Raw genomic sequence first — 56,027 nt, forward strand, 5'->3', positions numbered from 1 at the left:
TTGCGCTCGATGTACGCACGGCGGAGCTCGGCGGCATACACCTGGTTCGCGCGCCGGATCGGGCGCCCCCGGCAAAGGTGCGGGTCATGACCGATTTCCTTCTCGCGGCATTCAACCCACATCCGCCGTGGGTTATTCGTTAACGCATCGGCGATCGCACGCCTCGATCGCCCCGAGGGCAAACGGTCCGACTTCTCACTGCAAGAAAAAACACAATCTCCGGCCAGTCAGATTGTTCCCGTCCGCAGAACCTCTACCATTGAACTCCGTCGGCCAGCATCCAGTCCGCGCAGCGGACTGTGTCTGCCTCAACCCGCACGAGTGCATCCCATGACCGCTCCCTCCCTTTCCCGTCGTTCATTCGTCGCGGGCGGCCTGGCCATGCTGGCCGATCTGCCAGCCTTTGGTCAGTCGCTCGCTCCCCCTGGCGCGGCTTCGCCGTCCTCGCTTCCGAACCTCGGCGGCGAGGGGCCGTGGGATTACTGGGCATCAGGTCAGGGAGCGGGCGTCGTCCGGATTGCGGCTGCGGCGATCCTTTCCGCGAGTCCTTACGATACCCAGCCCTGGTTGTTCCGGCTGGGCGAAACGCGCATCGAGGTACTGGCCGACAAGGATCGTGCGCTCGGTGAACTCGATCCGTTCCGCCGGGAACTCTACATGGGCCTCGGATGCGCCATCGAGAACGCATGTGTGGCCGCGCCGGCTCAAGGGGTCAACCCTGTCGTCCATCTGTTGCCCGAGTCGTCGGCTGGAAACGACGAACTCGCTGCGGCGATCGAACTGGAGCCGGCCCGGCAAGCGAGGCATCCGTATCAGGATGCGATTGCCCGCAGACACACCAACCGCCTTCCCTACGACACGGGTCGCAAGGTCGATCAGGCCACGCTCGACGCGCTTGCCGGACTGGTGTCCTCGTCGGATACGAAAGTCATTTTCCTGGAGCCGGCTTCAACGGGCGGCACGGTCTTTACGGATCTGATGATGCAGGCAACCCAACGCATCATCGACACGCCGGGTTTGCGCGACGGCCGCTGGACAGGCATGCGCTCGACAGCAGCAAATCCGTCCGCCCTGGACGCCAAAGCCCTGCAACAGGCCGACGCGAACTGGCTGAAGGCAACCCGCACGGTGGCGTGCGCAACGGCATCCGCATTCGGGCTGATCATGGTCCGCGGAACCAGACAGGATCATCGTCTGCACATCGAGGCCGGACGGCTTTGGCAGCGCATCCATCTCGACGGCACCAACCGCGGCCTGGCGATGCAGCCAATGAACCATTTCATCGAAGTGATCGACTACGAGACCCGCACACAAGGCACCTCGCCGGTATCCTCAGCCATGCGGGCCGCGCTGCCGCAAGACTGGAACGGATGGGAGCCTATCTTCGGCTTGCGCCTCGGCTACGCCGATGCCACGGCTCCACGCAGCCCCCGCCGGCCGCTGGCGTCGATTGTGGTTGCCTGACGGAATCGCTAGCGGTTGGCTATTGCCATTGCTCCCGCTCAACTTGCAAAGGCAGAGGCGTCGAGAGCGGGTCGAGTCGTTCGTGTTACTCATCGTGCACCACAGGCATCCCTGAGCGCCTGCCACTGCCGATTGAAACTGTTTTTCCTTGCGAGCGGCTTATCGGCCGCCGAGCGAAACGGTAGTCTCGGTCGGCTCTCAATGTAGAAACAGGATCTTCCGTGGCACGACAGCAGGCAACACACTGGATCGACGGGCAATGGGCCGCGACGGGCACCCACCGCGACAGTATCAACCCGGCCAGCGGCCAGGCCTTCGCATCGTATTTCGATGGCGGTCTCGAAGAAGCGCAGCGGGCCGTCGCCGCGGCCCGACGCAGCTTTCGCGAAACCGACTGGAGCGTCGACCCCATGCGCCGCGCAGCGGCCCTGAGCCATCTGGCCGATGCCTACGAACAGCGCGGGCAGGACATCGTCGACTGCCTGTCCGAGGAGAACGGCAAGCCCAAGGCCGAGGCCGGCTTCGAAGCGATGCAGATCGTGCGCGCGCTGCGGTTTGCTTCCGGCCTGGCCTTGCACACATTCGGCCGCGTCTCGGAACCGCGGCCGGGCACGCACTCGATGGTCTTGCGCCAGGCAGTCGGCGTGGCAGGCCTGATCGTCCCGTGGAATTCGCCGGCCTACCTGCTGGTTCGCGCGCTCGCACCCGCGCTTGCCGCCGGCTGCACAGCCGTTATCAAACTGCCCGCGCAGGCCGCACAAACGGCGCAACTTTCCGCCGAGATCCTGGCCAGTGTGGCGGAACTGCCGCAAGGGGCCGTGAACCTCTTCGTGGAGAGCGGCTCGGACGGTGCGCGACATCTGGTCGATTCCCCCGAGGTGCCGGTGATCAACTTCACCGGCAGCACCGGGACTGGCCGCGCAATCGCGATGGCGGGCGCCGCAAAATTCAAGCGCGTCGGTCTCGAGTTGGGCGGCAAGACGCCACACCTGGTTTTCGACGATGCGGATCTCGAGGCCGCCCTGCCGACCATCGTGGCCTCGTTGACCGTCTTCGCCGGGCAGTTCTGCGTGACGGGCGGCCGAATCCTGGTTCAACGAAGCATCGCCGCGACCTTCAAGGAACGTCTGGCACAACGGCTCGCGGCCGTGCAGCCTGGTCCGGCTTCCGACCCGTCGAGCCAGATGGGACCGCTGATCGACCGGCAAGCTGTGCAGCGTGTCGACGAGATGGTGAACGCCGCGATCGTGGATGGCGCCAAAGTCGTCGTTCGTGGCGGTCCGGTTGTCGACGGTCCGCTTGCTGCCGGCGCCTTCTATCGTCCGACGCTGCTCGAAGTGCCGGCGTCGGGCATGGCGATTTCTCGCGATGAAGTATTCGGTCCGGTTCAGACGCTGCAGGTATTCGACACCGAGGAGGAAGCGGTCGCCATGGCCAACGACAGCGAATATGGCTTGAGCGCCTGCATCTGGACGCGCGATGCCGACCGGCCGATCCGCGTCGCCCGCCAGCTCGAAGCCGGCCACATCTGCATCAACGAATGGGCCGGCATGCAGGTCGAATTCGAGGAAGGCGGCTTCAAGAACAGCGGTCAGGGCCGGCTTGGCGGTCTCGCGGGTATTGACGACTTCCTGGAGTACAAGCAGATTCTGCAGGTCTTCCGCCGGGGATAAAAACGGCTTTCGATGTCCGTTCCGGGCGCGCATTGACGCATCGGCGCTTCGCGTGATCGGCACACGTGCGCTGATGGATATCGGCACGCTCGAACGGCCCTAAAAGCGGAGGTGCAAGTCACTCGAGTTGCGGCTGTTGCTGCCGACATCCTGGCTCGCTACGAGGCTAAGCGCCTTTGTCACGGTTCAAGCGAATTTGCGATGTTCTCTTCGCAATCCGCCCAGTACCGCAGCGGATCGCGATGCTGTGGATAGCGTGCGTCAAGCCACGCCGACAGTCTGGTCCAATCGGGATGATTAGTACCAGACTGCGCTGACCAGGTCGACGACCGCTCAAGGATCTGGCCGCTCTCTCGATCACGGACAAGCAAACTGCCGAGACCATTCGAACTGTTCGCCTGGGACTCCACCAGATACCGCGGCAGAATCCTGAGTTCAGCATCCTCGGCCCACCCGTATAAGGCGCGGACCACGCCGCTCGGATCTCGCAGCTCGATGGGTCCGCTTTCGGGGCGAACGGCTGCCCAGCCCTCGGGAAATTCGGTGACGACCTCGTTCTTGCCTTCCCTCACCCACTTCACCCGCCACGCCCGTTGCATCGCGTCGCGCAGACGAGACATCGATTCATAGCCGCGCGGCAGCTCGATCGCCATAGGCAATGTAACCAGGTTGTCTTTCCAGAGTTTCGATTCTTCGTCGATGCGTTCGACCTTTTCGAACACACCCTCTTCGAACGGATTCGCCGCCCGGTTCGTCGATCTAACGCTCGCTTGAGGCAGGCCTTCGAAAAGGCGCTCGGCATCCTGGCGGGTGCGTTTAGGTTTTCCATTTTTCATCGGTTTTTACGCTTCTAGTTTCATCGTGCGCCTAGCGTCTGTTACTGGCTTGCGCGGGGGTAATGGGGCAGCTCATGCCAGAACCGATTAGAACAGCGGGAATGGCCTGATCTCGTAAGCGGACATGAGCTTTAGACGGACGTCCACCGCGACTCGCTTCGTGCCCACTCCGTGATATTCAATCTCGTAACTTCCGTTCGGAAGACTCGCGCCAAGAGAGAGCCGCATGCCTGGCTGGAAATGCTGGTGCGCCTCAATTTCCGAGTTTGCGAGCTCTATGAAGCGTTCTGGAAGAATCAATTCCTTCGCCATGGCTTACCCCCGTCTACGTTTCCTGTAAGGGATCGTAGCATGGCGAACTATCGAATGATGCGGCCGAGCAAAGGACACAAAGGATCTGTGTATCCCATGTGAAATTGACACGCGTCTGACCATCGTTGACACTCGGCGCCGACCGCTCGGGTTACCATCGTCGAAAATTGCAATTGGTGTCCAGATGAAGTACCCCTACGATTTCATTCTTGCGGCGGCCTTCTTCTTGGGCGCACTATTCTGCATTGTTACGCTAGCCGCTGGATAGCGCTGCGCGAGCCGCCATTTCTTCCGCCGGACACCGGTCGCCGACAATGCGGGCATGCTGGACGTGTGTGCGGAGCGTCTGTTGCAGCATCAATGAAAAGCCCCGCTCGGGGCGGGGCTGCGTAGTTTGATAGTTTGGGTGCTCAACCGGCAGGAGACGGTATCCCCTTCTCGACCACCAAAGAAGGGCCTGGAACAATATCCTGATCGTCGAAGATTGCACGCACCTGAAATTTGGTTCTATCGGCAAATTCAACGTTCTCAAAGATAAACGGCACCATGACGGCGAGAAACTCCTCTGGCTTGCCTTCCCAACTACTTGCCGGCGGATCGATGTGAGCTTCGCTGAAAAGCGCGCCGTCGCGATATACACCCAAGCGGACCCTCTTATAGGGCATTGTTTTAGGACTAAACGGTTGAAGAACAATGCACAGACGCAGCACTCGCGATGGAAAATCCGGCACGATCATGTTTTGCTGGTAAATGCCGATCAGCGACATCTTATTGTGCAACTCAAGACGCACATCGTCGCAATACGTGACAGCTAGATGGCGCACCATGTCGGTAGGTTTAGGCGTGCTCTGCATCATCATCGCTCACCGAATCCAAAATTTCATCCCCAGATACGCCCAGTGCTTCGCGTAGCTTCCTGATTGTCTTGGCGCCAGCGTTTGCGATCGCGCCAGCTTCCAATCGCGCTATCTGTGGCTGCAAAATTCCGGTCTTTTCTGCAAGCTGCGTCTGCGACAGCCCCGCAGCAAGTCGCATTGCGGCAAGCGATCGCTGACCGCCTTTGGCCTCAACGATCTTCTCAGCTAACCTTCCGCGTGCTCGTTGGAGCGCTGCTAATTTCCGCGGATCCGCCTCGTATTTCGCTGTCAGATCAGCGAGTGGGCGCCCATCGCCTCGATGCGCTGGCAACCGAGGTGACGGCACGAAAACAAATTGGAGAATCGACGCCCCGGAGCTTGGGCTACTTGGCTCGATAAAACCCAAGGGCGTCGTAGTCTCCAACGCATCTTCGGACTTTCTCATGAGCTGTGTCATATGAATGTTCTCGCGGCAGAATCGCCAGGATGTGGGTGCAGTCGGTGCGGCCATCGTAGGCGTGAAGCACTCGGTATGGGATGAGTGCCCCGTCAAAATCCCACATTTTCAGTCGATAGATTGTGTAGCCGTCGTTCCAAAGTTCAATGAACCGCTCGTTGTCGAACGCGGGGTCTTCTCGGCGCGCCACTCGATCGCGGCACAGCAGTTCGATCAACTGCTCGTTGCCATATATTTCGTCAAGTAACACGTTGATGGTCGCAGCCGCTTCCTCATCAACCTCATAGAGTTCATCAAGGTCTGCCTCAGCAGAAGGTTGGACGATCAGTCTCGGCATTATAACGCAGATGTTATAAAATGGTCGACGGGCGACTGTAAAAAATTCAAGGGTTCGTTCGGAGCCCGTACGGTGCATCCGGCCATCGCCAGCAGAAAATGAAGCCTTCGCTTGCCGCTCTCTCAACAGGGATTCGAAGATTGGTCGAACCTCCTTCCAGGGATCGAAACGCCGCGTGCGGGGGGCACCCTCAGGCGGCTACCGCAGACCCTTGAATGGGGTGTGCTCCATCCAGTGTCATTCCTCTCGGGTCACGGCGAACACGTTGCGGATCAGGTTGATCTCACGATTGACCGATGACGAACTCGCTGCCAGCGCTTCCGTTCCTTCCGCTTTTGTGTAGCCGGAAAGGCACCTAAGGTTAACCAAGATTGCCCAATTCAAGCGCAAGGCTTTGAATCAGCTGAATTGTTGGCATATCCTGGGAAACGTTGGGAGAACTTCTGGTGCCGGGGACCGGACTTGAACCGGCAAGCTGTTAAGCGGCGGATTTTCGTCACACCACGTCTTTCGACGCCGACGATACCGGGCGGCATCCTCGTTCGTGCGCTGGACTATGCCTTCGCCATCGCGGCTGCTGCGCTGCAAAACCGCCAGCCCACGCCACCTTAGGCGCCCCCCGTCTAGTCTCTACACCTTCCGCACCCTCGCATGCTTGCGACGGCCGGCTTGGCTCGGCGTTGCCTCGATTCCGCTCGTGGCGCAAAACCAGGGGTTTCACCGAATTTGAGGGGTTCTGCACCGGCCGTTTCCGGTCGGGCACTCAATAGTTTAAGTCCGCTATGTTTACCAATTTCATCACCCCGGCAGGGCGGACGCGATTCTACCATTGCGTCGCGGCGGCACCAAACCCGCCCGCGCCGAGTCATCGCGCAGTCACAAAGCATCCCGATAATTCACTCGACGAAAACGTTTACAACCCGAGTGAAAACGACAGCGATGACACCCACCATCAAGGATGTCGCGGCACACGCAGGCTTCTCGATTGCCACGGTTTCGCGCGCGATCAACGCGCCCCACACCGTGAACCCCGTCACCCTCGAAAAGGTGCGCCAGTCGATCGACGCCCTCAACTTTCGCCCGAGCCCGCTCGGCCGCCAGCTACGCGGCGAGCGCACCCGCCTGATCGGTGTGATCCTGCCCACCATCGCCAATCCGGTGTTCGCGGAGTGCCTGCAAGGCATCGACGAACTGGCCGCCGCGCACGGCTACCGTCTGATGCTGATGACCACCCAGTACGACGCCGAGCGCGAACGCCACGCCATCGAGACGCTGCGCGAACAGCGCGTCGAAGGCCTGATCCTCACGGTCGCCGACGCCGACACTCACCCGCTGCTCGACGACCTCGACCGCGCCGGCCTCCTCTACGTGCTGATGCACAACGACACGGTGCGCCGCCCGTCGGTCTCGGTCGACAACCGCCTCGCCGCCCACGACGGCGTGCGCATGCTGATCGCCCACGGCCATCGCCGCATCCTGATGCTGGCGGGCACGCTCGCCGCCTCCGACCGCGCGCGCCTGCGCCATCTCGGCTACGCCCAGGCCATGCAGCAGGCGGGGCTCACGCCCGCCCCGGCGCTTGAAATCGATTTCAATGCCGATGAGCTCGCCCCCTCCGTGCTCGCGCATCTGACCAACGGCCCGAACCGCCCCACCGCGCTCTTCTGCAGCAACGATCTGCTGGCGATGGTAGTGATGCGCGGCCTGCGTCGCGCGCGTCTGCAGATCCCCACGGACATGTCGATCCTCGGCTTCGACGGTCTCGCCATGGGCGAGTTGCTACAGCCGCCGCTCGCCAGCATCTGCGCGCCGAATCGCGAGATCGGCTGCGCGGCGTGGAAGCGGCTGATGGCGCGCATCGACGGCACCTATACGGATGCCTCGCTCGCGCTCACGCTGCCGCACGCGCTGCGCGAAGGCGCGACGATCGCCGCGATCTCGAACACCAGCGAAGCGCCGCGCATCCGCTCGATGCAGCCGCTCGTGTAAGCACGGACGTCGCCAGCATGCCGCGTCCAGGATAACCGCGCGGCGGGCCGCCTCGCGCGTCCCGCCGCATCACGCCCGTATTACGCATTGCCTCTCGCACCTTTCCTTCCAAGGAGACCCGCTGTGACTCGCCGTTCCACCTGCTTTGGTCCGCTCTTGCGTACCTTGACCGCCACGTTCAAACGCACGGGCGCCAACCTGCTGTCGGCTTCGGCGCTCGCCGCCACCGCCTTCGCCACCGTGGCGGCCGTAACCGCCGTGACGAGCCTCGTTGCGCCGAACGCCGCCTACGCCGACGAAACCGCGATCTGCTACAACTGCCCGCCCGAATGGGCCGACTGGGCGAGCCAGATCAAGGCGATCCAGGCGAAGACCGGCATCCGCGTACCGTTCGACAACAAGAACTCCGGCCAGGCGATTGCGCAGATGATGGCCGAGCAGAAAAGCCCGGTGGCGGACGTCGTGTATCTGGGCGTGTCGTCGGCCTTCCAGGCGAAAGACAAGGGCGTGATCCAGCCGTACAAGCCAGCTCACTGGGACGACATCCCCGCCAACCTGAAGGACCCGCAAGGCTACTGGTTCGCGATCCATTCGGGCACGCTGGGCTTTTTCGTCAACAAGGATGCGCTCGAAGGCAAGCCGGTGCCGCGTTCGTGGGCCGACCTGCTCAAGCCTGAGTACAAAGGCATGATCGGCTACCTCGATCCGTCGAGCGCGTTCGTCGGTTATGCGGGCGCCGTGGCGGTCAACCAGGCGCTCGGCGGCAGCTTCGACAACTTCCAGCCGGGTCTCGACTGGTTCCGCAAGCTCAAGGCCAACGCCCCGATCGTGCCGAAGCAGACCGCCTACGCTCGCGTGCTCTCCGGTGAGATTCCCATCCTGCTCGACTACGACTTCGACGCCTACCGCGCCAAGTACAAGGATCAGGCCAACGTCGAATTCGTGATTCCGCAGGAAGGCACGATCTCAGTGCCGTACGTGATGAGCCTCGTCAAGGGTGCGCCGCATGAAGCGAACGGCAAGAAGGTGCTCGACTTCGTGCTGTCGGACGAAGGCCAGAAGCTGTGGGCCAACGCGTATCTGCGTCCGGTGCGCGCCAACGCCATGAGCCCGGAAGCCGCCGCCAGATTCCTGCCGGCGAGCGACTACGCCCGTGCCAAGGCCGTCGATTTCGGCAAGATGGCCGAGAAGCAGCAAAGCTTCGGCGAACAGTATCTTCAGGTGATGCATTGAACGACGTCACGTTCCCGCTGCGCTGGCGCATCGCCTTGATCGCGCCGGCGCTCGCGGTTTTCATCGCCTTCTGGCTGCTGCCGATGGTCGCGCTCGCGCAGTTGAGCGGCAACGGCCACGCGTTCGACACCTACCGCGCGATGCTCACCAACGCGCGCTACATGACGAGCCTCGGCGCAACCGTCCTGCTGTCCGCGGCCATCACGGCGACCACGCTGGTGCTATCGGTGATCTCGGGCCTGCTGCTCGCGCGGCGCGAGTTTCCCGGCAAGCGCACCTTGCTCGCACTGCTAACCTTTCCGCTGGCGTTTCCCGGTGTGGTGGTGGGCTTCATGGTCATCATGCTGGCCGGGCGCCAGGGCTTGATCGGCGCGTTGTCGCTGAAACTGACCGGCGACCGCTGGGTCTTCGCCTATTCGATGAGCGGGCTCTTTCTCGGCTATCTGTACTTCTCGATTCCGCGCGTGATCGTCACGGTGATGGCGTCGGCGACCAAGCTCGACGCGTCGCTGGAAGAAGCGGCCCGTTCGCTCGGCGCCTCGCCGTGGCAGATCATGCGCGACATCGTGCTGCCCGCGCTCTCGCCGGGCCTGATTGCGGCGGGCGCGGTGTGCTTCGCCACCGCGATGGGTGCGTTCGGCACCGCCTTCACGCTCGCCACCGATATCGACGTGCTGCCCATGACCATCTACACCGAGTTCACGCTCAACGCGAACATGGTGACGGCCGCGGGTCTGTCCATCGTGCTCGGCCTCGTGACCTGGCTCGTACTGGCGTTGGCGCGCAGCGTCACCGGCTCGGCGGTCGCAGCGAGTGCCTGAATCCCCGACGCGCGCCATCCGATCAAAGACCTGCGAATGAAGATCCATTCATGAACTCCGTGACCCACACCGCCCAGCCGCCGGCCCCGCCGCCCTCCGCACCCGTTGCCCAGCGCCGCGCCCTGCCCCGCCTGTCGTCGCGCACGCTGCTCGCCGCCGGTCAGTGGCTCGTCACGCTGCTGCTGTGCGCGTTTCTGATCGTGCCGGTCGTGATGTCGATCATGGCCGGCCTCACCGTCAACTACTTCAAGGGCGTCTCGAGCGGGCTCACGCTGCGCTGGCTCATCGAAGTGTGGACGCAGTATCACACCTCGGTGTTCCTCTCGCTCGAAGTGGCGGCGGCCACGCTTGCCATCACGCTCCTGACCGGCGTGCCGGCCGGCTACGTGCTCGCGCGCAGCAAGACGCGCCTGTCTCGCCTCATCGAAGAATTGCTGGTGCTGCCCATCGCGCTGCCCGGTCTCGCCTCCGCGCTCGCGCTGCTGGTGGTCTACGGCGGCATCACCATGTTCCGCATGAGCGTCTGGTTCATCGTGGTCGGCCACGTGGTGTTCACGCTGCCCTTCATGGTGCGCGCGGTCGCCGCCGTGTGTGCGAGCGCCGATCTGCGCACGCTCGAAGAAGGCGCGGCCAGCCTCGGCGCGAGCTTCCTGCAGCGCTTCGTGACCATCGTGCTGCCGAACGTGCGGCCCGGCATCGTGGCGGGCGCGCTGGCGGTGCTGACGCTGTCCATCGGCGAATTCAACCTCACGTGGATGCTGCACACGCCCAATACCAAGACCTTGCCGGTGGGCCTCGCCGATACCTATGCCTCGCTGCGCATCGAGATCGGCAGCGCGTACACGATTCTGTTTTTCATCATGACCATGCCGTTGCTGGTGGCGATGCAATGGCTCGGCGTCGATGCCACCGGCCGGCGCAACGCGTCGGCCAAACGCCTCGCATCACGCCGCCTGTCGCGTACGACACGTCCATCCGATGCATCGCATCCGGCAGTCCCGTCCGATTCAACCCGCTCCAACGACACGCCATGAAACTCGCTCCCGTTCCCATCACGCTCACGCAATGCGCCAAGACGTTTCGCGGCACGCGCGTGCTCGAGCCGCTGGACCTGCGGATCGGCGCCGGCGAAACGCTGGTGCTGCTCGGACCGTCCGGCTGCGGCAAGACCACCACGCTGCGCATGATCGCCGGCCTCGAAACGCCCGATGCGGGCGGCCGGATTGCCTTCGGCGATGAAGACGTCACCGCGCTGCCGATCGAGCGGCGTCAGGTGGGCATGGTGTTCCAGAGCTATGCGCTGTTTCCGAACCTGACGGTGCGCGGCAACATCGGCTATGGGCTGAAAATCAAACGCGTGGCGGCGGAGATTGCACGCCAACGCGTCGACGAACTGCTCGCGATGATGCGCCTCACCGCCCACGCCGACAAACCGATCGACCAGCTCTCCGGCGGCCAGCGTCAGCGGGTCGCATTGGCGCGGGCGCTGGCGATGCAGCCGCGCGTGCTGCTGCTCGACGAGCCGCTCACCGCGCTCGACGCCCGCCTGCGCGACGCCTTGCGCAGCGAAATGAACACACTGCTGCGCGAACTCGGCATCACCACCGTCTACGTCACGCACGACCAGGCCGAAGCGATGGAACTCGGCGACCGCATCGTCGTGATGAGCGCCGGGCGCATCGAGCAGATCGGCACGCCGCGCGACATCTACTACCGTCCGGCGAACCGGGCGGTCGCGCAGTTCGTCGGCACGATCAATCGTCTCGCCGGCGAGCGGCGCGACGGCGTGCTGGCCACCACCGGCGGCGCCGTCCCGCTGCCTTCGCGAACAGCAGGATCGACCGGCGCGACAAACGCAACAGTTGCGGAGCACAACGAACTGTTTTTCCGGCCCGAAGACGCCTACCTCGCCGATCCGGCCAACGCCCAGTTGCGCGGCACGATCGAAGCCGCAGCGTTTCTCGGCGAGCGCACGCGGTTGACCATCGGCGGCGCGGCGCCCGACGCGCTGATCGTCGACGTCGCCGGCCGGGTCGAACTCGCGCGCGGCACGCCGGTGGGCATTTCGATCGCCCCGGAAGCGTTGATTGCGCTATCGTGAGCGTGTCGAGCCCGCCGCCCTTCTCTGTCAATTCCTGCGAATTCCCTCGAATTCCCGCGCATCCATAAGGACATGTCCCCATGTTGCTAGCCCAGATCAGCGACCTGCATATCAAACGGCCCGGCGCGCTCGCTTACCAGCGGGTCGATACGGGCGCCGCGCTCGCGCATTGCGTCGCGGCGCTCAATGCGCTCGAGCCGCGTCCCGACGTCGTGATCATGACCGGCGATCTCGTCGATCAAGGCGACCCGGAGCAATACGCACACCTCAAGACGCTGCTCGCGCCGCTCGAGATTCCGTACTACCTGCTGGTCGGCAATCACGACGACCGCACGGCCCTGCGCGAGGCGTTCAGCGACCGGCCCGAGTTGCGCACCGGCGGCGACTTCGTACACTACGCAGTGGATGTCGGCCCGCTGCGCCTGATCGCGCTCGACTCGATCGTGCCGGGCCAAAGCGCCGGCAATCTCTGCGACGCACGTCTTGCCTGGCTCGAAACACAACTCGACGCCGCACGAGACCAGCCTGTGATCGTCGCCTTGCATCATCCGCCGTTCAAGTGCGGCATCGGACATATGGACGACCTGCGTCTCGACCCGCATGCAGCCGAACGGCTGGCGGCGTTGATCGCGCGCCATCCGAACGTCGAGCGGGTGATCTGCGGTCATGTGCACCGGCCTATGTTCGTGCGCTTCGGCGGGACGATTGCCTCGGCGGTGCCGGCGCCCGCGCATCAGGTGGCGCTCGATCTGCGCGAGGATGCGCCGTCCGCGTTCACGCTGGAGCCGCCCGCCTTCGCCCTGCACTGGTACGACGCCGCGAGCGGCCTCGTGACGCATCATGCGTATGTGGACGGCGCCGACGGCCCGTATCCGTTCTACGACGAGGAAGGCGCGTTGATCGACTGAGGGCGAAGCAGAGAAAGCGTGACCGCGTGCGTTGCCGCCAGCGGGTGTCAGCGCGAGAGAAAGGTGTGACGCACGCGCCGCGATTGCCTGAAATAAGGAATCGCGAGCGCCGCGGCGGCGAGCGCTTCAAGAAGGCCGTCGAATGGAACGGCGATGTCGATCCCGATCGCGTGGGTCATGTGGTCGCCCAGCAGAAAGGCGATAGTGCGCATCACGACGATGGCGAGCAGCCACGCCTGCACGTGGACCGGAAAGCGCGCCGATCTGCGCCATGCGAGCATCAGCAGCCACCCCGCACCGGCGACGACGAACGCGCCGATGGCGACATCCATGCCGACCATCGCCAGCACCGTCCGATACCAGCCATGCGTGTCGGGCCGCACGAACACCGCGAACAGTTCCCATTCGAGCATCATCTTGAGCGGATCGCGCATCTCGACGGCCGTGGCGATCACCAGCGCCGCGAGTCCGAGCAGAGCCAGCAGCAGCCCGCCGCCGAAGCCCTTTGGTTCAAGTCCCGCTGCTGTATCCATGATGTTCCGTGTCCAGAATCGTCGATCGCCCCGGAGCGGGGCTGCGCGATTTTACGGACCCAAGGCGAACGACCATCTCATTTTTTGACGCGGCGGCACGCATCGCCCCAGGCGCCGCCCTCGCCGCGAGCCGCGAGCCTGAAGCCGCCGGCACACCGGCACCCCCTCAGCACGATTCGCCATGCTCCGGTATCATCGGCTCGCTTGGAGACCGTCCATTCAGGCGGTCCCTCAAACGACCGCGCTCATGTCCACTTCCGATTCCGCCTCCCCCGCCGCCTCCGAACGCTCACTGCGCGGACTGCTGCTTCTGCTCGCCACCATCGCGGGCGTCTCCGTCGCGAACATCTACTACAACCAGCCGCTGCTCGACAACTTCCGGGCGTCGTTCCCGCAGAGCGCCTCGTGGATCGGCGCAGTGCCGGCCGTCACGCAGCTCGGCTACGCCGCCGGCATGCTGCTGCTCGCGCCGCTCGGCGACCGTTTCGACCGGCGCGGGCTGATCCTGCTGCAGATCGCCGGCCTCTGCGTCGCGCTGGTGGTCGCCGCGATGGCGCCGAGCCTCACGGTCCTGATCGGCGCGAGTCTCGCCATCGGCATCCTCGCCACCATCGCGCAACAGGCCGTGCCGTTCGCCGCCGAACTCGCGCCGCCATCGGGCCGTGGCCATGCGGTCGGCACGGTGATGAGCGGGCTGCTGCTGGGGATTCTGCTGGCGCGGACCGCCGCAGGCTTCGTCGCCGAGTATTTCGGCTGGCGCGCGGTGTTCGGCGCTTCGGTCGTCGCGCTGCTGGTGCTGGCCGTCGTCATCTGGCTGCGCCTGCCCAAAAGCCAGCCGACCTCGACACTGCCCTACGGCAAGCTGCTCGCCTCGATGTGGCATCTGATCCTCGAACACCGCGGCTTGCGCGAAGCCTCGCTCACCGGTGCCTGCCTGTTCGCCGGCTTCAGCATTTTCTGGTCGGTGCTGGCGCTGCTGCTGGCGGGCGCGCCGTTCCATCTCGGGCCGCAGGCCACGGGGCTATTCGGTATCGTCGGCGCTGCGGGCGCGCTGGCCGCGCCGCTCGCCGGCAAGTTCTCCGACCGTCGCGGACCGCGCGACATCATCACCGTGGCAATCGCGCTGGTCGCCGTGTCGTTCGTTGTGTTCGGCGTATCGACCACGAGCATCGCCGGGCTGGTGGTGGGCGTGATCATCCTCGACATTGGCGTGCAAGCCGCACAGATCTCCAACCAGTCGCGCATCTACGCGCTCTCGCCGCACGCGCGCAGCCGCGTGAATACGGTGTACATGGTGACGTATTTCATCGGCGGCGCGGCGGGTTCGGCCGTCGGCGCGATCGTCTGGCCGCTGTTCGGGTGGGTGGGTGTGAGCATCGCCGGGCTGGCGTTCGTGGGGCTTGGCGCATGGAACCATCTGCGCAGTCCGGCACAGCCGGTGGCGAACGCCTGAGGGAATCGCATGCTGCAAAGCGCGTGCTGCAGATAAGCCGCGCCGTGAGGCACCCCATCCGGCGCCTCACGCCCGCGGCGGTTGTCCCTGGCTGCGTGCGTATGCGTAGTCGTGCAACGCGTCGATGACGCGATCGAATTCGAACGACTTGTCGTAGAAATGACGCACGCCGTATTGCTCGCAACGTTCGCGATAGGCCGGCAGCGCATGATTGGTCAACACGGCGGCGAAGGTGCGTTCGATCAGCCCTTCGCGCTGCAGGTACGCCAGCACCGGCACGCCGGAGCCGTGCTTGAGTTGCAGGTCGACGATCACCGCGTCGAAGGTCTCGTCCGTCAGCAGCGCGATCGCCTCGTCCGACGAATCGGCATACGCGGCGACGTGCAATACCCCGGACGCGTCGATCGCTTCGACGAGACTGCGGCGGATCAACGCCGAATCCTCGATCAGCAGCACCCGCAAAGGCGGCTGACCGGCGTTGGAAAGAGAAGTCGAATCGCTCATTGCATTGGTCCGCACGCTTATTCGATCAAGCCGTTCTTGATCGCGTAGTACGTCAGATCCGCATTATTGCCCAGACGCATTTTCTCCAGCACACGCGCCCGGTAGGTACTCACCGTCTTCACCGACAAATGCAGTTCCTCCGCGATATCCGTGGGAATCTGCCCTGCCGCGAGCTTGCAGAAGATCTGGAATTCCCGCTCCGATAAGGCCTCGTGCGGACGGCCCGCCGCGGGCTTGTCGAGATTATCGGCGAGCGTGTCGGCCACCGCCTCCGACAGATAGCGATGCCCGCGCGCCACCGCGCGGATCGCCCGCACGATTTCGTCGGGCTCGCAATCCTTGTTCAGATAGCCGTTGGCGCCCGCCCTCAGCAGATTGATGGCGTACTGGCTCTCCGGATAGCCGGACAGGATCAGCACGCCCTGCTCCGGGCGCACCTGCTTGATGATACGCAAGGTGTCGATGCCGTTCTTGTCCGGCATCGCGATGTCGAGCAGCACCACGTCGAAAGCCTGCTCGCGCACGAGGCTGATGGTTGCGTCGCCGGTCGCGGCTTCCGCCGCCACGCACATATCCGGCTCGTCGGCGACGAACTGCCTGAAACCGCCTCGGACGATCGCGTGATCGTCGGCTATCAACACTCGAATCATCGGCTTCCCTTCCGTGCAGTGAAGATCGCGCTCCCAGGCAGACATTGTAATGACGTCCCGCCCCGCTGTGAGGCGGAACGTGCGTCCCGCGTGCAAGCCCCCCTCACTCGCGGCCTTCGAGCAGATCGGCCATGTCGTCGGCATGCTCTTCCTCGACCGCCAGCACATCCTCGAAAATCCGCCGCGTGGTGACGTCGTGATCGCCCAGATAGCGGATGATCTCGCGATAGGTGTCGATCGCGATCCGCTCGGCAATCAGGTTCTCGCGGATCATATCGGTCAGGTTGTTGCCTTCCTTGTACTCCGAGTGCGAGCGGGTCTTCAGGCCATCAGGCGCGAAGTCCGGCTCGCCGCCCAGTTGCACGATGCGCTCGGCAAAGCGGTCGGCGTGCTCCTGTTCCTCGGTGGCGTGCTCGGCGAACTCCGCCGCGACCGCCTCCGAGTTGATGCCCTTGGCCATGAAATGATGGCGCTTATAACGCAGCGTACAGACGATTTCCGTTGCAAGCGCATCGTTCAGCAGCTTGAGAACCGTCTGACGGTCGGCGCCGTAAGTCTGCGTGACCGGGCCATCGGACATATGCTTGCGGGCGTCTTCGCGGATTTTCTTCACATCCATCACGAAGGCATCGTGGGACTGGCTGGCTGACTTGCTAGACATGGTGTTTCTCCTTGATCCGGTAGGGGGAACTGCGCATCCCGCACGAATCGCGCCTGATGCGCCGGGTGGAGAGACAGGCGCCGTCTAGGTTCGGAACACGCCGAGCAGCAGGGTGACCACGAACACGACGAGGAAAATGTAGAACAGGATCTTGGCGATTTCAGCAGCGCCTGCCGCAATGCCGGTAAAACCGAACACGGCGGCGATGATGGCGATCACGAAGAAAACGATGGCGTAGTGAAGCACGATGGAGTCCTCCTGAAACAAAGCGTGAACTGACACAGTCATCCTAATGATCGGGACGGCGCGCCGCATTCGGGCTCAGGCCGTTTTTCATGTGGGAATCCGCCGACATGGCATTACAGGCGCGTTACAGTCGCGCGGCCATGCCGCGTCGATCGCGCGTCGACAGCCGACCGTTCGGACGCCGCGACCGCTACACTGAGAGTTCGGCGAATCAACCAGGCATACGAAAGGTGCGAGATCCGACTGTGGCAACGAGACTCAACGAATGGATGCGTAATCGGAGCTGGGCGATTGCGATGACGGTCGCGATCGTTATCACCGTGGGCGGCCTCGTGATCCTCGAGACGGCCCGCGAGCGCATCGCCGCCGAGTATGAGAGCGCCCTCGAAGCGCGCGACGTCACGGTGCAGTTGAGCACGCTGGAAAGCCAGCTGGCGCGGCTGCGCGCCTACCAGAGCGACTTTCTTCTGACGAAGCAGACCGCCAGCGCACAGGCCTATTGCGCGAGCGCAGCCCGTTTGCGCCAGACGGCCCAGCAACTGAACCTGTACTACCAACGCCGCGAAGCGGGCAGCGCGGAGCTGGCGAGCTTCACCCAGATCATGGCGCTGATCGACGCGCGCATCGGCGCGGGTGCCGCTGCGCTGCAGCAGGCCGCGCCGCAGCCGCTCGGACTGGCCGCCTGCGGCACAGCGGGCGACGGCCGACCGGTGGACGCCGCGCTCGTCGACAGCACGCTGTCGCTGCTGCGCGATAACGAGTCGAACCGGGCGCAACATGCGCTCGACGCGAGCCGCGCCGACCAGCGCATCTCGACGCTGTGTGCCGCGGCGCTGTCGGCGCTGAATATCGTGCTGTTCATCCTGCTGTTCCGCAATCTCGGCATTCAGATCGACCGCCAGGCGCGCGTGCAGCGTCAACTGATCACCCAGCAGGAAGAACTCGACCAGCTCGTCACCGAACGCACCCGCCAGCTCGAAGCGCTCGGCTGGCACCTGCAGGCCGTCAGCGAGAACGAGAAGACCCAGCTCGCCCGCGAACTGCACGACGAACTCGGCGCCATTCTGACCGCGAGCAAGATGGATGTCGCGTGGGCCAACCGCAAACTGAAGGACAGCGAACCGGCGATCTCCGAGAAACTCGCGCGCGCACTCGCCAATCTCGATCAGGGCATCGCGCTCAAGCGCCGCATCATCGAAGACATGCGGCCCACCGTGCTGGCGAATTTCGGCCTCGTGACCGCCCTGCGCACGCTCGCCGACGAAGCTGCGCAGCGCAACAACTGGACGCTCGACCTGCAACTGCCCGCGGACGACATCCAGCTCGACGAGCAGACCGAGATTGCGCTCTTCCGCGTCGCGCAGGAATCGTTGACCAATGCGGCGAAGTACGCCCATGCGTCGCGCGTCGCGATCGGCCTGCGGGTCGAGGATACCCAGGTCGCGCTGTCGATCGCCGATAACGGCGTCGGCATCATGCCGGCGGATCTCAAGCGCACCCATACGCATGGTTTGCTCGGCATGCGCCAGCGCGTGGCGGCCCGCGGCGGGCATTTCGATATCCACCGCGGCGTGCCGGACGGCACCGATATCCACGTGGTGATGCCCTGCGTCCGATCGGCCGCGCCCTCAGCCGATGCTCCGCCGCAAACGACCCTGCGCGACCCGGCGCTGTAGGACTGCGCCGACGCGAACAACGGACCACGCCTACAACAAAATCGCAACCAAGCTGACAGCGGCGCGACGCCCCATTTCTTAAGATGCAATCAGACCGGATCGGCTGGCGTGATGCCCGGTCGGACGACAGGAGCGCGCGCCGGCAGTCGGGCGCGTCTATCGAATGCATTCTTCAAAGGGGAACACTCATGACTCGACTCATCGCTTTGCTTCTCATTGCAGGGACTGCAGCACTCGCCGGTTGCAATACCATGGCGGGCGCCGGTCAGGACATCTCGAACGGCGGTCACGACCTGACCAATTCCGCCGAGCAAGCCAAATAACGCATCCCTTGTAGTGCGGTTTGACGATGCCGCTCAGGCGTCGTCAAACTCGCTTCAAACCGATCGGCAAGATGAGCCCGGCGCGTGAACGCGCCGGGCTTTTTTGCGCCTGATGTTCGATGTCCGAGGGTATGAAGACGGCGAAGATACCACTCGCCACTGATCAGCATAGCGAACTGATTTGCCGTTTCACGCACGCGTCTCTTCGCGCCATAAACAAAGCGGCGGCCCACCGCCGGTGGACCGCCGCCCTGCCCCTCCCTGCCATAACTTATCTACGTCACCGTCTCATTGGCCGCTTATTGACCGCTCATTGACCGCTTATTGGCCCGTGAGCGTATTCGTCAACTCGATCGCCGGCGTCCCCGTATTGCCGCCCTGCGCCACCAGCAGATGGATCTGCCCCGGCAGCAACTGGCTCAACGCGCCGGCGATCGGCACCGTCGTCACCAGCCAGTCGGCGTTGTTGGCGAGACTGAAGCCCGCGGACTGGAAGATCGGCGTCTTGCTGCCGGCCGCCGTCGCGATCGCGACATAGGTGCCGCCCGATAGATACAGCGAGTCCTGGCCGGTCGCCGGCACGGCATTGCTGAACTGCACGCCGGACATGGTCGGGCTCACGGTGTTGATGTTGGTCCCCGCCGGCACGATGTACAGATCGATGTTGGTCGCGTTCGCCGACGCATTGAACGCGCGCACGCGGGCATCGCTCGAGAGCAGGCCCTTGTCGAACGGATCGTCGATCAGGCCGATGCCAGGCGAGGTCAGCCCAGGCAAGGCGATTACGGTGTACTCGTGACCATTGGCGACATCGGAGAAGTTGCCGCTCGCGAGTGCCGTGGTCGTGCCCGTATCGGCATACGCAACCGTCGTGTTACCCGTGCCGATGTTGGTGAAATTCGTCACGCCCAGATAGTTGATATCGGTTTGTCCACCGGGCGCTTTGCCGTTGACGAGAAAGTCGACGGCGGGCCCGCCTGGAATGGCATGCACGAAATGGATTTCCGGATCGGTGATCCCAAGGGTTTTTGCGGCGTCGCTGCCGCTGCCACCACATGCCGTCAAAACGGCCGCAGCGCCAGCGAGCGCCACCATGGTTCGGATGAGCTTCATGTATCCACCTATATCGATGTCGGGTCTTGACCCATTAGTTATGTGAGCGCCCGATCCACCCGAGACCGCGCGAGCGAACAACTCGCACGGTCCATGACGGGATTGATCTGGCGACGCCCCCCTCCTTATCCCTGGTGCGCATCTCGCGGCCGGACAACACCGGACCGCGCCAGGTTGCTGTCCCCACGGGACCCGGCTTGCAGTGCCAGGTGCCGTGGGAGCGCTCGACATGGGATGCGCGCCTGGTGACGCTCGCATTCAGCAATCGCTGTGCCGCATGCACCAGACCGGCTCCGGCGGCATGAAGAGCGGCATGGCAGTCAATGCATCAGGCGGATTAGAATTTTTCCTCGGAAGACAGACGCGACGCGCGGTGTATCGTTCGTGCGCACCCCACTTTTACAAGGCCCGTTGCATGCCTTACCGACTCTTACTCTCAGAACTCGACCTCGGTTTCACCACCCTGCGCAACCGCGTGGTGATGGGTTCGATGCATACGGGCATGGAAGACCGCTTCTGGAACTATCCGAAGCTCGCCGCCTATTTTCGCGAGCGCGCCAAAGGCGGCGCCGGCCTGATCATCACGGGCGGCATCTCGCCGAACCGGCAAGGCTGGCTGCTGCCGTTCGGCGGCACGCTGAATTCGGTGTTCGACCTGCGCAATCACCGTCTGCTGACCGATGCCGTACATGCGGAAGGCGGCAAGATCGCGCTGCAGATCCTGCATGCGGGACGCTATGGCTATCAACCGTTCGTGGTGTCCGCCTCGGCGCTCAAGTCGCCGATTTCGAAATTCAAGCCGCGGGCGTTGACGCTCGCGGGCGTCGCGAAGACGGTGCGCGACTACGCCCGCTGTGCGCGTCTTGCACAGCGCGCCGGCTACGACGGCGTGGAGATCATGGGCAGCGAGGGCTATCTGCTTAACCAGTTTCTCTGTCCACGCACCAACCGCCGCACGGATGCCTACGGCGGCAGCCTCGAGAACCGGCTGCGGCTCGCGCGTGAGATTGTCGAAAGCGTGCGCGCCGCGTGCGGTGAGCGCTTCATCGTGGTGTACCGGCTCTCGCTGATCGATCTGGTCGAAGGCGGCAACACGTGGGACGAAACCGTGCAGGTCGCGCAGGCGCTCGAAGCGGCCGGCGTGACCATGTTCAACACCGGCATTGGCTGGCACGAGGCACGTGTGCCGACCATCGTGACCTCGGTGCCGCGTGCCGCCTTCGCGCCGCTCAGCGCGCGTCTGAAGGCCGCCGTCAAGGTGCCGGTGATCGTCTCGAACCGCATCAACACGCCGGAAGTCGCCGAAGACCTGCTCGCCCAGGGTGCGGGCGACCTCGTATCGCTCGCGCGGCCGCTGCTCGCCGATCCAGACTTCGTGATCAAAACCGCCGAGGGCCGCGCGCACGAAATCAACACCTGCATCGCCTGCAACCAGGCCTGTCTCGATCACACGTTCCAGAACCGGCGCGCGAGTTGCCTCGTCAATCCGCGCGCGGGACGTGAAACGGAACTGGTGTACCGGCCGCTTGGCGGCCAGCAGACGCCGCGCGCGATCGCCGTGGTGGGCGCGGGACCGGCGGGATTGTCGGCGGCGACGGTGGCCGCCTCGCGCGGTCATCGCGTCACGCTGTTCGATGCGAGCGCAACCATCGGCGGGCAGTTCAATCTCGCGATGTGCGTGCCCGGCAAGGAAGAATTCAGCGAGACGATCCGCTATTTCCAGAGCCAGTTGCAGCGGCATAGCGTCGACGTGCGGCTCGCCACGCGCGTCGATGCAGCGCTGCTCGCCGCAGGCGGCTATGACGACGTGATCGTCGCCACCGGCATCGTGCCGCGCCGCCCGGCGATTGCCGGCATCGACGGGCCCAATGTGCTGACCTACGTCGACGTGCTGCGCGGTGCGCCGGTGGGACGCAGCGTCGCGGTGATCGGCGCGGGTGGTATCGGCTTCGACGTCAGCGAGTTTCTGTTGCATCACCCCGGCGAACCGCTGCCGCAAGCGCGCGATGCGTGGCTCGACGAATGGGGTGTCGACCTGACGGTGCGCGAGCGTGGTGGTCTCAAGGCGCCGGCGCCCGCGCAGCCGGTGCGCGACATCTGGCTATTGCAGCGCAAGGCGGGCAAGCTGGGCGCAGGACTCGGCAAGACCTCAGGCTGGGTCCATCGGGCGACGCTGGCACGCAACGGCGTGCGCATGCTCGACGGCGTGTCGTATCTGGAGATCGGCGCACGCGGTCTGAAGATCGCGCGTGAAGGTACGGAGCAATGGCTCGAGGTGGAGACAATCGTGATCTGCGCCGGGCAGGATTCGTTGCGCGATCTGCAGCCGGCGACACCGCCCGCTGACGGCCCGCGCTATCACGTGATCGGCGGCGCGGCGCTTGCCACCGAACTCGATGCGAAGCGGGCGATTCGCGAAGGCGCGGAACTGGCCGCGCGCTTGTAGCCACGCCGGGACAGTGGGCCTGATACGCGGGACGGGACGTTTTCAGGCCGGGCGCGGACGCAAGGTTCTGCACCCGCCGTCAAGCCACTCCACGGCGCCGGTAGTCGAACCAGAACGACAAGCCGACGCTCGCGAGAATCACGACCGTCGCGATCACCGTCGCGCTCGTTACCGGCTCGCCCAGCAGCAGCGCGCCGAGTGCGACGGCCACCACCGGATTCACGTACATGCAACTGCTGGCGATGATCGGGCTCGTATGCCGGATCAGGTACCCATACGCAACATAAGCGGCCATGGTGCCCACCAGCATCAGGTAGAGAAACGCCAGCACCGGCAGAAAATGCACGTCGCCCATGCGCTCACCCGAGACCCAGGCGACGACCGTCGACATGGCCCCGCCCAGGCCGATCTGCAACGAGGTGGACAGAAACAGGTCCGACGGCAGTTTCAGGCGGCCGGCGAGATGCGCGCCACCGGCCCAGAACAGCGCGCCGCACAGAATCGCGAGGCTGCCGCCGGCCGAGCCGGTTGCGCCACCGCCATGGCTCAGAATCGCAATGCCGACGAGACCGAGTCCCACCGCAAACCATTCGCCCCGTCCAATCTTGCGCCCCGCGACAGCAGCGATGACAGTGGCGAACAGCGGCACCGTAGCCACCATCACGGCGGCCGTGCCGGTGCCGACGGTGCGCATCCCATAGGCCAGCATGCCGCTCGACAGTCCGACCAGCATGGTGCCGACGAGGCCCGCGTTGCGGATTTCGGCGGCACTCGGCCAGACCGGATCGCGGCGCGCGGCGAACACGAAGAGGCCAATCCCGGCAAACAGGTTGCGCAAGCCCGACATCAACAGCGGCGGAAACGAGCCGAGCGCCACGTGCACGGCGAGATACGTGGAGCCCCACACCAGATAGACGACGGCGAGCGCAAGCGCGATGCGCCCGTTACGGGACTGGGGCAGACGGAGTGGAAAACGGCTGGGAAATGACAGCGCCATGCGTTCAACCCGCCTCTACCGTTCGAGGCCTTGCGCCCCCGCTGGTGACCCTAAGGCCGGATGGCGGACGCCGCATCGGAAATGCGGCCTGGCGGGCGAGGCTGAAAGACATGGCGGTAGAACAGGGAGAAGGACGAGGGACGGCAAACACAGGCCCAGCAAGGCGCCCGCGCCGTCACGATGCACCGTGCAAGCGGAGCCGCCCGAGAGCGGCGGGCAACCGCGGACAAGCCGGCCAGCGCCCCGTGCGCCAACCGTTCGGCGCACCGCAGCATTATGCAGGAACGCCGTCGGGCGTCCATGAAAGAATCGTAAATTCTGTATCCGCAAAGCAGCAGGCCGGGGACTGTGCCCCGGCCCGAGCCTGCCGCACCTGGACGGTGCGCGTGAACCCGGATCGAACCGGGATCAGTTGGCCATCGCACCCGATGCGTCGTGCTTCATGCCCATTGCATCGTTGCCCTTCTTCATCGTGTCTTTCGACATGCCGTCCTTCGACATGCTGTCTTTCTTCATGCTGTCCTTGCCCATCGCGTCTTTCGACATGCTGTCCTTCTTCATGGTGTCGTGCGACATCGCGTCGTTCGACATGGCTCCGCTTGCCTGCGCGAAGGCGGCCGTTCCGCTCGTCAGAAACGCTACGGCCAGTGCTGCGATTGCGAACTTCTTCATGGGATAACTCCGTTTGTTGTGGATAGTAAGAGCCGGTCATGCCGGCGTGTTTCCGAAGCTTCTGCCGCTCGAGGGTCGGGCCCAACCCGCGCGCGTCAGGAGCCTCCGAACCAGTTGTAGCCCTGGTCGACCCAATAGCCGCCAGGGAAGGTATTCGTGACGAACATCTCGACGATGTGCTTCGGATTCTTGTAGCCGAGCTTGGTCGGCATGCGCAGCTTCATCGGGAAGCCGTATTTCGTGGGCAAACGCTCGCCGTCGTATTCGAAGGTGAGAAGCGTCTGCGGATGCAGGGCCGTCGCCATGTCGATGCTTTCGTAGTAGTCGTCGGCGCATTTGAAGCCGACGTACTTCGCGCTGGTGTCGGCGCCGACGCGGCGCAGGAAACTGGCGAACGGCGTGCCGCCCCAGCGGCCGATCGCGCTCCAGCCCTCCACGCAGATGTGGCGCGTGATCTGCTCGGCGTGCGGCAGCGCGTACAGCTCGGGCAAGCTCCAGGTGCGCTGGCCGGTGACGAGGCCGCTCACTTTCAGCCGGTAGTCCGTGGGATCGACCACGGGCGCGGAATCGACGTCGTAGAACGCGTTGAACGGGAACGGCCGCGTGATCTGCGCTTCGGTGTAGGTCGGCGCCAGTTGCTGCGGATCGAAGATAAAGGCCTGGGCGCGATCGTTCAGACGCGAGACGGCCGTGAGAAACGCGTTCACCGATTTGTCGTCGGTGAGCGAGCAGCCGGTCAGCATCGACAGGCCGCCGAGCGTCAGCAACTGCCTGCCGAACAGGCGCCGCGACGGCATCGAGAGTTCACGGCGTGCGTCGATCAGGATCGACTCGCGGTCAAGCTGGCTCGAGAGCATGCGCCGGGCCGGTTTTTTGTCTGGGGTGTTCATGTTAGGTTTCCTTAACGACCACGCAGCATCGCGAGCAGCGAGCGCGGGACGAGTGCCACCATCGCCAGGTGCACGACGATAAAAGCCGCCATCAACGACATCGCACAGAAGTGCACGATGCGCGCGTTGTCGTAGCCGCCCATCAGTTCGCGCAGCAGCGGAAACTGCACGGACTTCCAGATCGCAAGACCCGAGAGCACCAGTACGATCAGGTCGCACACCACGAACACGTAGGCGAATCGCTGCACCGCGTTGTAGACGCGCAGATCGGCGTGCGACAACTTGCCGGTCAGCGCGGCGACGAAGTCATGCAGGATGGCGCGCGGCGACAACGGCAGAAACTTGCGAAAGAAACGCCGGCTCGCCAGGTTGAGGGCGAGATAGACGAGGCCGTTGAAGAACAGCAGCCACATCGCCGCGAAGTGCCATTGCAACGCTCCGCCGAGCCAGCCGCCGAGTGTGAGCGATGGCGGGAAGGTGAAGCCTTTGAAGATCGGCGACGCGTCGTAGATGCGCCAGCCGGAGAGCATCATCGTGATTGCGGCCAGCGCATTGAGCCAGTGCGTGACGCGAACCCACACCGGGTGAATCGGACCGGTGCGCGGTGCAGCGGGGGGTGCCGTGCCGGATGAGATGTGAGGGGTAGCCATGTGAAGCTCCGTGAATCAGGGATATGAGGCGCTGCGGGTAGCGGAGCTCAGCGAATGTCGCCGTGACCGGTCAATGACAGGCTCCATCAGGGAATCTGCACGTTTGTCGGCCCACGCCGGCCGTTATGACAACGGAACTGAAATATTTTTTGGGGAGGGAGAAAAAGACACGCGAAAACGCGTGAGAACATCGCACCGCAGACCAGCCCGCTTCACCTTTCATGCTGCGGCGCATCACGCCGCGTAGCCTAATCGAGACAAGCCTCCCCGGCTGTAAGCGGGCCAGGGATCGGGCAGCGCCGATTTCAAGACCGGTTGCCAAGCACCGCGCGGCCGGTGTATCGTGTGCGCTGCTAACGCGGGGGTCCTGCGTCGCACAGAGGTTGGAGGTCTGTGCTGCGTGGGTGAGAAATACCCTTTGAACCTGATCTGGATAATGCCAGCGCAGGGAAGCGTACGGAATTCGCACCGCAGCACCGCCTCATCCTCTCGCGAATTCCGACAACTTCCGTCTCGTCTCCTGCTTAGCGGCCCCACATAGCTTTGCATGGAGATCCGCATGAACGCCAATCCGAAGTTCCTTTCCGCCGACGCTCACGTCGATGCGGCCGCTGTCGCCCCGCTGCCGAATTCCCGCAAGATCTACGTCACTGGCTCGCGCCCCGACATCCGCGTGCCGATGCGCGAAATCACCCAGTCGGATACACCGGACAGCTTCGGTGGCGAGAAGAATCCGCCCGTCTACGTCTACGACACGTCGGGCCCCTACTCCGATCCGGACGCCACGATCGACATCCGCGCCGGGCTGCCGGCACTGCGTCAGCGCTGGATCGAAGAGCGCGGCGACACCGAAGCGCTGAGCGGCCTCTCCAGCGACTTCAGCCGTGAACGCGCCGCCGATACCGCCACCGCCGATCTGCGCTTCCAGGGCCTGCACCGCACGCCGCGCCGCGCCAAAGCGGGCGCCAATGTCTCGCAGATGCACTACGCGCGCAAAGGCATCGTCACGCCGGAGATGGAGTACATCGCGATCCGCGAAAACCAGCAGCGCGCCGCGTATCTGGAGACCCTGAAGACGAGCGGCCCGAACGGCGAAAAGCTCGCCGCGATGATGGGCCGCCAGCATCCGGGGCAAGCATTCGGCGCGAGCGCATTCGGTCCGAACGGCCTCACGGCCATCACGGCGGAATTCGTGCGCGAAGAAGTCGCGCGTGGCCGCGCGATCATCCCGAACAACATCAATCACCCGGAAAGCGAGCCGATGATCATCGGCCGTAACTTCCTCGTGAAGGTGAACGCGAACATCGGCAACTCGGCGGTGACCTCGTCGATCGGCGAAGAAGTCGACAAGATGACGTGGGCGATCCGCTGGGGCGGCGACACGGTGATGGATCTATCCACCGGCAAGCACATCCACGAAACGCGCGAGTGGATCATCCGCAATTCGCCGGTGCCGATCGGCACGGTGCCGATCTACCAGGCGCTGGAAAAGGTCAACGGCAAGGCCGAAGACCTGACGTGGAAAATCTTCCGCGACACGCTGATCGAACAGGCCGAGCAAGGCGTCGACTACTTCACGATCCACGCCGGCGTGCGTCTGCAATACGTGCCGCTCACCGCCAAACGCATGACGGGCATCGTCTCGCGCGGCGGCTCGATCATGGCGAAGTGGTGTCTGGCTCATCACAAGGAAAGCTTCCTGTACGAGCACTTCGAAGACATCTGCGAAATCATGAAGGCCTACGACGTGGCGTTCTCGCTCGGCGATGGCCTGCGTCCCGGTTCGATCTACGACGCCAACGACGAAGCGCAGCTCGGCGAGCTGAAGACGCTCGGCGAACTCACGCAGATCGCGTGGAAGCACGACGTGCAGACGATGATCGAAGGCCCCGGCCACGTGCCGATGCAACTGATCAAGGAAAACATGGACCTGCAACTGGAATGGTGCGACGAAGCGCCGTTCTACACGCTGGGACCGTTGACCACCGACATCGCCCCCGGCTACGACCACATCACGTCGGGCATCGGCGCTGCGATGATCGGCTGGTTCGGCACGGCGATGCTCTGCTACGTGACGCCGAAGGAACACCTGGGTCTGCCGAACAAGGACGACGTCAAGACCGGCATCATCACCTACAAGCTCGCGGCCCACGCGGCGGATCTGGCGAAGGGTCATCCGGGTGCGCAGGTGCGGGACAACGCGCTGTCGAAGGCACGCTTCGAGTTCCGTTGGGAAGACCAGTTCAACCTCGGCCTCGACCCGGACAAGGCGCGCGAATTCCACGACGAAACGCTGCCGAAGGACTCGGCCAAGGTCGCGCACTTCTGCTCGATGTGCGGCCCGCACTTCTGCTCGATGAAGATCACCCAGGACGTGCGCGAGTTCGCCGCGCAGCAAGGCGTGACCGACGACGAAGCCTTGAAAAAAGGCATGGAAGTGAAGTCGATCGAGTTCATGAAGAAGGGCGCTGAGATTTATCAGCGGCAGTAAGGGCAGCAGGCGGCGCATGCAGCAGGCGCCGCCCGTTCGCTTGCTTGCTTGCGATGCAGCGTCGAGCCCGCCACCGGCGGGCTCTTGCATTTGCGGACGGACGAGACGACGCTCACCGCGGTCCGACGAGGCTCGCTGAAGAACTGACGGTGTCGGCAGAGGCAAATCATCCTCAATAAGCCACTGAAATAAGCGGTAACGACTTTGCAACCTGACGCCCGGCCGCACGGCGTAAGCTAAGTGGAGGTGCCGTTTTGCCCATCCAATCATCACTATCAACTGTCGCGGCATCCAGACGCATCAGGAGCGTGCCATGAATCTCCTTTCGGTAACCAGCCGCCTCGCCGCCGCGGCTGCGGTGCTTGCTCTCGCGGGCTGTTACTACCCGTACGGCTACTATCCCTACGGCGCGAACGGCTATTACGCCACCGTGCCGGCTGCGTCCACCCAGACCGCGGTGCCTGTCACGGCCAGCGGCGAGCCGGCGCCGGCATTGAACAACCACGATGCGATCCCGGCTCCGCCGCCGCCGTCGGTCACGACCAGGGGAGCGTACGTGGTGCCGTCCGCGTCGTACGCGCCGACCCAGCAAGCCTATGTGCCGGCTCCGGCGCCGGCTTATTCGACCTATCCGGCCTATCCCGCCACGTACCCCGCTTACTATCCGGCCTATCCGGCCTACCCTGCGTACTACGGCTATGGTTACGGCTACCCGGGTTACTGGGGGCCGTCGGTGTCGGTCGGCTTTGCCGGATTCTGGGGCGGCGGTTGCTGCTGGGGCGGCGGACACTGGGGCGGCGGTTGGGGCGGTGGCTGGCACGGTCACTACCACTAAGCCAGGCCTCGCACGTCGCGCCACGGGTGACGGCGTCCAGCGAATGGACCGCCGCACCCGCTTCATCCGCTTCACCCCTCCCCAATCTGACCGCTCCGCCAACCCCGCGCCACCTGCTCGTCACCTCCCCGCCATCTGCATCGCAGACTGCCGCCGCGCCCGTAGTTTCCCGTCTTGACTGCGTCCATGCGGGCTCTATGCTGCAAACAGCATCCGCACTACCTGTTTAAATACGCGATTCCGGTGCTGTTTCCACACGCAGCCATACCGTCATCCGTCCAGCCCTATCCGACGCGTCACGCAGCACGCAGTCCGTCGCGCCGATTCGAACAACAACGAAGGAGACGTGATGTTTCATCAACTGTTGACCCCCATCGGCAATTCGCTCTTGCCGTCGTTTCTCGTCGCCGCGCTGCCGATCCTGGTCGTGCTGGTGCTGCTCGGCTGGGCTCGCCGCCCCGCCTGGCAGGCTTCGCTCGCCGGGCTGATCGTCGGGCTGCTGGTGGCGATCTTCGGCTGGCAGTATCCGGTCGGGCTCGCCATCGATACGGTGGTCGCGGGCGCCGTGTTCGCGCTCTGGCCGATCATGTGGATCGTGGTCGCCGCCATCCTGCTCTACAACATCGCGCAGCGCTCGGGCCGCTTCACCGCGTTTCGCATGTGGATGATCGACAATCTGCCGAACGACCGGCGCATCGTGCTCGTCGTGGTCGGCTTCTCGTTCGGCGCGCTGCTCGAAGGCATCTCCGGTTTCGGCACGCCGGTCGCCATCACCAGTTCGCTGCTGATCCTGCTCGGCTTCCCGACGCTCGAAGCCCTCACCTTCACGCTGATCTTCGACACCGCGCCGGTCGCCTTCGGCGCGCTCGGCGTGCCGGTCACCGTACTCGCCGCGGTCACGCACCTGCCCGCCGACAGCCTCGCCCAGATGATCGGCCGCCAGTTGCCGTTCTTCGCGTTCCTGCTGCCGTTCTACGTGATCGCCGTGTATGCGGGCATCCGCAACATGCTGCGCATCTGGCCGGTGCTGCTGGTGGCCGGCGGCAGCTTCGCCGTCACCCAGTTCGTCGTCGCGAACTACATCAACTACAGCCTGACCGACGTGCTCTCGTCGCTGATCTCGCTGATCGCGACGGTGGCCTTCCTGAAGGTCTGGAAGCCCGTGGTGGATCCGAAGTTCGCGGTCAACATCGACCGCATCGGCGAAGTGCGCGGCAAGATCAGCGGCGCGCAGGGCTGGTATCCGTGGATCATCGTCTCGGTGGTCGTGATCGTCTGGACGATCGCCAAGGTGTTTACGATCGGCGACATCAAGGTGCCGTGGCCGGGCCTCGACAAGGCCGTGTTCATCACGCTCTACCACACGCCCTACGCCGCCGTCTGGGACTTCCAGCCGCTCGCCACGGGCACCGCGATTCTGGTCGCGGCGATCATCACGGCGTTCCTCGTGCGCCTCTCCGTGCGCGAATTCGGCGCCGCCATCGTCGACACGTGGGTGCAGACGCGCATCGCCATCCTGACGGTGGCGACCATCGTCGGACTCGCCTATCTGATGAACTACTCGGGACTGACCTACACGCTGGGTCTGGGCGTGGCGTCGGTGGGGGCGTTCTTCCCGCTGGTGTCGGCCTTCCTCGGCTGGATCGCCGTGTTCCTGTCGGGCAGCGATACCTCGGGCAACGCGCTGTTCGGCAACCTGCAGGTGGTGGCGGCCAACCAGCTCAACCTGAACCCGATCCTGATGGCGGCGACCAACTCGTCGGGCGGCGTGATGGGCAAGATGATCTCGCCGCAGAACATCTCCACGGGCGTCGCCACCACCGATCTCAAGGGCAAGGAAGGCGTCGTGTTCGCGAAGACGTTCAAGCACTCGCTGATCCTGACGATCGTGCTCGGCATCATCGTGTGGCTGCAGCAGAACTACCTGCAATGGATGATTCCGCATTGAGCTGAAGACGCGCTCGCGGTCATGCGAAGAGGCACGCCCGAGGGCGTGCTTTTTTTCGCCCCGAGCTTCGGCTTCTGTCAATTTTTCTCACATGTCAGTGAGAATTGATCGTTTTACGCCGACCGCCACGGCGCTTACGCTTAAGCCCGTCGAACCGGCCGCAGCAAAGAGAATCTTGCTGTTTCATTCCAGCGTGAAATATCCGCGAAGTCGCGCTGGTACCATCTTTTCGCGTCTCGACTCAACCGCGCGTGACGCGTCTTCCATGAATTCCAAAAACCTGCTCCAGCTTCTCGTCCTCGCCGCCCTGTGGGGCGCGTCGTTTCTCTTCATCCGGGTCGGCGTGACCGACTTCGGCGTTGCACCGCTGATGGCCTTGCGGGTCGGCATCGGCGCGCTGTTCCTCCTGATCGTGCTGTTCGCAAGGCGACCGGTGCGCCAGTCGCTCGCGACCTTGCGCAGCCGTGCGCTGCCGCTTGTCGTGGTCGGCATCCTGAATTCGGCGGCGCCGTTCTGCCTGTTTGCGTACGCGGAGCTGACGCTGTCGGCGGGCGTCACGTCGGTGATCAACGCGACCACGCCGCTGTGGGGCGCGCTGGTCGCCTTCCTGTGGCTCAAGGACCGCCTCAGTGCGCTGCGCAGCGTGGGCCTCGTGATCGGCTTCCTCGGCGTGCTGATGCTCGTGTGGGATCAGATTGCCACGCCGCACGGCGGCACCGCGACGCCCCTGACCGCCGCGCTGGCCGCCGGCGCCGCGCTCGGCGCCACCCTGCTGTACGGCATTGCCGCCAACTATACGAAGCGCTATCTGACCGGCGTCGATGCGCTCACGGTCGCCGCCGGCACCATGACCGGCGCCACCGTCGTGCTGCTGCCGCTGGCGGTGATCTTCTGGCCGGCCGCCCCCGTCTCGCTGCACGCGTGGGGCGCGGTGATCGCGCTGGGCGTCGCCTGCACCGGCGTCGCCTATATGCTGTTCTTCCATCTGCTCGCCACCGTCGGTCCGGCGCGCGCCATTACCGTGACGTTCGTGATCCCGATCTTCGGCATCCTGTGGGGCGCGCTGTTCCTCGGCGAAAGCGTCTCGCCGGGCATGCTCGAAGGCTGCGTGGTGATCCTGATCGGCACCGCGCTCGCCACCGGCGTGATCAAGCGGATTCCGTGGGTGGGGCCGCGCCGGCCTAGCCGCGCGGATACCTGAAAGCGTTGAATGCGGCGCTGGCGCCTTCACCCGGCGCCACCTCCACTCGCAACGCCATCTCCAGCATTCCCTTTCGCGAATCCCCCGGGCCAAAAAAATAGCCCGCGCTCCATGGGAGCGCGGGCGAAACCGTCGCCCTACGAGGATAGGCGACGGGGCCACCAGGGCCGCGCGCCACGCGCGCAGGCCGTCATCGGGCAAAGCACCGGCTCGTCGACCGGCGCTAACAATCATCTTGTGTCGAGGCGGGTCGAGGTTCGCGTGAGGCAGTCGCCGGAGCGGCTGCCACGCGGCCATCGGGCCCCATGAGGTAGATAAAAGCAGCTTGCGTGCCAAGCTGAAATGTCGTTGACACACAATGGCAAGCCCTTGATTTTTATGTTTATTTTTTGGGCGTCAAGCAGATAGAGGGGATTTGTGCAGCGCGTTACGCCGTAACGTCACGTTACGTGCGGTCCGCACACGCGGTGACAGAGGCCGCGCGCGGGCTCACCGCAGCCACCGTCTGGCGCGCTGCACCGGATGACGCGCACGCATCAAGGTGCGCTCCGACTCCTGTGCCGATAGCGCCGCGCCGCACACGAGCGCAAGAACGAGCAGGCTGGCTGCCCACATCCAGTAGGGAATGATGTCGAACATGGTGGGTCTCCTTGGTCATGGTTTTAGCCAGACAAGCAAACTCCATGCGAAGGGCATGGCCGCGAGACCGCACCGGTCAGCCGGCCATAAAAAAACCCGCCTGGAAACCATCCCAGGCGGGTTTTTAACCGAGCTGCCGGCAGATCAGCGCAACTGATCGACCACGAGGCTCATGATTTCCTTGGCCGGTTGCGACGCGTCGATATTGCCCTTGTCGTCGACCACCGCAACGCGGGTCTGGTCCGGCGTGACCGCGCGCACGTTCACGAGGTACTGCTTGGCGACCTTCTCGGTCTTGCCGTGGAACACCTGGCTCCAGAAGCCCTGTTCGGCGGAGGCCAGGTCCTTCGGATCCACATAGCGGATCGAATACAGGCCGCGCGTGCGATCGCGGTTGTCCACCGTGAAGTTGCTGCGATCCAGCGCGATGCCCACACGCACCCAGGCGCGGTCATACGGCTCGCCGAGCGTGAGCTCGGTAGACGTGTATTGCGCCGACGTGTTCGACGTCACGTTCTGGTCCGGCATGGGCGGCTGGGTGGACGCAGCGACGTTTTCGGCCGCCGCCTTCGCAGCAGCGGAGTTCGCCCCTGCGGTGGCCGCGCCCGGCGCCGTCTGCGTGCCGGCCGGCGACAGCGCCGTGCTCTGCGTGTCGCCCGCCGCGGCACGTGCGTCGGCCGTTTGCAGCGACGCCATCAGGCGCTTCAGGTACTCCGTTTCGAGACCCGGGTCGTTCGGCTTGGGCTGCCACGTGGTGGAGTCGTTGTTCGCGCCGGTAAGGACCTCCTGCAGGCCCTTCTGGCTGATGAACACGTACGTGCCGCCGTTAGGCGCCGTTTCGAGGCGGGTGCGGTACTTGTTGCGCTCGGAGGCCACGTACGAGTTGCCCATGGCCTTCGACAGCGTATCGCGGATCAGGCCGTCGTTGATCTGCGCATGGGTTTCGTTCCAGTCCGTCTCCATCACGCCCTTGTCGCGCTGATCCACGACCAGCAGGAAGCCCTGCTCCTGCCAGAAGCGGCGGATCTGGGCCCAGGCCTGATCAGGCGTCTTGCCGTCGATCACGAGCCAGCTCTCGCTGCCGTCGCGCTGAATATGCATGCCCTTGACGGCCGGCACGACGGTGAGGTCGGAAACCGGCGCCTGTGCCTGAACCTGCTTGAGCGTGGACAACGAAGTCTCGCCGCCCTGCGGCGGAAGCGAGCGCTGATCGGACGTCTCATCGATCATGTTCGGCGGCACGGCCAGCGACACCTGCTTGGATTTGGAGTCGCTCTTGTAGTCAATCTGGGTCGGCGACGAGGTACCGCAGCCGGCGACCAGCCCGCCTGCCATCAGCAATACTGCATACCGCTTGGTAAGACGAAGATCAGTCATGTTCAGGGAATCCTTCCGCTACGCCACGGCAAGTTTCCGTGGATCAACCCGTTATTTTACCGATCCCGGACCAACATGTGCAAAAAGCCGGTTTGGCGCCCGCCTTACGGCATATCAAAGGCGATTTTGAGCGGTCGTGGCGAGGCTTCGCCAGGTGCGGGAAACGTGCGTCGAAAGCGCTTCGAATCCGACAGAAAATTCGCCGCCGCGAATGCTTTTCTGACCCGTCGCGCCCGCTGGATTTAACAGTTCACAACATTCCCCACAGCGACGTCAGAGTGTCCTGACAGACGCGCTATCCCCTTGTTTTATCGAGCTATTCCCAGCTTTCATAACTGCCATTTTTGAGATCACGGAGCAGCCCGTTCAGTCCTGCCCGCATTGATCAGGAAACCTCAGTGTTATCTTGAATTGAACATCTTGAAAACAATGAAGGGAGGCCGGCCATGCGGGTATCGAGGATGATCACTATCCCTATTTGTGGCGGTGTCGCATTGTCGGCGGCACTGGCTGTATTACTTCCCATGACAGACGCCCAGGCGGCCCTTGGCGACGCCATGGCCGCCGCGCCAGGGGGCCCGGGCGGCGCGCCGGTCGCCCTGCTGAACGGCGCGGTGCAAAGGCGCACGCACGTCGACGCCGGCGGCACGACGGTCAACGAATACGCCTCCAGCACCGGCCAGATCTTCGCCTACACCTGGCAGGGGCCGACGGTGCCCGACCTGCCGGCGCTGCTCGGCGCCTACGACGCCTCCTACCGGGCCGGCGCGGCCGCGGGGTTCGCCGCCGGCGAGAACCAGGACCTGCACGCATCGCGCGTCGCGCAGCCCGACCTGGTCGTGGAGTCCGGCGGCCAGATGCGCAGCTACGTGGGCCGCGCCTGGCTGCCGGGCGCCCTGCCCGCCGGCGTCACACCGGCCGATCTACCCTGAAGGAGCCCCCTCATGCCGACCCGCATCGTGTCCCTGCTCGTGCTGTCCAGCGTGCTTGGCAGCTTCCTCGCCGCCTGCGGCGGTGGGGGCGGAAGCAGCGCTACCGCCAACACCACCGGCGCAGCCGCCGCGCCGGCCTCCTCCTCCGGTGCGGCAAGCGCGCCGCTTGCCGCCAGCCTGCCCAGCAGTCCCGCGGCGATTCCCCAGTCCAGCACGCCGAACATCCAGCCGGTCGCCGTGGCCGCAGCCCCCGGTCTCACGCGCAACATACTGACCACCAGCGTCACGGTCTGCGAGCCCGGCACCAGCAACTGCGCGACCATCGACGACATTCAGGTCGATACCGGCTCGCAGGGGCTGCGCATTCTCGCCTCGGCGCTGCCGGCCGCCCTGCAGTTGCCGGCGCTGCCGTCGGGCGGCGGCGCGGCCGGCGAATGCGCGGTGTTCGGCGGCGGCTACACGTGGGGGGCGGTGCGTAGCGCGGACGTGCGGATGGCCGGCCAGCTCGCCGCCTCGCTGCCGATCCAGTTGATCGCCGACCCCACCGTGCCCAGCGTGCCGTCCGACTGCGCCGCCTCGGGCCGCGCCATGCAGACCACCGCAGGCTTGCGCAGCAACGGTATCCTGGGTGTCGGCCTGTTCGCGGCGGATTGCGGCAGCGCCTGCGCCAATTCCGCCCTGCCGCGCTGGTACTACAGTTGCCCGGCGAGCGGCGCCTGCCAGTCCAGCATCCAGCCGCTCGCCCAGCAGGTCGCGAATCCGGTCAGCGCATTCGCGCTCGACAACAACGGCGTAGTCATCGACCTGCCCGCCATCGCCGATAGCGGCGCGCCGTCGGTCGAGGGCTCGCTGATCTTCGGCATCGGCACGCAGGCCAACAACGTGCTCGGCGGCGCGACGGTGCTGCGGGCGAATTCGCAGAGCGGCTATGTGACGACGGTCAGCGGCGGGCAAACCTACTCGCAAAGCTACCTGGACAGCGGCTCGAATGCGCTCTTCATCGCCAACGCCGCGCTGCCGCAATGCGGACTGTGGTACTGCCCCACCACACCGCTCTCGGCGACCGCCAGCATCGCGGGCACGGACGGCACCAGCTCGACCGTGGCGTATTCCATCGGCAATTCGCGAACGCTGTTCAACAGCGCGAATAACGCCTTCAACAACCTTGCCGGCATCACCAGCAACAGTTTCGGCTGGGGCCTGCCGTTCTTCTACGGACGCCGCATCTACACCGCGATCGAAGCGCGCCTGACCTCGGCGGGCGCCGGTCCGTACTACGCGTTCTGAACACCCGGCGGGTTTATCGGCCCTGGGCGCGCGGCGGCGGGAGGCTGATTCCTGGTCAAGGTCCGACGGCAGACTCTGACCAGGAATCTCCACGCCCCTTCACCTCACCCTCACAGAGTCCCACAAACCTCATCCGACGCCCCTACACAGAAATTTCCCAAATTCCCGGGCCAGGCATATTTGATACGAACCGGCTGTAATAATTCGATTCTGGGCCGACGCCATCTCAATATAGTTAGTCCTGCCTATCTTTAAAGAATCGACATCATGGCCTTCACCTTTTCGCTCGACGAGTTCGAGCAGCTCGTCTACACCCGCGCCTACGATCAAGCCGCAAGCCAGTTCATCGCGTTTCTGGTGCTCCTGCACGGCAAACGCGGCGAACTGGATGGCGATTTTCGCGCGTCGGGCATGATCGACCTGCCGCCGGACGAGCAACACGAACGCTTTTGCACGCGCCTCGCGTGTGCGGTCTCGAGCTTGTTCGCCGACCCGGCGTTTCGTCCGTCTACCGAATGCTTCCGGTTGATGCTGACGCTGCACGAGTGGATCGGCGTGCTGTTTTCGGCCACGGCGCTCGGCAACGCCGACCCCGTCACCCGCCATCTGAATCCGCGCGGTCCGGCCAACCCGGCGTTCCTGCCCGGCGACCGCTTTGTCGAAAAGCTGTGCGCGCTCTATTCGAGCGAGTCCGAACAGGAGCTCGATTTCGCCGCCCTGTGGGCGCACGACAAAACCCTCGCGGCCTGCCTCGCGCTCGTCCTGATGGCGCCGCTCTTCCATGGTTCCGCCAGCGCGCACGGCAAGCGCGAAGCATTGCTGCAATGGCTGCCGGGCAAGCTGCAGCAGATCGACGATCTGGACGACCTGCCCTCGGCTGTCCTGCACAACGCCTATATGTTCTGCAGCTACGCCGACACGCCCGCGCGTCACGCCATCAAGCGGGATATCAACGTCCTCGTGCGCCGCAAGCTGAAGCAACTGGGCCTGACCGACCTGCCCGCGCCCACAGCGGCGCCGGCCGGCGAGCGCGGAAGGCGCCGCAAAAAGCCGTTGATGGTCGTGGTAACGGAATGGTTCAACGGCGCCCATTCGATCTATCGCACGCACTCAAGGACGATCGAGGCTGCGCGCGAGCATTTCGAGGTGGTAGGGTTCGGCTTCGGCTACGCGATCGACGAGGCCGGACGCGCGGTGTTCGACCGCTTTATCGAACTCGAGCGGCCCGAATATATCGGCGAGTGCCTGAAGACCCTCCGCGATTTCGCTGAAGCCGAGCGGCCGGACGTGCTGTATATGCCGAGCGTCGGTATGTTCGTGCTGACCGTGTTCCTGTCGAACCTGCGCATCGCGCCGCTGCAGATCGCCGCGCTCGGCCATCCGGCCACGACCCATTCCGACAAGATCGACTACATCAGCGTCGAGGAAGACTACATCGGCGATCCGGCCTGTTTCAGCGAGCGCCTGCTCGCGCTGCCCAAAAACGGCCAGCCGTATCGCGCCTCGCGTGCGCTGCCGGACGTCGCCCCACGCGTGCCGGCGCGGCGCGAGACGATCCAGATCATCGTCACGGCCAGCCCGATGAAGCTCAACCCCGCCTTCCTCGACGCCTGCCGTCAGATTCAGGCGCGCGCGGGCCTGCCCGTGCAGTTCCATTTCATGACCGGCAACAACAACGGCTTGCCGCTCAGGCACATGCAGCGCGTCATCGGCGAGGCCGTTCCGGGCGCCGTGACGCATGGCTTTCATCAGTACAGCGCCTATCTGGCGCGTGTCGACGACTCGGACCTGTTTCTGAGTCCGTTCCCGTTCGGCAACACCAATGGGATCGTGGACGCCTTCACGCTCGGCTTGCCGGGCGTCTGCAAGACGGGTCCGGAAGTCTTCGAGCATATCGACGGCGCGCTGTTCACGCGCGCCGGCATGCCCGCCTGGACCACGGCCGATACAGTCGAAAGCTATATCGAAGCTGCCGTGCGCATGATCACCCAGCACGACGAACGCGAGGCGCTGCGCCGCCAGTTGATCGAAACCAGGGCGGTCGAGCGGTTCTTCGAGGGACATCCAGAGGCGTTCGGCGAGCGCGTCTTGCGACTCGTGCGCGACACCGGGGAGCGTCACGCGCAAGCGGCGCTCGATCTCACCAGCGCTTGAGATTCAGGGGCGAGCGCCCCTGGGCATTCGGCGCAACCGCCGCCAGGCGCGGCGGGGCGCGGTAAAACAAGGCAAGGAAGTTATTCCGCGCTTTCGCTGGCAGCGGTGTCGTCGGTCTGCACGAGTTCCTTCGGCGCCAGCCAACGGAACGACGCCAGGTTCAGACCGGTGAACGTGCATTCGACGGCGACGGCCTTCACCAGCTTCTTGGGTTTGGCAGGTTTCACATTTGCCACCGTCGCGGAAGCGCCCGACGCAGCCGCGGCCACCGTGGCGGACGCAGCGGCCGGAGCGGAAGCCGCCGCCGGCGCCGACGCCGCCTTGACGGCCGAGGCGGCCGCTTCCGCAGCGGTCTGCATCCGCGACAGCGAAGCTTCGACCACGACCCGCGTGCCGTCGATGGCGGTGCCGCGGTGATCGACGGACAGCTTGCTGGTCTTCGCCTCGGGCAACTGCTCAGGCGACACGTCAGCCAGCTTGCTGCGCATCATCTGTTCACACGCGTCAGGGTTCTTGTAGACGGCCGTGCAGCCCACCAGCAGGACGGCGGCGGTCGTGACGCATGCGAGACATAGAGTGCGGATCTTCATTGATATTCCGTTTTTCAGGCTGTCGGCATTGTAGCGTAAGGGCCAGGACGCGCGCACCGCCGCACCCGCACGCGCAAACCCGCCGGCTGCTGGCAGAATGGCGGCTCGCCCGTCCCGTCACACCATTCCCGCCCCCATCCGCCCGCATGCTCAGCCTCGTCGCCCTCGCCATCGGCGCCTTCGCCGCCACCAACATCGACAACCTGTTTGTGCTGCTCGCCTTCGTCGCCGAGGCGCACGGCTCGAAACGGCGCGTGATCGCCGGCCAGTACGCGGGCTCGCTGGCGCTGATCGCCATCGCGATCGGCCTCGCCGAGATGCTGCGCAGTCTTCCGCACGGGTACGTCGGCGTGCTGGGCGTGCTGCCGATCGCAGTGGGCCTCGCAAAAGCATGGGCGCGCTTCGGTCCGCGCCGCGCATCCGGGGGCGACACGGCCGAAGCCGCGCAGCCCGTGCAGCCGGGCTCGTCGTGGTGGACCGTGGCCGGCGTCGCCATCGCCAACGGTTCGGACAATATCGCCGTCTATGTGCCGATTTACGCGGCGCACTCGCGAGTCGACGGCGTGTGGGTGTCGCTCGTGTTCGTCGCGATGATCGGTATCTGGTGCGCCGGCGCTATCTGGCTGGTCAACCATCCCCTGCTGGGCGCGCCGATCCGTCGCTACGGCACGGCGCTGCTGCCGTTCATCCTGCTCGTGATCGGCGTCTCGGTGATCGTGCAAAACGAGACGCTGCGCGTCCTGTTCGGGATTTGAGCCGGGCCAACGCCCAGCGACGCTGCCCGACGAAACAATGTATCCGATCGCAGCGCGCGAAGAAGCGAGTCTCGGCGATGTCTGGCCGGCTTGCCTGCATGAAGACGTGCGCGACCGCGCTGACCGACAGGCGCGCGGCTTCGATCAGTTCGACGGGGCCGGTTGCACAGCAGTACGCACTCCCGCGAGCGGCGAACCATAGCCACCCGCCTCTTCATTGTTCGGCAATCCGTTGACAAGCTGCGCGCGCGGATCGGTTGGGTTGAGGTTCATTTCCCCCGCCTGCTGGTTGCCGTGCGACGGGTATTCACTACCGAGCGCGGCATTCGGCATCAACTGCTTGCCGTTTTGCGGCGCATTCACATCGTCCTGCGGGGAGAGACCCTGCGCCCCCGCGTGAGCGGCAACCGCGAGCGTTGCTGCACACAGGACGGCTTGCCATAGTTTCGATGTTCCCTTCATGTTGCCTCCGACAAAGTGAGTGCGGTCACGCACGATCTGCACCTTTAGCCGACCGGAAATCGGCCGGATCCTGATTTACCAGCATAGACGAGCAAAGCCGCTCTTGCCGAGCATGACGGCGTTGCTCTCAAAGCCTATACGCGGCGCGACGCCGACTGGTTGCAAAGACTTCGACCGGCAACCGGCTTCCGTTACGAGACACCTCGCGGCTGACGTTTCATCTCCGTTTCAGGGGCGCCATCCACGACGCTGCGCTCATGCGCGAAAAAATCGGTTCTCCGGGCGCGGCAGGCCCAGGTTTTCGCGCAGCGTCGCGCCTTCATACTCGCGCCGGAAAATCCCTCGGCGCTGCAGCTCGGGCACCACCTTGTCGACGAAGTCATCGAGGCCGCCCGGCAGATACGGGAACATCACGTTGAAGCCATCCGAGCCCTCGCCGACAAGCCACGCTTCCATCTGATCGGCGATCATCGTGGGCGTGCCGACCATTTCCAGTCCCGAGTAACCGCCGATGCGCTGCGCCAGTTGGCGAATCGTCAGCTTGTCGCGCTCCGCCCACTCGATCACGCGCTGCCGGCTGGTGCGGCTTGCGTTGCTCTCCGGGATCTCGGGTAGCGGACCGTCCGGGTCGAAGCCCGACACATCGTGTCCGAGCGCGATGGAAAGCGAGGCGATACCGCTGTCGTAATGCACGAACGTGTCCAGACGGGCGCGCTTTTCCAGCGCTTCATCGAGCGTATCGCCCACCACCACGAACGCAGCCGGCAAGATCTTCATATGGTCGCGCGGGCGCCCGAGTTTTTCCATGCGGCCTTTCACGTCGGCGTAAAAACTTTGGCCTTGCTCTAGCGTGGTCTGCGCAGTGAAAACGGCCTCGGCGGTTTCGGCGGCGATCTGCCTGCCCGCTTCGGACGACCCCGCCTGCACGATCACCGGCCAGCCCTGCACCGGACGCGCGATGTTGAGCGGCCCGCGCACCGAATAATATTTGCCCTTGTGATCGAGCACATGCAGCTTGTCCGGATCGAAGAAGATGCCGGACTCGACGTCGCGGATCAGCGCGTCGTCGGCCCAGCTATCCCACAGGCCGGTGACCACATCGAAGAACTCGCGTGCGCGGCGATATCGTTCGTCATGCTCAACATGTTCTTCGAGACCGAAGTTAAGCGCGGCGTCGGGGTTCGAGGTCGTCACCAGATTCCAGCCTGCGCGGCCGCCGCTAATGTGATCGAGCGAGGCGAAACGGCGCGCGACGTGATACGGCGCGTCGAATGTGGTGGACGCCGTCGCGATCAGGCCGAGGTGTTCGGTCACGGCGGCGAGCGCCGGCAGCAAGGTCATCGGTTCAAACGAGGTGACCGTGTGACTGCGCTTTAACGACGCTACCGGCATGTTGAGCACGGCAAGGTGATCGGCCATGAAGAAGGCGTCGAAGCGGCCGCGCTCGAGCGTCTGCGCGAAGCGCTTCATATGCGCGAAATTGAAGTTGGCGTCCGGGTAGGCGCCCGGATAGCGCCATGCGCCGGTGTGAATCGTCACGGGGCGCATGAAAGCGCCGAGGCGCAACTGCCGTGGCTGGGTCGACATAAAGGCAATCTCCACTTGATTCGGCAACCGCGTATCGCCCTGGCGGCGACGCGGGATTTGAGAGGGTTCTGCCAGCTCATCTGCACCGCGGGCGTTGGGCCCGCGTGGCTTCTGGTTAGCGGCCGTCAGAGGCCAACAACGAACCGCAGCGAACTCGCGAAATAACATACGCTGAATCCGCCGCGCCTGCAGGGCGCGTGCAAAGCGCGCCGCAAACGCTTATCGTTAGGCCTGTCGCCGCTTTGGCCGAGCCTCGCCGCGGCCCACTCGAACCCATACCAGGTGCCATGATCCACCACTCCACTCCGCGCTTTCGCACACTGCGTTACACACTCGCCGGCCTAAGCGCCGCGCTGCTGCTGGCGGCCTGCGCCGCGACCCCGTCCGGCCCGGACTCGCTTGCCGCCGCCGTCGCCGGGCCGCAGCGCAGCGACGCCGCGAAGGCCCGCGACGTCTATCGCCATCCGCAAGACACGCTGCAGTTCTTCGAGATCGCGCCGACGCAAACCGTGCTGGAAATCGCACCGGGCGGCGGCTGGTACACGGATATTCTGGCGCCCTACCTGCACGATCGCGGCACGCTCTACGAGGCCGAATACGAGAGCCCATCGCCCGCCGCCGCTGCGGAAGAGAAGGCCGGCGACGCCGCATTCGCCCGCAAGCTCGCGGCGACACCGGCCGTCTACGGCAACGTGGTGGTCGGCACGCTGCAAGCGGGACAGTTCAGCGGCTTCGCGGCGAACGGCAATGTCGATCGCGTCTTCACGTTCCGCAATATCCATAACTGGATCAAGGACGGCCAGCTCGATGCGAACCTGCAGGCGTTCTACCGCGCGCTGAAACCGGGCGGCCTGCTCGGCGTGGAAGAACATCGCGCGGCGCCGGGCACCTCGCTGCAGCAGATGATCGACAGCGGCTATGTGACGGAAGCCTATGTGATCGAGCATGCTCGCGCCGCGGGCTTCGAGCTCGCCGGCAGCAGCGAAGTCAACAGCAACCCGCGCGACACCAGGGACTATCCGCACGGCGTGTGGTCGCTGCCGCCCACGTACGAAGGCGGCAGCGTCGACAAGGCGCGCTTTGCCGCGATTGGCGAATCGGACCGGATGACGTTGCGGTTCGTAAAGCCGCAATGACGAAGACGCGATGACGTCGCGAGCGACGTCATCGCGCCGCCAAACGCCGCTGCCGCTCCGGCACGCATGCAATATCGCTGCCACGGGTTTCCTTGTGATCTTTCGTTAGTTACCGAACGCAGCGTCTTTCTTTACATTAGCCGGTCTACTCATACCCATCTCTGGACCCTGGGAGACCAACCATGAAGCGGTTCTTCAATCGTGCGCTGGGCCGGCTGGCCGTGCTGGCGGCGGGCCTTGCAACGATGGCGGCGGCGCATGCCGCGACACCGCCCGAGATCCGCGTCGACTACGCGTACTACTCGCCGGAAAGCCTGGTGATCAAACGCTATGGCTGGCTCGAAGACGAATTCAAGCCCGATCATGCGCAGATCAAGTGGGTCCTGAGTCTCGGCAGCAATCGCGCGCTCGAATATCTGAACAGCGGCGCAATCGACATCGGTTCGACCGCGGGCCTCGCCGCGGTGCTCGGCAAGGCGAACGGCAATCCGATCCGAACCGTGTATATCTTCTCGCGTCCCGAATGGACCGCGCTGGTGGTGCGCAAGGATTCGCCCATCAAGACGCTCGCCGATCTGAAGGGCAAGAAAATCGCCGCCACCAAGGGCACCGATCCGTTCCTGTTCACCTTGCGGGCGCTGCATACGGTGGGCCTGACGCGCGACGACGTCGAACTCGTGAATCTGCAGCATCCGGATGGCCGCACGGCGCTCGCCAATGGCCAGGTGGATGCATGGGCGGGTCTCGATCCGCACATGGCCGCCGCGCAGATCGACGACGGCGACCGCCTCCTGTACCGCAACGTCGACTTCAATACCTACGGATTCCTTAACGCCCGCGAAGCGTTTCTCCAGCAATATCCCGAGACGGTGGCGCGCGTGCTGAAGGTCTACGAGAAGGCACGCCTGTGGATCGTCGCGCATCCGGACGACGCTGCGAAGATCGTGGCCGAGGAATCGAAGGTCTCGCTGCCTGTCGCGAAGCTGCAATTGCAGCGCAACGACTTTAGCCAGCCGGTGCCGGGCGCGCAGCAGATTGCCGCGCTCAAGGCCGCCGCGCCGATTCTGGTGCAGGAGCAACTGGTCAAGCCGGGCACCGATCTGCCGCAGGTGATCGACGCGCTGGTCGATTCGCAGGTCGCCCAGCCGGTCGTGACGGCGGCACAAGGCCAGTGAGCGCGGCGATGGCCTCTGCTCCTGACGAGTCGTTACCGTTCGATGTGAGCGAAGCGGCGGCGGATCACACGCCGCATGCGGCGGCAGCGCACGCTGCCCGCCATGCCCACATCAATGCTGACGGCGCCGCCGGCACCTCTGCGCAGCAACCGCATGGCACCCTGCGCCGCTGGCATATCGCCGGCCTCGCGCTACCCGTTGCACTGCTCGCGCTGATCGAAGTACTGGTGCGCACCAACGTCGTGCCCGATCATCTGCTACCCGCACCCAGCACCATCGCGCAGACGCTCTGGCAAATGGGCGCCACGCGCCTGGGACGCCATATCGCGGCCAGTACGCTGCGGGTGGCAGTGGGCTTCGGCATTGGCGCCGCGCTGGCACTCGCACTGGGCGCCGCGATGGGCCTGAGCCGCCGTCTCGATGCCCTGCTCGAGCCTTGCTTTCAGGCGCTGCGTTCGATTCCCTCGCTTGCATGGGTGCCCGTGCTGCTGCTGTGGATGGGCATCGACGAAGCCCCCAAAATTACGCTGATCGCGATAGGCGCGTTCTTCCCCGTGCATTTGAGCGTCGTGGCCGGGATACGCGGCGTCGACCGCAAGCTGGTCGAACTGGGTGCGATTTACCGGCTCAAACCGGTTGCACTGTTTGCGCGCATCCTCTTGCCCGCCGCGTTGCCGCAGATTTTCACCGGCCTGCGCACAGGACTCAGCCTTGCGTGGATGTTCATGGTCGCGGCGGAACTGATCGCCGCCACGCGCGGCCTCGGCTACATGCTGAGCGACGGGCGCGAGACCGGCCGCCCCGATCTGGTGTTCGGCGCCATCATCCTGCTCGCCGTACTCGGCAAGCTGAGCGACGGCGCCATGCGCTGGCTCGAACACCGCGTGCTGAACTGGCGCGATGCGTTCGATGCGTTCAGCGAGCAATCGCGCACAGGGGAGCAACGATGAGCGCATCCGCTCAAGCGGCGCTGCTCGATGTGCGCGTCGAGGCCAAGCACTACGCGGCCCGCACCGTACTCGATCACCTGTCGTTGCGTATCGCGCCTGGCGAGATCGTCAGTCTGGTTGGCCCAAGCGGCTGCGGCAAGAGCACGCTATTGCGGATCGTGGCCGGACTGGACCGCCAGTATCACGGCGAAGTGCGGGTGAACGGCGTGCCGCAACACGGGCCTTCACCGCGGATCGGCGTGATCTTCCAGGAGCCGCGTCTGTTGCCGTGGTTGACGGTGGCCGATAACGTCGGCTTCGAAGCGGGCCGTCACGGCGGGCGCGATCCGCGCGTAGCGCACCTGCTTGCCGAAGTGGGACTGGCAGGCCAGCAGCATGCCTTGCCCAAGGCTCTCTCCGGCGGCATGGCGCAGCGCGTTGCGATCGCCCGTGGACTCTTCTCGCAACCGGATCTGCTGTTGCTCGACGAACCGTTCAGCGCCGTCGACGCAATGACGCGCATGCGCTTGCAGGCCCTGCTGCTGTCGGTGACACGCGCGCACGGCACGGCCGCCCTGCTCGTCACCCACGATCTCGACGAGGCCCTGTATCTGAGCGACCGTGTGCTGCTGATGGCCGCGGCGCCTGGACGCATCGACCGCGAATATCGCGTCGCCCGTCCGCGGCCGCGGGACCGGCGCGATCCTGTACTGGCCGATCTGCGCGTGCAGGTGCTCGAGCGGCTCGACGCGTTCGAAGCGGTGTGAACCAAGGTGTGAACCGGGGCGGGATTCGCTGCTGCGGCATCGAACCTCGCGGAGTCGGCATCACGCTCCACACCCAGACAACGACGCTAAAACAGCGATATCCACGTCTCAACGCCCACCCCGTCTGCACAAATGCGCGAATCAGATAACGGTATGAAAAAACGTTGGTTCTGGATTGTGCGTCGCTTGCCGAGAATAGCCCATCACGCTGCCCGTTCGCGCGCGTAACGCGTCTCATGCCCAGCGTACGTCCCGCACAAGCAAGCCGCAAATGAGCGTACTGCCATCCACACGATTGACCGACCATCCCTTATGTCTATCCGCCTGACTCGCAACGCCCTTCAACACCGTTCCAAAGGCCACTGGCTCGGCGCGCTCGCAGGTGCCGCGCTAGCACTCGCCACCGCCTTCGCTGCAAGCACCGCTCATGCCGACAGCACGCTCGATCGCATTCACGAGCGCCACAAGCTCGTCGTCGGCGTGATCCTGTCGGGGCCGCCGTTTGGCTCCCTCGATCCGGCCACGCAAAAGCCGGTCGGCTTTAACGTCGACCTCGCCGAAAACCTGGCGAAGCATCTCGGCGTCGACATCGAAATGATCCCGGTGCAGCCGTCCAATCGCGTGCAGTTTCTGCAGCAGGGCAAGGTCGACGCGCTGATCGCCAACATGGAAGTGACCGAGGAACGCGCGCAGATTCTCGCGTACCCGCCAACGCCCTTCGAGGAAATCGGCGGCGCCCTGATCACCCGCAAGGACAGCGGCATCAAGACATGGAACGACGTGCGCGGCAAAGCCGTCTGCGTCTCGCAAGGCAGCAACTACGCGAAGCCGCTCGCCGAACAATACGGCGCACAGGTCAAGGCATTCCGCGGCCAGCCCGAATCGCTGCTGGCATTGCGCGGCAATAATTGCGTCGCCGCCGTGCACGTGGCGCCGACGCTGCGCCTGCTGGTCGCGCGCAATCCGGACTGGAAGGACTACACGATCCCGGTATCGAACGATCTGATTCCCTCGCCTTCGGTGATCTGGGTCCGCAAGGGCGAGACGGATACGCAGAATGCGTTCGAGAAAGTGGTCGAGGACTGGCACCGCTCGGGCTGGCTGATCGACACGGAACGCAAGAACGGCATGCAGCCTTCGCAAGCGGTACTCGACCTGCACGCCAAATTCAAGGCGCAACCGGCATGAGCCAGGGGCTGCCCGAAACGGCGGTGGCCGCGCTCAACAAGCTTGGGCTCGATTACAGCTTCGTGCTCGCCGCCGACGAACGCGCGTCGTTCATCCACGGCATGCTCGTGACCATCGAGCTCTCGGTGGTCACCGCTTTTTTCAGCCTGATTGCCGGCGTGCTGCTGGCCGCCATGCTGACTTCGCCGCGCATGACACTGGCGCGGCCGGCTCGCATCTTCGTCGAGGTCACCCGCAACACGCCCACGCTGGTGCAACTCTTTTGCGCGTTCCTCGTGCTCAACATGTTGCTTAGCGAGGCGCTGCGCGGACTGGGCGGCAACCCGTTGACACCGTTCATCTGGAGCGTGATTGTGATCGCGCTGCACAAGGGCGCGTTTCACGCGGAAGCGTTGCGCGCCGGTATCGAGGCGGTGCCGCGCGCCACGCTCGAAGCCGCGCAATCGCTCGGCTACAGCCGCCGCCAGCGCCTGTGGGGCGTGCAATTGCCGCTCGCGGTGCGCTTTGCGTTGCCGGCGCTCGTCAACAACATGGTCGATCTGGTGAAGATGACCACCATCGCCTCGGCCATCGCGGTGGGCGACGTCACGTATGCATCGATCATGATCTGGACCCAGCGCGACAACGTGCTGGAACTGATGATCCTGATCCTGCTGTTCTTCGGCGCGCTGACCTTCGTGGTCAACCGCGCGGGCCGCTGGCTCGAGAACCGTTTGAGGATGCCCGGCTATGGCCACTGAGCCGCTCTCCTTCGGCGCTGCCCGAGCGCGCCGCCGCCAACCGGGCACGGTGATCGCCGTCATCGCGGTGGGCGTCGTGCTGGCGCTGCTCGAACGCGAGATAGCCAGCCACGCGCACAACGTCACGCTCGCCGCGCTGATCACCTGGGCGCCTGCGCTCGGCAAGGCCTTGTGGGTCAACATCGAAATCAGCCTGCTGGCGATTGCGATCGGCACGCTGGCGGGACTCGCGCTCGGGCCGCTGTTGCTCTCGCCGTTGCGGCTTGTGCGCGTGACGACACGTACCTACGTGCAGGTGTTTCGCAACGCGCCGCTGCTCGTGCTGATCTACTTTTCGACGTACGTATTTCCCTTCGAAATTCCGATCGGTCATCACGTGCTGCCCTTTCCCGACTGGTTCAAGGTGACGCTCGGCCTCGCCTTGCCTGCCAGCGCCAACGTCGCCGAGATTTTTCGCGGCGCGATCCAGTCGATTCCGCATGCACAGTGGGATGCCGCACGTTCGCTCGCGTTCAGCCGCGCCCAGGTGTTTCGCTGGATCATCCTGCCGCAGTGCGTGAAGCGCATGCTGCCGCCGTGGATGAACCTCTACGCGAGCATCACGATGGGCACCGCGCTGGCGTCGCTGGTCGGCGTGCACGATCTGCTCGATACCGCGCAGGTGGCGAGCAACACCGTGGCGCGCGCCGACTTCACGGTCCTCGTCTACTTCACCGTGCTGGGCCTCTTCTTCGTCTACTGCTACCCGATTGCGCGCTTCACGCGACACCTCGAAAAACGCTATGCCTTCAGTTGAACCGCTCCTAGCATCCCACTCCCCCGTGCGTCCGCTCGTGAGCCTGCGCGACGTGCATCTGTCGTTCGGCGCGAACGCCGTGCTCAACGGGATCGACCTCGACGTCTTTCGCGGCCAGGCTGTTTCGATCATCGGCCCGTCGGGGTCCGGCAAGTCGACTATCCTGCGCTGCATCACGGGCCTGCTCAAACCGCAGAGCGGCACCATCGAAGTGGACGGCACCCGGGTCGATCAGCTCACGTCGGAACGCGACGAGATCGAACTGCGCAAGCGGGTCGGTTTCGTGTTTCAGCAATACAATCTGTTTCCGCATCTGAGCGTGCTGGACAATCTGGTGGTGGCGCCCGTGCGCATTCTGGGCCGCGACAAGGAAAGCGCGACACGTACGGCCTATGAACTGCTCAAGAAGGTGCGGCTCGCCGACAAGGCGCACGCGTATCCCGGCGAACTGTCCGGTGGTCAGCAACAGCGGGTGGCGATTGCACGGGCGTTAGCCATGCAGCCGGATCTGATCCTGTTCGACGAAGTGACCTCGGCGCTCGATCCGGAAACAGTCGGCGAAGTGCTAACCGTGATCCGCGATCTCGTCAGGGACGGCATGACCTGCGTGCTGGTGACACACGAGATGCGCTTTGCGGAAGAAGTCAGCGACGCGGTGTATTTCACCGAGGCGGGTGTGATCGTGGAGCACGGTCCCGCCGCGCGTCTCTTCCGTGAACCGGCGAGTCCGCGTACGCGGGCATTCCTCACGCGTTCGCTTGCGGCGGCTAACGACGAACGCAACGATGCGCGACACGATGCTGCACGTGTGACGATCCCGCTCGATCTAAGCAAGTTTGCTATCTGAAGGTGAAGGTGAAGAGGCGATGCCGCGCAGAGGGGACGCGGCGCGCACTGGCATCAGCGCGCTCTACCGCTCCACGTAACGGCTCGCCGGCCGCGGCAGCCCCAGGTGGTCGCGCAGCGTCGTGCCCGAATATTCCGTGCGGAACAAACCGCGCCGCTGCAACTCCGGCACCACCAGTTCGACGAAGTCATCCAGACCGCCCGGAAAGTACGGCGGCATGATGTTGAACCCGTCCGCGCCCTCACCCACGAACCATTCCTCCAGCGCATCCGCGACCTGGGTCGGCGTGCCCCACACGATCCGATGCCCGCGCGCGCCCGCCACGAGGTGATACAGTTCGCGCAAGGTCAGGTTCTCGCGGCGCGCCAGATCGGTAAGCAGCTTCGCACGGCTTTTCAGTTGCTCCGATTCGGGCAGTTCCGGCAAGGGGCCGTCGAGCGGAAACTTCGATACGTCATGGCCCAAACGATCGGACAGGAGCGTCAAGGCACCCGACGTATCGGTCCACTGCTGCAATTGCGCGTACTTGTCCTTCGCTTCCTGCTCGGTGCGGCCGATCACCGGGAACACGCCCGGCATCACATGCAGTTGCTCGCCGTCACGGCCGAACTTCGCCAGCCGGCCTTTGAGGTCGCGATAGAAGATGCGTGCTTCGTCGAGCGTCTGCTGCGCGGTGAACACCACTTCCGCCGTGCGTGCGGCCAGATCCTGCCCCGGCCCTGACGAACCCGCCTGAATCACCACGGGATGCCCCTGCGGCGGCCGCGACGCGTTCAACGGGCCCTTCACCGAAAAGAAGCGCCCCTCGTGCCCGAGCGTATGCACCTTGGCGGGATCGAAGTAGACGCCGCTTGCCTTGTCGCGCACGAGTGCATCGTCGTCCCAGCTATCCCACAGGCCTTTGACGACATCGACGAACTCTCCCGCCATCTCGTAGCGCAAGGCGTGATCCGGATGATTGCCGCGCGTGAAGTTCGCGGCGGTGCGGTCGTACGAGGTGGTGACGACATTCCATGCGGCACGTCCCTGGCTCAGATGATCGAGCGATGCGAACGCGCGGGCCACGTGATACGGCTCGCTATAGGTCGTCGATGCCGTGGCGGCGAGGCCGATGTGGCGCGTGCCCATCGCGAGCGCCGACAGCAGGCACAGCGGCTCGAGACGCATCGCCATCGACGGATGCGCGTCCGGGCCGCTTGTGAGGCCATCGGCGAGGAACACCATGTCGAACTTCGCGCGCTCGGCGGTCTGGGTGATCCGCTGCATCAGCGCGAGGTTCTCGCTGCCGGCCTGAGCATCGGGATGACGCCAGCCGGCGACGTGATGCCCCGCGCCCTGGATGAACAGCCCGAGGCGCATTTGCCGCGGCGTTTTTTGGCTTGCAGCCGTTTGAACAGTACTCATGCTTTGATCTTTGCGAAGGCTTGGAAAATTAAGGCGAGATCGTCGGCGCTCTCCATCGTGCTGACGACGGCGGGCAAGGTCGCGAAGGCGGCGTCATGCTCGACCGCGTCGGCGAACTTGGCCTGCAGATCGTCGGCGCTATGAAGGCGGTCGGTTTTATGGCTCAGCACAGTGCCGTTTTTCAACGTGATGGCGACGGTGGAGAAGCGCGTCGCCGGATCGGTCGAGGCACGCGGCGCGGTTTCGTCGTGGTCGCGCGACACGCGTGTAGCCAGCGCCGCCAGGTCCGCACGCACCGGCACGTCGGCGAAGGTGGCGACACCTGCCGCGCCGTCCGTCAAAGCGGCGGCCAGCGCGTATTCGACGCTGAAGCGGCCTTCGAGTCCGGTCGCCGGTGCGCGACTCGCGAGCGGCGTATCGCCGCCCGGCGGAAACGTTACGGTTACCTGATCGATATCGTGCGGTGTCAGCCGATGCGCCTGACGCAAGGTCAGCGCCGCATGCACGGCGTAGTGGGTGGCCGTGCAGCACGGCCACGGCTTGAAGTACAGGCCTGGTGTCACGATTTGCCAGGGCGCGCCCCAGCCTTCGAGCACGCGCTCCGGTTGTGCCGCGCCCGCGCCGAATACAGCGAAAAAGCCGGTCGGGCCATCGAGGGCCGCAGGCGAACCCTGTAGGCCGCCTGCCGCGAGTTGCGCGGCCAGCAGTCCGGCGCGCGCAGCCTGCCCGGCGTGAAGCGGCTTGGCTTCGCTGCCGAACTGCAGGCGTAGCCCCGACGATTGCGTTGCCGCGAGGCCCAGTGCGTTTTCGATTGCAGCCGCATCCAGTTTCAGCAGGAATGACGCAGCGGTAGCGGCCCCCAGCGTGCCGAGCGTCGCGGTGTTGTGAAAGCCCTGCTCGTAGTGACGGCTACCCAGTGCAAGACCCAGACGCGCCATGGTCTCGACGCCCACGACATACGCGGCCAGCAATTCGCTCGCGCTACTGCGCTGCGTCTGGGCGAGTGCGAGCAGCGCCGGCAACACCACCGTACTCGGATGACCGCGCACGCTGCTGTGGACATCGTCGTAGTCGAGCGCGTGGCCCGCGTAGCCGTTGAGCAATGCGGCGTCGAGCGCGTTCACGCTACCGGGGTGGCCGATCGCCGCGGCCTCGCCACGGCTGCCCGCGCCGATCACGGCAAGCAGCTTGCGATAACCGGCGTCATCGGCGCCTGCGAAAGATGCGGAAAGGAAATCGAGCACCCCGTCGCGTGCAGCGGCGAGCGCGGCGGCATCGTCGAGCGGCTTCGCGCCGGCGATGGCAAATGCGAGGCGGCGCGTCACGCCGCTGGCGGGTTCGGGAATGGCGGATACGGGCAGGCTGGACATGTCGGGTGATGAAATTCCTGCAGTGCGCGCGAGTTATCCAACGTGGTTTCGGTGGGCGAAAACGTGGCGGGATACGCGCGGCCAGAGATGAACGGTATGCGGGCGCACGCCTTCAGACGCGGCATCCACACGGCTACCTGCCGCATGCTAGCGAAGCGCCGCGCCGCTCACAAACAAGATTTCCCGCTTTCGATATCGCGTTTGCAGCGATGCTGGAACAGAGGCGTCTGCCGCGCCGTGGACCTGCTGCATGCGCGAGCGTCGTGCCGACACGCGGATGCTTTGCGTCGCCTCACAAGGGTTCGCGACGCTCCCGCCATGTGGCGCTACAACGTCGAATACGTTGCTAACGCATCCATAAGCAGCGCTACGCAAATGCTTATCACGATTCGTCGCTTCTGCCATATATGCCCGGCCACTACCATTTCCGTCGATCCGGCGTACGCCGCCGCAGCTTTCACAGGAGAACAGCATGGTCGCTCATCACGGCGGGCCGCAACAGATCGTCATCGTCGGCGGTGGGCTATCGGGAACCACGCTTGCCATCAAGCTGCTGCGCGAGGCGAGGCAGGCGCTGGCGGTCCGCCTCGTCGACCCCGCCGCGCAAGCTGGCCGCGGCCTCGCGTATTCGACCGAGGAGCCCGGCCACCTGCTCAACGGTCCCGCGCTGATGTTTACGCTCTACCCCGAGCAGCCGGACCATTTTGTCGACTGGCTCGCGGCGCAGCCCGAGTTTGCCGGCCAGCCGCGCGAAGCCGTCGCGCAGGCCTTCGCCCCGCGCTGGCGCTACGGCGACTACGTCAACGAGGAATTGCGGCGCGCCCAGCTCGCGGCCACGCGGGGCGTGACGTTCGAACATGTCCGGGCGCGTGTCGAAGACCTCGATGTGGCCGGACGCGGCATCACGCTCGCGCTCGACGCCGGCCGCGTGCTGCTCGCCGATCAGGTGGTGCTCGCACTCGGCGTGTTCCAGTCGCGGCCGCGCTTCGACGCCGACGGCAGTCTCGCGCAGGCGGGCCGGTATGTGGCCAACACATGGGATCGCACGCGGCTTGCGGCGCTCGTCGATGCACAAGAGGTGGTGCTGGTGGGCGCGAGCCTGACCATGATCGATACCGTGGTGTCGCTCGAAAAGCTCGGCTATCGCGGCACCTATCGGGTGTTGGCGCGGCATGGCCTGACACCGGTCGAACGGAGCGACGCCGCGCCGGCGACCGAGCCGTTCGGTAGAGAGGGGCCGCCGGGCACGTTGCGACGCGTGGTGCGTGAACTGCGCGCCAAGGCACGGGCCATCGTCGCGCACGGCGGCGACTGGCAATCGCTGCCGGGCGCGCTCAGGCCATATATGGCCGACTGGTGGCGCAGTGCCGCGCTGACGGACCGGCGCCGCTTCTTCCGTCACGTGCGGCCGCATTGGGACGTGTTCCTGCATCGCGCGCCGCCGGTCAGCGCAGCGCTGGTCGCCGCGCTGCGCGCCAGCGGACGCTTGAGCATCGAGGCAGCCAGCGTCAACGGTCTGGCCGAAGCGCCGGGCGGCCGCGTGAGCGTGAGCTATCGCCCGCGCGGCGGCGACGACGTACGCACGCTCGTCGCCGGGGGCGTGGTCAACTGCACCGGGCCGGACTATCGCTGGCATGCCGCCAGTGAGCAGCCTCTGGTGCGCAATCTGTTCGCACGCGGACTCGTGCAAACGGGACCGGTGGGTTTAGGGATCGCGGTCGATCCGTCGCTGGCTGCGGTGGCCGCGAACGGCAGCGTTTCGCCGCAGTTGTCAGTGCTGGGCGCCGCCTTGCGCGGCACGATCATCGAACCCGGCACGATCTCCGAAATCGCCAGCCAGACGAGTGCGTTGAGTACGCGCCTGCTCGAGAAATTACGCGCTTCGCAAGATGCAGCCGCGGCCTCGCTCCCCACGGAGAATCGCAACCACGACGCGGTTCCCTCAGAAGCCCTCGCCGCAACGTCGACCCAATGAAAAAAGCCCTCGCGCAGTGGACGTAAAAGTCCATGCGCGAGGGCCCTGCTCCTGCTAGCCGTTTTCCGCAGCGATGCCGGTAAGCCCCGACTAAACCTGGCTCACCTTAACGCCGCGTCGACAAACGCCGCACCACCGACACCAGCGCATCGACTTCATCGCAGGTGTTGTAGAACGCGAGCGACGGCCGCACGGTTGCCTCGACGCCGAAACGCCTCAGGATAGGCTGCGCGCAGTGATGCCCTGAGCGTACCGCAATGCCCTCTTCGTTCAGCGCCTGCCCGACCTCTTCCGTCTCGTAGCCCTTCAGCACGAACGACAACACACTCGCCTTGTCCTTCGCCGTGCCGATCAGCCGCACGCCCGGCACCGGTTGCAGCACGCTCGTCGCATAGGCCAGCAGATCGTGCTCGTAGCGCGCAATGTTCTCGATGCCAATGCGCGTCACGTAGTCGAGCGCCGCACCCAGTCCCACCGCATCCGCGATGTTGCCCGTGCCCGCTTCGAAACGGTTCGGCGGCGGCTGGAACACGGTGCGCTCGAAGGTCACGTCGGCAATCATGTTGCCGCCGCCCTGCCAGGGCGGCATGTCCTCGAGAATCGCGCGCTTGCCGTACACCACGCCGATCCCCGTCGGCCCGAACACCTTGTGGCCCGAGAACACGAAGAAGTCCGCATCGATCGCCTGCACGTCGACCCGCATGTGCGACACCGACTGCGCGCCGTCGACCAGCGCCTTCGCGCCGGCACGATGCGCCATCTCGACGATCTCCTTGACCGGCACCACCGTGCCGAGCGCATTCGAAACCTGGGTGACCGAAACGATCCTGGTGCGGTCGTTGAGCAGCTTGCGATACTCGTCGAGCAGCACCTGACCGGAATCGTCGACGGGGATCACGCGCAGTTTCGCACCGGTTTGCGCGGCAAGCTGCTGCCACGGCACGATGTTCGCGTGATGCTCGAGGTTCGAGACGATGATTTCGTCGCCTTCGCCGACGTTCTGCACACCCCAGGACTTCGCAATCAGATTGATCGCCTCGGTGGTGCCGCGCACGAAGACGATTTCATCCGGCGAGGCCGCGCCGATAAAACGCTGCACCTTGCTGCGCGCCGCCTCATACGCATCCGTCGCACGCCCCGCCAGTGCATGGGCCGCACGGTGGATGTTCGAGTTCTCGTGCGCGTAGAAGTACGCCAGGCGGTCGATCACGGACTGCGGCTTGTGCGTCGTCGCCGCGTTGTCGAACCATACCAGTTGACGGCCGTTCACCCGCTCCGAGAGGATCGGGAAATCGCGCCGGATAGCGTTGACATCGAACGGCGGGTGCGCCGATGCCGCGGCATTCGGCACAGCGTGCGCGGCTCGCGACGGCCCAGCGGATGCCTGCGCTTCGTCGACGAAGTAGCGTGAAACACCGCTACGATCCGTCGTGGCTGCGTCTCGCGACGGCGCATCGTACGGAAAGCGCTGTACCGACAACAACGAGCGCAACTCCGCTTCGCCTGGCAGCCCGAACGATTGCGCGGTGACGGTGTCGCTCGACGGCACGACGATATCCCGGCTACCCGAGGGGCCGTTGCCCGGCGTCCCGGCCTGCTCGTTAAGAAAGTAATACGGCGACGCAGCAGCAGGCGCCCCC

Annotated in this window: 54 protein-coding genes and 1 riboswitch (2 of these 55 cut by a window edge); of the genes, 30 read left to right on the forward strand and 24 right to left on the reverse strand. The window is 64.8% G+C overall.

Annotated features, from left to right (window positions below; all coding sequences use genetic code 11):
• From BUS12_RS24390 to BUS12_RS24400, 3 genes are all read left to right on the forward strand, one after another.
• Positions 1-143, forward strand: partial view of a LysR family transcriptional regulator gene (locus BUS12_RS24390; RefSeq protein ID WP_074300017.1) — the final stretch only. Its footprint begins 772 nt before the window's first position; only the last 143 of its 915 coding nucleotides appear in the window; its start codon lies off the left edge, out of view; the stop codon is at positions 141-143.
• Between the two features lie 187 nt (positions 144-330).
• A complete protein-coding gene (locus tag BUS12_RS24395) occupies positions 331-1,464 on the forward strand; it encodes a hypothetical protein (RefSeq protein ID WP_074300018.1) in 1,134 nt (377 codons plus the stop codon).
• Positions 1,465-1,685: 221 nt separating this feature from the next.
• Positions 1,686-3,137, forward strand: a complete 1,452-nt coding sequence (locus tag BUS12_RS24400) for an aldehyde dehydrogenase family protein (RefSeq protein WP_074300019.1) — start codon at positions 1,686-1,688, stop codon at positions 3,135-3,137.
• 179 nt (positions 3,138-3,316) lie between these two features.
• Here BUS12_RS24400 and BUS12_RS24405 read toward each other — a convergent pair whose 3' ends face one another.
• The 6 genes from BUS12_RS24405 to BUS12_RS39830 all read right to left on the reverse strand — a co-directional run bounded on the left by BUS12_RS24405 (position 3,317) and on the right by BUS12_RS39830 (position 6,326).
• Positions 3,317-3,973, reverse strand: coding sequence for a hypothetical protein (locus BUS12_RS24405; RefSeq protein ID WP_074300020.1), 657 nt, complete (start codon positions 3,971-3,973; stop codon positions 3,317-3,319).
• Positions 3,974-4,060: 87 nt separating this feature from the next.
• Positions 4,061-4,285 (reverse strand): hypothetical protein, encoded by a 225-nt coding sequence (locus BUS12_RS24410; protein ID WP_074300021.1) that lies wholly within the window; start codon positions 4,283-4,285, stop codon positions 4,061-4,063.
• Positions 4,286-4,695: 410 nt separating this feature from the next.
• Positions 4,696-5,145, reverse strand: coding sequence for a hypothetical protein (locus BUS12_RS24415; RefSeq protein ID WP_143788444.1), 450 nt, complete (start codon positions 5,143-5,145; stop codon positions 4,696-4,698).
• Positions 5,123-5,587, reverse strand: coding sequence for a helix-turn-helix domain-containing protein (locus BUS12_RS39135; protein ID WP_216352734.1), 465 nt, complete (start codon positions 5,585-5,587; stop codon positions 5,123-5,125). Before BUS12_RS39135 ends, BUS12_RS24415 begins: the two co-directional genes overlap by 23 nt.
• Positions 5,526-5,936 (reverse strand): hypothetical protein, encoded by a 411-nt coding sequence (locus BUS12_RS38375; protein WP_074300024.1) that lies wholly within the window; start codon positions 5,934-5,936, stop codon positions 5,526-5,528. Before BUS12_RS38375 ends, BUS12_RS39135 begins: the two co-directional genes overlap by 62 nt.
• 237 nt (positions 5,937-6,173) lie before the next feature.
• Complete coding sequence (locus tag BUS12_RS39830; RefSeq protein ID WP_143788446.1) at positions 6,174-6,326, reverse strand: ECF-type sigma factor; 153 nt, start codon at positions 6,324-6,326, stop codon at positions 6,174-6,176.
• Positions 6,327-6,875: 549 nt separating this feature from the next.
• Between BUS12_RS39830 and BUS12_RS24430 the strand changes: the two genes are divergently transcribed.
• From BUS12_RS24430 to BUS12_RS24455, 6 genes are all read left to right on the forward strand, one after another.
• Positions 6,876-7,925, forward strand: coding sequence for a LacI family DNA-binding transcriptional regulator (locus BUS12_RS24430; RefSeq protein WP_074300025.1), 1,050 nt, complete (start codon positions 6,876-6,878; stop codon positions 7,923-7,925).
• Between the two features lie 165 nt (positions 7,926-8,090).
• The gene (locus BUS12_RS24435) at positions 8,091-9,158 is read left to right on the forward strand and encodes an ABC transporter substrate-binding protein (protein WP_074301681.1); all 1,068 of its coding nucleotides are present in this window, start codon (positions 8,091-8,093) and stop codon (positions 9,156-9,158) included.
• Positions 9,155-9,979: an ABC transporter permease gene (locus tag BUS12_RS24440; protein WP_074300026.1), complete on the forward strand. Its 825-nt coding sequence runs from the start codon at positions 9,155-9,157 to the stop codon at positions 9,977-9,979. Before BUS12_RS24435 ends, BUS12_RS24440 begins: the two co-directional genes overlap by 4 nt.
• Before the next feature lie 50 nt (positions 9,980-10,029).
• Complete coding sequence (locus BUS12_RS24445) at positions 10,030-11,013, forward strand: ABC transporter permease (RefSeq protein WP_074300027.1); 984 nt, start codon at positions 10,030-10,032, stop codon at positions 11,011-11,013.
• Entirely contained in the window at positions 11,010-12,080 is a 1,071-nt protein-coding gene (locus BUS12_RS24450) for an ABC transporter ATP-binding protein (protein WP_074300028.1), read from the forward strand. The genes BUS12_RS24445 and BUS12_RS24450 overlap by 4 nt, the downstream gene beginning before the upstream one ends.
• 80 nt (positions 12,081-12,160) lie before the next feature.
• Positions 12,161-12,988, forward strand: a complete 828-nt coding sequence (locus tag BUS12_RS24455; RefSeq protein WP_074300029.1) for a phosphodiesterase — start codon at positions 12,161-12,163, stop codon at positions 12,986-12,988.
• 47 nt (positions 12,989-13,035) lie between these two features.
• Here the strand turns inward: BUS12_RS24455 and BUS12_RS24460 are convergent, their stop codons facing one another.
• Positions 13,036-13,521 carry a DUF2569 domain-containing protein gene (locus BUS12_RS24460; RefSeq protein ID WP_074300030.1) on the reverse strand — a complete coding sequence of 162 codons (486 nt, stop codon included), beginning with the start codon at positions 13,519-13,521 and terminating at the stop codon, positions 13,036-13,038.
• A 247-nt stretch (positions 13,522-13,768) separates the two neighbouring features.
• Between BUS12_RS24460 and BUS12_RS24465 the strand changes: the two genes are divergently transcribed.
• On the forward strand, positions 13,769-14,974 hold the full coding sequence (locus BUS12_RS24465; protein WP_074300031.1) for an MFS transporter: 1,206 nt from the start codon (positions 13,769-13,771) through the stop codon (positions 14,972-14,974).
• Between the two features lie 66 nt (positions 14,975-15,040).
• Here the strand turns inward: BUS12_RS24465 and BUS12_RS24470 are convergent, their stop codons facing one another.
• The 4 genes from BUS12_RS24470 to BUS12_RS24485 all read right to left on the reverse strand — a co-directional run bounded on the left by BUS12_RS24470 (position 15,041) and on the right by BUS12_RS24485 (position 17,035).
• Complete coding sequence (locus BUS12_RS24470) at positions 15,041-15,478, reverse strand: response regulator (RefSeq protein WP_074300032.1); 438 nt, start codon at positions 15,476-15,478, stop codon at positions 15,041-15,043.
• A 17-nt stretch (positions 15,479-15,495) separates the two neighbouring features.
• A complete protein-coding gene (locus BUS12_RS24475; RefSeq protein WP_074300033.1) occupies positions 15,496-16,128 on the reverse strand; it encodes a response regulator in 633 nt (210 codons plus the stop codon).
• Between the two features lie 103 nt (positions 16,129-16,231).
• Positions 16,232-16,789, reverse strand: coding sequence for a ferritin-like domain-containing protein (locus BUS12_RS24480; protein WP_074300034.1), 558 nt, complete (start codon positions 16,787-16,789; stop codon positions 16,232-16,234).
• Between the two features lie 84 nt (positions 16,790-16,873).
• On the reverse strand, positions 16,874-17,035 hold the full coding sequence (locus tag BUS12_RS24485) for a DUF1328 domain-containing protein (RefSeq protein ID WP_006052455.1): 162 nt from the start codon (positions 17,033-17,035) through the stop codon (positions 16,874-16,876).
• A gap of 140 nt (positions 17,036-17,175) precedes the next feature.
• Here BUS12_RS24485 and BUS12_RS24490 point away from each other — a divergent pair, with 140 nt between their 5' ends.
• Positions 17,176-18,711: a sensor histidine kinase gene (locus BUS12_RS24490; RefSeq protein WP_083640733.1), complete on the forward strand. Its 1,536-nt coding sequence runs from the start codon at positions 17,176-17,178 to the stop codon at positions 18,709-18,711.
• A 188-nt stretch (positions 18,712-18,899) separates the two neighbouring features.
• A complete protein-coding gene (locus BUS12_RS24495) occupies positions 18,900-19,034 on the forward strand; it encodes an entericidin A/B family lipoprotein (RefSeq protein WP_074300036.1) in 135 nt (44 codons plus the stop codon).
• A gap of 321 nt (positions 19,035-19,355) precedes the next feature.
• On the opposite strand, the gene BUS12_RS24500 is transcribed toward BUS12_RS24495, so the two are convergent.
• Positions 19,356-20,147, reverse strand: a complete 792-nt coding sequence (locus tag BUS12_RS24500; protein WP_074300037.1) for a DUF4397 domain-containing protein — start codon at positions 20,145-20,147, stop codon at positions 19,356-19,358.
• Positions 20,148-20,562: 415 nt separating this feature from the next.
• Here BUS12_RS24500 and BUS12_RS24505 point away from each other — a divergent pair, with 415 nt between their 5' ends.
• The gene (locus BUS12_RS24505) at positions 20,563-22,593 is read left to right on the forward strand and encodes an NADPH-dependent 2,4-dienoyl-CoA reductase (RefSeq protein WP_074300038.1); all 2,031 of its coding nucleotides are present in this window, start codon (positions 20,563-20,565) and stop codon (positions 22,591-22,593) included.
• Between the two features lie 79 nt (positions 22,594-22,672).
• Here BUS12_RS24505 and BUS12_RS24510 read toward each other — a convergent pair whose 3' ends face one another.
• The 4 genes from BUS12_RS24510 to BUS12_RS24525 all read right to left on the reverse strand — a co-directional run bounded on the left by BUS12_RS24510 (position 22,673) and on the right by BUS12_RS24525 (position 25,802).
• Positions 22,673-23,590 (reverse strand): EamA family transporter, encoded by a 918-nt coding sequence (locus BUS12_RS24510; protein ID WP_074300039.1) that lies wholly within the window; start codon positions 23,588-23,590, stop codon positions 22,673-22,675.
• A 408-nt stretch (positions 23,591-23,998) separates the two neighbouring features.
• Positions 23,999-24,262 (reverse strand): pentapeptide MXKDX repeat protein, encoded by a 264-nt coding sequence (locus BUS12_RS24515; RefSeq protein WP_074300040.1) that lies wholly within the window; start codon positions 24,260-24,262, stop codon positions 23,999-24,001.
• A gap of 95 nt (positions 24,263-24,357) precedes the next feature.
• Positions 24,358-25,152, reverse strand: coding sequence for a molybdopterin-dependent oxidoreductase (locus BUS12_RS24520; protein WP_074300041.1), 795 nt, complete (start codon positions 25,150-25,152; stop codon positions 24,358-24,360).
• A gap of 11 nt (positions 25,153-25,163) precedes the next feature.
• Positions 25,164-25,802 carry a cytochrome b/b6 domain-containing protein gene (locus BUS12_RS24525; RefSeq protein WP_074300042.1) on the reverse strand — a complete coding sequence of 213 codons (639 nt, stop codon included), beginning with the start codon at positions 25,800-25,802 and terminating at the stop codon, positions 25,164-25,166.
• Between the two features lie 350 nt (positions 25,803-26,152).
• Positions 26,153-26,271: riboswitch (TPP riboswitch) on the forward strand.
• A 90-nt stretch (positions 26,272-26,361) separates the two neighbouring features.
• Here BUS12_RS24525 and thiC point away from each other — a divergent pair.
• The 4 genes from thiC to BUS12_RS24545 all read left to right on the forward strand — a co-directional run bounded on the left by thiC (position 26,362) and on the right by BUS12_RS24545 (position 32,277).
• Complete coding sequence (gene thiC, locus BUS12_RS24530; protein ID WP_074300043.1) at positions 26,362-28,293, forward strand: phosphomethylpyrimidine synthase ThiC; 1,932 nt, start codon at positions 26,362-26,364, stop codon at positions 28,291-28,293.
• A 313-nt stretch (positions 28,294-28,606) separates the two neighbouring features.
• Positions 28,607-29,128 (forward strand): hypothetical protein, encoded by a 522-nt coding sequence (locus BUS12_RS24535; RefSeq protein ID WP_074300044.1) that lies wholly within the window; start codon positions 28,607-28,609, stop codon positions 29,126-29,128.
• 349 nt (positions 29,129-29,477) lie between these two features.
• On the forward strand, positions 29,478-31,076 hold the full coding sequence (locus BUS12_RS24540) for an L-lactate permease (protein ID WP_074300045.1): 1,599 nt from the start codon (positions 29,478-29,480) through the stop codon (positions 31,074-31,076).
• A 265-nt stretch (positions 31,077-31,341) separates the two neighbouring features.
• A complete protein-coding gene (locus BUS12_RS24545; protein WP_074300046.1) occupies positions 31,342-32,277 on the forward strand; it encodes a DMT family transporter in 936 nt (311 codons plus the stop codon).
• Positions 32,278-32,766: 489 nt separating this feature from the next.
• On the opposite strand, the gene BUS12_RS38920 is transcribed toward BUS12_RS24545, so the two are convergent.
• Together BUS12_RS38920 and bamC are read right to left on the reverse strand one after the other, a co-directional pair.
• Entirely contained in the window at positions 32,767-32,916 is a 150-nt protein-coding gene (locus BUS12_RS38920) for a hypothetical protein (protein WP_171991711.1), read from the reverse strand.
• 144 nt (positions 32,917-33,060) lie between these two features.
• Positions 33,061-34,293 (reverse strand): outer membrane protein assembly factor BamC, encoded by a 1,233-nt coding sequence (gene bamC, locus BUS12_RS24550; protein WP_074300047.1) that lies wholly within the window; start codon positions 34,291-34,293, stop codon positions 33,061-33,063.
• A 524-nt stretch (positions 34,294-34,817) separates the two neighbouring features.
• Between bamC and BUS12_RS24555 the strand changes: the two genes are divergently transcribed.
• From BUS12_RS24555 to BUS12_RS24565, 3 genes are all read left to right on the forward strand, one after another.
• On the forward strand, positions 34,818-35,225 hold the full coding sequence (locus BUS12_RS24555; protein WP_290439578.1) for a DUF2844 domain-containing protein: 408 nt from the start codon (positions 34,818-34,820) through the stop codon (positions 35,223-35,225).
• Positions 35,226-35,237: 12 nt separating this feature from the next.
• Positions 35,238-36,512, forward strand: a complete 1,275-nt coding sequence (locus BUS12_RS24560) for a DUF3443 domain-containing protein (protein WP_074300049.1) — start codon at positions 35,238-35,240, stop codon at positions 36,510-36,512.
• 267 nt (positions 36,513-36,779) lie between these two features.
• Positions 36,780-38,666 (forward strand): glycosyl transferase family 1, encoded by a 1,887-nt coding sequence (locus BUS12_RS24565; protein WP_074300050.1) that lies wholly within the window; start codon positions 36,780-36,782, stop codon positions 38,664-38,666.
• A gap of 80 nt (positions 38,667-38,746) precedes the next feature.
• Here BUS12_RS24565 and BUS12_RS24570 read toward each other — a convergent pair whose 3' ends face one another.
• Positions 38,747-39,256, reverse strand: coding sequence for a hypothetical protein (locus BUS12_RS24570; protein ID WP_074300051.1), 510 nt, complete (start codon positions 39,254-39,256; stop codon positions 38,747-38,749).
• 146 nt (positions 39,257-39,402) lie between these two features.
• On the opposite strand from BUS12_RS24570, the gene BUS12_RS24575 reads away from it, so the two are divergent.
• The gene (locus BUS12_RS24575; RefSeq protein WP_074300052.1) at positions 39,403-40,011 is read left to right on the forward strand and encodes a cadmium resistance transporter; all 609 of its coding nucleotides are present in this window, start codon (positions 39,403-39,405) and stop codon (positions 40,009-40,011) included.
• A 144-nt stretch (positions 40,012-40,155) separates the two neighbouring features.
• On the opposite strand, the gene BUS12_RS24580 is transcribed toward BUS12_RS24575, so the two are convergent.
• Complete coding sequence (locus BUS12_RS24580; RefSeq protein ID WP_143788448.1) at positions 40,156-40,473, reverse strand: hypothetical protein; 318 nt, start codon at positions 40,471-40,473, stop codon at positions 40,156-40,158.
• A 255-nt stretch (positions 40,474-40,728) separates the two neighbouring features.
• On the reverse strand, positions 40,729-42,060 hold the full coding sequence (locus BUS12_RS24585; RefSeq protein WP_074300053.1) for an LLM class flavin-dependent oxidoreductase: 1,332 nt from the start codon (positions 42,058-42,060) through the stop codon (positions 40,729-40,731).
• A gap of 287 nt (positions 42,061-42,347) precedes the next feature.
• Between BUS12_RS24585 and BUS12_RS24590 the strand changes: the two genes are divergently transcribed.
• The 8 genes from BUS12_RS24590 to BUS12_RS24625 all read left to right on the forward strand — a co-directional run bounded on the left by BUS12_RS24590 (position 42,348) and on the right by BUS12_RS24625 (position 49,638).
• Positions 42,348-43,196, forward strand: coding sequence for a class I SAM-dependent methyltransferase (locus tag BUS12_RS24590; RefSeq protein WP_074300054.1), 849 nt, complete (start codon positions 42,348-42,350; stop codon positions 43,194-43,196).
• A gap of 182 nt (positions 43,197-43,378) precedes the next feature.
• Positions 43,379-44,371, forward strand: a complete 993-nt coding sequence (locus BUS12_RS24595; RefSeq protein ID WP_143788449.1) for an aliphatic sulfonate ABC transporter substrate-binding protein — start codon at positions 43,379-43,381, stop codon at positions 44,369-44,371.
• Between the two features lie 8 nt (positions 44,372-44,379).
• Positions 44,380-45,321, forward strand: a complete 942-nt coding sequence (locus BUS12_RS24600) for an ABC transporter permease (RefSeq protein ID WP_083640601.1) — start codon at positions 44,380-44,382, stop codon at positions 45,319-45,321.
• Positions 45,318-46,067: an ABC transporter ATP-binding protein gene (locus BUS12_RS24605; protein ID WP_074300055.1), complete on the forward strand. Its 750-nt coding sequence runs from the start codon at positions 45,318-45,320 to the stop codon at positions 46,065-46,067. The genes BUS12_RS24600 and BUS12_RS24605 overlap by 4 nt, the downstream gene beginning before the upstream one ends.
• Positions 46,068-46,379: 312 nt before the next feature.
• A complete protein-coding gene (locus BUS12_RS24610) occupies positions 46,380-47,255 on the forward strand; it encodes a transporter substrate-binding domain-containing protein (protein WP_074300056.1) in 876 nt (291 codons plus the stop codon).
• The gene (locus tag BUS12_RS24615) at positions 47,252-47,995 is read left to right on the forward strand and encodes an amino acid ABC transporter permease (RefSeq protein ID WP_074300057.1); all 744 of its coding nucleotides are present in this window, start codon (positions 47,252-47,254) and stop codon (positions 47,993-47,995) included. The genes BUS12_RS24610 and BUS12_RS24615 overlap by 4 nt, the downstream gene beginning before the upstream one ends.
• The gene (locus BUS12_RS24620) at positions 47,985-48,791 is read left to right on the forward strand and encodes an amino acid ABC transporter permease (RefSeq protein WP_074300058.1); all 807 of its coding nucleotides are present in this window, start codon (positions 47,985-47,987) and stop codon (positions 48,789-48,791) included. The genes BUS12_RS24615 and BUS12_RS24620 overlap by 11 nt, the downstream gene beginning before the upstream one ends.
• Complete coding sequence (locus BUS12_RS24625; RefSeq protein ID WP_074300059.1) at positions 48,778-49,638, forward strand: amino acid ABC transporter ATP-binding protein; 861 nt, start codon at positions 48,778-48,780, stop codon at positions 49,636-49,638. The genes BUS12_RS24620 and BUS12_RS24625 overlap by 14 nt, the downstream gene beginning before the upstream one ends.
• Positions 49,639-49,701: 63 nt before the next feature.
• Here BUS12_RS24625 and BUS12_RS24630 read toward each other — a convergent pair whose 3' ends face one another.
• Both BUS12_RS24630 and BUS12_RS24635 read right to left on the reverse strand, forming a co-directional pair.
• Positions 49,702-51,042 carry an LLM class flavin-dependent oxidoreductase gene (locus BUS12_RS24630; RefSeq protein ID WP_074300060.1) on the reverse strand — a complete coding sequence of 447 codons (1,341 nt, stop codon included), beginning with the start codon at positions 51,040-51,042 and terminating at the stop codon, positions 49,702-49,704.
• Positions 51,039-52,412: an MmgE/PrpD family protein gene (locus BUS12_RS24635; RefSeq protein ID WP_074300061.1), complete on the reverse strand. Its 1,374-nt coding sequence runs from the start codon at positions 52,410-52,412 to the stop codon at positions 51,039-51,041. The genes BUS12_RS24630 and BUS12_RS24635 overlap by 4 nt, the downstream gene beginning before the upstream one ends.
• A gap of 472 nt (positions 52,413-52,884) precedes the next feature.
• On the opposite strand from BUS12_RS24635, the gene BUS12_RS24640 reads away from it, so the two are divergent.
• On the forward strand, positions 52,885-54,387 hold the full coding sequence (locus tag BUS12_RS24640; RefSeq protein ID WP_074300062.1) for an FAD/NAD(P)-binding protein: 1,503 nt from the start codon (positions 52,885-52,887) through the stop codon (positions 54,385-54,387).
• 106 nt (positions 54,388-54,493) lie between these two features.
• Here BUS12_RS24640 and BUS12_RS24645 read toward each other — a convergent pair whose 3' ends face one another.
• A protein-coding gene (locus BUS12_RS24645) for a family 2A encapsulin nanocompartment cargo protein cysteine desulfurase (protein ID WP_074300063.1) crosses the window boundary here: on the reverse strand, positions 54,494-56,027 show its 3' portion. The gene runs 542 nt beyond the window's last position; the window shows 1,534 of its 2,076 coding nt (coding positions 543-2,076); its start codon lies off the right edge, out of view; it ends in the stop codon at positions 54,494-54,496.

Origin of the sequence: Paraburkholderia phenazinium (assembly GCF_900142845.1) — a bacterium.
Taxonomy (GTDB): Bacteria; Pseudomonadota; Gammaproteobacteria; order Burkholderiales; family Burkholderiaceae; genus Paraburkholderia; species Paraburkholderia phenazinium_A.

What these genes read in the sequence shown, in the direction of transcription:
- BUS12_RS24470 (WP_074300032.1), bottom strand. Translation starts at nt 15,478, where the DNA reads ATGAGCGATTCGACTTCTCTTTCCAACGCCGGTCAGCCGCCTTTGCGG.
- BUS12_RS24615 (WP_074300057.1), top strand. Translation starts at nt 47,252, where the DNA reads ATGAGCCAGGGGCTGCCCGAAACGGCGGTGGCCGCGCTCAACAAGCTT.
- BUS12_RS24475 (WP_074300033.1), bottom strand. Translation starts at nt 16,128, where the DNA reads ATGATTCGAGTGTTGATAGCCGACGATCACGCGATCGTCCGAGGCGGT.
- BUS12_RS24560 (WP_074300049.1), top strand. Translation starts at nt 35,238, where the DNA reads ATGCCGACCCGCATCGTGTCCCTGCTCGTGCTGTCCAGCGTGCTTGGC.
- BUS12_RS38920 (WP_171991711.1), bottom strand. Translation starts at nt 32,916, where the DNA reads ATGTTCGACATCATTCCCTACTGGATGTGGGCAGCCAGCCTGCTCGTT.
- BUS12_RS24415 (WP_143788444.1), bottom strand. Translation starts at nt 5,145, where the DNA reads ATGATGATGCAGAGCACGCCTAAACCTACCGACATGGTGCGCCATCTA.
- BUS12_RS24565 (WP_074300050.1), top strand. Translation starts at nt 36,780, where the DNA reads ATGGCCTTCACCTTTTCGCTCGACGAGTTCGAGCAGCTCGTCTACACC.
- BUS12_RS24540 (WP_074300045.1), top strand. Translation starts at nt 29,478, where the DNA reads ATGTTTCATCAACTGTTGACCCCCATCGGCAATTCGCTCTTGCCGTCG.
- BUS12_RS24625 (WP_074300059.1), top strand. Translation starts at nt 48,778, where the DNA reads ATGCCTTCAGTTGAACCGCTCCTAGCATCCCACTCCCCCGTGCGTCCG.
- BUS12_RS24595 (WP_143788449.1), top strand. Translation starts at nt 43,379, where the DNA reads ATGAAGCGGTTCTTCAATCGTGCGCTGGGCCGGCTGGCCGTGCTGGCG.
- BUS12_RS24500 (WP_074300037.1), bottom strand. Translation starts at nt 20,147, where the DNA reads ATGAAGCTCATCCGAACCATGGTGGCGCTCGCTGGCGCTGCGGCCGTT.
- BUS12_RS24405 (WP_074300020.1), bottom strand. Translation starts at nt 3,973, where the DNA reads ATGAAAAATGGAAAACCTAAACGCACCCGCCAGGATGCCGAGCGCCTT.
- BUS12_RS24455 (WP_074300029.1), top strand. Translation starts at nt 12,161, where the DNA reads ATGTTGCTAGCCCAGATCAGCGACCTGCATATCAAACGGCCCGGCGCG.
- bamC (WP_074300047.1), bottom strand. Translation starts at nt 34,293, where the DNA reads ATGACTGATCTTCGTCTTACCAAGCGGTATGCAGTATTGCTGATGGCA.
- BUS12_RS24600 (WP_083640601.1), top strand. Translation starts at nt 44,380, where the DNA reads ATGGCCTCTGCTCCTGACGAGTCGTTACCGTTCGATGTGAGCGAAGCG.
- BUS12_RS39135 (WP_216352734.1), bottom strand. Translation starts at nt 5,587, where the DNA reads ATGAGAAAGTCCGAAGATGCGTTGGAGACTACGACGCCCTTGGGTTTT.
- BUS12_RS24620 (WP_074300058.1), top strand. Translation starts at nt 47,985, where the DNA reads ATGGCCACTGAGCCGCTCTCCTTCGGCGCTGCCCGAGCGCGCCGCCGC.
- BUS12_RS24510 (WP_074300039.1), bottom strand. Translation starts at nt 23,590, where the DNA reads ATGGCGCTGTCATTTCCCAGCCGTTTTCCACTCCGTCTGCCCCAGTCC.
- BUS12_RS24605 (WP_074300055.1), top strand. Translation starts at nt 45,318, where the DNA reads ATGAGCGCATCCGCTCAAGCGGCGCTGCTCGATGTGCGCGTCGAGGCC.
- BUS12_RS24480 (WP_074300034.1), bottom strand. Translation starts at nt 16,789, where the DNA reads ATGTCTAGCAAGTCAGCCAGCCAGTCCCACGATGCCTTCGTGATGGAT.
- BUS12_RS24490 (WP_083640733.1), top strand. Translation starts at nt 17,176, where the DNA reads ATGCCGCGTCGATCGCGCGTCGACAGCCGACCGTTCGGACGCCGCGAC.
- BUS12_RS24635 (WP_074300061.1), bottom strand. Translation starts at nt 52,412, where the DNA reads ATGTCCAGCCTGCCCGTATCCGCCATTCCCGAACCCGCCAGCGGCGTG.
- BUS12_RS24495 (WP_074300036.1), top strand. Translation starts at nt 18,900, where the DNA reads ATGACTCGACTCATCGCTTTGCTTCTCATTGCAGGGACTGCAGCACTC.
- BUS12_RS24505 (WP_074300038.1), top strand. Translation starts at nt 20,563, where the DNA reads ATGCCTTACCGACTCTTACTCTCAGAACTCGACCTCGGTTTCACCACC.
- BUS12_RS24555 (WP_290439578.1), top strand. Translation starts at nt 34,818, where the DNA reads ATGACAGACGCCCAGGCGGCCCTTGGCGACGCCATGGCCGCCGCGCCA.
- BUS12_RS24590 (WP_074300054.1), top strand. Translation starts at nt 42,348, where the DNA reads ATGATCCACCACTCCACTCCGCGCTTTCGCACACTGCGTTACACACTC.
- BUS12_RS24585 (WP_074300053.1), bottom strand. Translation starts at nt 42,060, where the DNA reads ATGTCGACCCAGCCACGGCAGTTGCGCCTCGGCGCTTTCATGCGCCCC.
- BUS12_RS24465 (WP_074300031.1), top strand. Translation starts at nt 13,769, where the DNA reads ATGTCCACTTCCGATTCCGCCTCCCCCGCCGCCTCCGAACGCTCACTG.
- BUS12_RS24575 (WP_074300052.1), top strand. Translation starts at nt 39,403, where the DNA reads ATGCTCAGCCTCGTCGCCCTCGCCATCGGCGCCTTCGCCGCCACCAAC.
- BUS12_RS24610 (WP_074300056.1), top strand. Translation starts at nt 46,380, where the DNA reads ATGTCTATCCGCCTGACTCGCAACGCCCTTCAACACCGTTCCAAAGGC.
- BUS12_RS24445 (WP_074300027.1), top strand. Translation starts at nt 10,030, where the DNA reads ATGAACTCCGTGACCCACACCGCCCAGCCGCCGGCCCCGCCGCCCTCC.
- BUS12_RS24545 (WP_074300046.1), top strand. Translation starts at nt 31,342, where the DNA reads ATGAATTCCAAAAACCTGCTCCAGCTTCTCGTCCTCGCCGCCCTGTGG.
- BUS12_RS24430 (WP_074300025.1), top strand. Translation starts at nt 6,876, where the DNA reads ATGACACCCACCATCAAGGATGTCGCGGCACACGCAGGCTTCTCGATT.
- BUS12_RS24570 (WP_074300051.1), bottom strand. Translation starts at nt 39,256, where the DNA reads ATGAAGATCCGCACTCTATGTCTCGCATGCGTCACGACCGCCGCCGTC.
- BUS12_RS24580 (WP_143788448.1), bottom strand. Translation starts at nt 40,473, where the DNA reads ATGAAGGGAACATCGAAACTATGGCAAGCCGTCCTGTGTGCAGCAACG.
- BUS12_RS24460 (WP_074300030.1), bottom strand. Translation starts at nt 13,521, where the DNA reads ATGGATACAGCAGCGGGACTTGAACCAAAGGGCTTCGGCGGCGGGCTG.
- BUS12_RS24630 (WP_074300060.1), bottom strand. Translation starts at nt 51,042, where the DNA reads ATGAGTACTGTTCAAACGGCTGCAAGCCAAAAAACGCCGCGGCAAATG.
- BUS12_RS24525 (WP_074300042.1), bottom strand. Translation starts at nt 25,802, where the DNA reads ATGGCTACCCCTCACATCTCATCCGGCACGGCACCCCCCGCTGCACCG.
- BUS12_RS24535 (WP_074300044.1), top strand. Translation starts at nt 28,607, where the DNA reads ATGAATCTCCTTTCGGTAACCAGCCGCCTCGCCGCCGCGGCTGCGGTG.
- BUS12_RS38375 (WP_074300024.1), bottom strand. Translation starts at nt 5,936, where the DNA reads ATGCCGAGACTGATCGTCCAACCTTCTGCTGAGGCAGACCTTGATGAA.
- BUS12_RS24410 (WP_074300021.1), bottom strand. Translation starts at nt 4,285, where the DNA reads ATGGCGAAGGAATTGATTCTTCCAGAACGCTTCATAGAGCTCGCAAAC.
- BUS12_RS24640 (WP_074300062.1), top strand. Translation starts at nt 52,885, where the DNA reads ATGGTCGCTCATCACGGCGGGCCGCAACAGATCGTCATCGTCGGCGGT.
- BUS12_RS24450 (WP_074300028.1), top strand. Translation starts at nt 11,010, where the DNA reads ATGAAACTCGCTCCCGTTCCCATCACGCTCACGCAATGCGCCAAGACG.
- thiC (WP_074300043.1), top strand. Translation starts at nt 26,362, where the DNA reads ATGAACGCCAATCCGAAGTTCCTTTCCGCCGACGCTCACGTCGATGCG.
- BUS12_RS24520 (WP_074300041.1), bottom strand. Translation starts at nt 25,152, where the DNA reads ATGAACACCCCAGACAAAAAACCGGCCCGGCGCATGCTCTCGAGCCAG.
- BUS12_RS24515 (WP_074300040.1), bottom strand. Translation starts at nt 24,262, where the DNA reads ATGAAGAAGTTCGCAATCGCAGCACTGGCCGTAGCGTTTCTGACGAGC.
- BUS12_RS24395 (WP_074300018.1), top strand. Translation starts at nt 331, where the DNA reads ATGACCGCTCCCTCCCTTTCCCGTCGTTCATTCGTCGCGGGCGGCCTG.